This window comes from Leptospira noguchii serovar Panama str. CZ214 (assembly GCF_000306255.2).
Taxonomy (GTDB): Bacteria; Spirochaetota; Leptospiria; order Leptospirales; family Leptospiraceae; genus Leptospira; species Leptospira noguchii.
This window is the reverse complement of record NZ_AKWY02000008.1, coordinates 1-47664: the sequence shown is the minus strand read 5'-3', so window position 1 is coordinate 47664 and position 47664 is coordinate 1. Positions and strand designations below refer to the sequence as shown.

The window sequence follows — 47664 nt, the reverse complement described above, 5'->3', positions numbered from 1 at the left end:
CGAATCCGGCTGCTATAAGCAGCCGGACCGGGCTCTCCGCTCTGGTCGATAAATTGTATGCAAGAAACTTAATACAACATATTGTCCTTAGGTTCAATTTAAAACGCGATCCGTAGAAAGCCATAACCTTACCCACAAGTTGAATAGGATTTTAGAATCAAAATTGAACTCAGCAAAACGTTTTCCTGAACTCAGCGTCTCGCTCCCCGAACTCAGCAAAACGCTTTTTACGAAAGCGTTTTAGGTCGTTCGACAGGTCGCGTTTGAAACTAAAGCACAACGCTCTCTATGAATCGCGTTGTGGGCTCAAAAACACACATTTTTCAAGTGTTCCGACAAGAATGAGTCTTTTTACTTGCAAAAAGTATGTTTTTCTGATAGAGAAAAGTCTTCCGAACTTCTCCACCTGAAATTGCAACCCATGGGAAGCAATTCATTGAGTTCCCACATTTTTTTATAGAAAAATCAGATTCTATAAAACGGATTTTTTAAATCCGAACCTTAAAATTAAATTTCTTTTTACAAAAAGTAAAATTTGATTTTAGAATAAAACACAAATCATCTCATTTACCAAAATTAAGACATATTTAACTTATAATAAAAATTTCTTTTTTAAAATGAGAATTTTATCAGATTCATTAAAATTCAAATAAAACAGAATTTTTCTTTTTTAAATTAAAAATTTTTCAATATAATAGTATTTTTTTCATATAAAAGATAAAATTCCAATATAACGAATAAAGTATTGACTTAGAAAATAAAAACCTATTTTTTGGTAAAAAATTTTTAAGGAGGGTCAAAATGAAAAAGAATGTAACTTTTAAAGTATTAACCGGAGTTCTCTTCCTTTGCTGCGTAATTCCATTCAATCTATTCTCTCAAAATTCCAAAAAAGAGAAAACAAACGGCCCGGTACTTAACTTAGATCCTCCTTCAGATGTGAAATATGAAGAACAACTAAATGACGGAAAAGGAATTCCTGAAATCCAAGAAGAGCTTGCTAAAGAAGAACCTTATAAAAGTCCCTACAAAGGAAAACTCCCAGGAGAGTTTATGAAGTCCATGCTTCTTTCTCCAGAACACCAAGAAGCGGTAAGAAGGACGGACAAACTTTGGTTTGGAGATATTTTTAGAACTGGTTTCCAAGTTCGTCCTCGTTTTGACTACAGTCATAATGCGGATTTTGATAAGCGAACTCAAGATGATAGAAACTACGCGACTCAAAATTCTCAGGTTTTTTTCGTTGTCGACCCAAACCCATACGTCGCCGCTAAAGTTACAATTCAAGACGTTCGAGTTTTTGGAGGTGAACAATCTCGTAAAGACGGACAACTCGGTTATTTAGGTCTTTCTAACTCTGCTGGAATAGAACTAAACTCTGCTCCAACTACAAACAATTCCGTAAGTATTAAGAACAATACGGATTTACGAGAAGGTTTTGTACAATTGAAAAACTTCGCGAACGGTTTCGAAATTTTTATCGGAAGGCAGATTTTTGGTTTTGGTGATAACAGATACGTTGGAGGAAGAAACGACGGACAAACCGGCAACTCCTTTGACGGAGCTCGGTTAAAATACAATTCCAAATATTTCAACTCGGAAGCGTTTACCTCTATCATTGCGGAAGACTCAAATGCCGGAGCAGGAAACAACACCGCAAACGGTGTTAAACGAGGAACGGTCAACGATACTTATCTTTCTGGCTTATACAATACAGTTAAGTTCGAAGATTTTCACGTAGATCTTTATTACTTCAACGTAGATAGAAAATGGGAACAAGGTCCAAACCCAGTCACTAGTCAAGATAGAACCAGACAAAGAGACGATTTAAATACCGTAGGATTTCGTTTAACAAATAGAACGGATAACAACCGTTTGCCGAAGACCAAAGCTTGGGATTGGACCTTGGAAGCCTCTTGGCAGTACGGTTACAATGGTCAAAGAGTCAACGCAGGTTGGGACACACTCAAACAAACCGTAGACGGAAACCCTAATTCTAAAAGACTTTATACGGAAAGGGTAGAATACGATTCCAAATTTTTTATCGCTCAAACCGGTTATACTTTTTTTGATCGCTTCCGCGTGGGAATTCAATATTCGATCGGTTCCGGAGATCCTAACCGGACAGATAATAAAATAGCTACTTATGACGCCTCTTTTGCTACTAGATCGGGAGGGTTTCCCTACTTTGATTCTGGAAACGGTATTGCAAACGCCACCTTTTGGTCTAACACAAGAACCAAATCAATTCACCTGATGTATAACTCTCTAAATTACGGTAGATTTATATTCGTAGTTTATGATATTCAAAAGGCTTCTGTAAACGACGCGTGGTATTCCTCCGGTGGTACCGCAAATACGGGGCTTACTACAGAAAACTCTACCGGCGCGGCATTCGGAGGATATAAGTTAGGAGAAAGAGGAGGTAAACGCCTTTTTTACGAACTCGACTTGATCTATCAATTTTATCTCAAGGACTACGTATCTATTTGGACCGGAGGTTCTTATCTTCTGGCAGGAGACGCGGTCAGAAACGCAAGAGTGAACCCTTGGGCTCCGAACATAAACGACAGATATACATTGGATAACAGATCTTATAGTTTTTTTCTGTTCGTTCAATTTGCAATGTAATTCATAAAATCTAAATTAGGAAATCAGTATGAAAACAAAATTTTTTAAAACTACCATCATTGCTCTTCTTACAATGATCTCGAACTTAGGGCTCTTTGCAAAAGACGTAAATCTACTTAACGTATCTTATGATCCAACGAGAGAACTATACGCCGAGTATAACAAACTTTTTGCAAGTTATTGGAAATCCAAAACTGGAGAAGAAGTGAGAGTCAACCAATCTCACGGTGGAAGTGGTAAACAAGCAAGATCTGTGATTGACGGTTTAGAAGCGGATATTGTTACTCTTGCACTCGCATACGATATAGACATCATCGCGTCCAAAGGTCTGATTTCTAGGGATTGGCTTAAAAGTCTTCCAAACAATAGTACTCCTTATACGTCTACAATTGTGTTTGTAGTCAGAAAAGGAAATCCTAAGAATATAAAAGATTGGGGCGACCTGGTTAAATCTAAGGTAAGTGTTATTACTCCAAATCCTAAAACGAGCGGAGGAGCCAGATGGAACTATCTCGCCGCTTGGGCCTTTGCACAAAAAAAATTCAACAACGATACAAATAAGGTTCAAGACTTTATAAAAACATTATATAAGAATGTTCCAGTTTTAGATTCAGGAGCCAGAGGTTCTAGTAATACTTTTGCACAAAACGGAATCGGAGACGTGTTGATCGCTTGGGAAAACGAATCCTTCCTCATTTTAGAGGAATTTGGCAAGGACAAATACGAAGTAGTTATTCCATCTTTGAGTATTCTCGCCGAACCTCCCGTAGCAATCGTGGAAAAAAACGCAGATAAACACGGAAATTTAGAAACCGCGAAAGCTTATCTCAAATCCCTTTACTCTGAGGCGGCACAAGAAATTATCGCCAAACACGGTTATCGCCCTAGAAACCAATCCATACTTAAAAAATACGAGACCAAGTTCCCAAAACTGGATCTAATCACAGTAGATGGACATTTCGGCGGTTGGCAAAAGGCGCATAAAGATCATTTTGCGGATGGCGCTTCCTTCGATCAGCTCTATGTTAAATAAAATCGATCGATCATTCTTTCTAATTGAAAAAATAAACCATATAGATTATTCAAATATTATAATAGAGTAACAGTAATACAAATTCTTATTAGAGTTATTGAAAAATTAATTCTTCATCTATTTCTGTTTTATAAAAATAGTCGATTGAAACAGTTTTATCAATCTGAATTATGAAATTTTTCAAAAACTCTAGTATAAAGGAACGTTTGAACCTAACTCAAAATAGGCTGCTCTTTTTGAGGAAGATCCAATCTAACTTTCAGAAAATGATTATAGTATTCTTGTCGAGAGTAAAAACACCCGAGTTAGATGTTTGGTTTTTTAAAATAAAACGTCGTAGGAATTATTACTTTTAACGTGAGTTCGGTATAACTAATGCGAAAGCGATTATTATACTGCGATCCATAGAGAACAGCTGTGAGTTTAAAAATTCTGAAGGAATTGGAGTGAAAGAACTCAATGAAACACTTTTTACGAAAGCATTTCAGGTCGAGAGTTCATTTTAGCTTTGAAATATGCGAGCTGCAACGACACCTCTAAGAAGTCATTGTATTGAGTTTTTTTATTCACCCAGATTTTCTTACGTAGAGCTCACAACTTTTAAAAGAGAACTCCAAATCATTGAACTTGCGTTAAAAATTGTAATTTGTAGTAGTTTTTACATTTTACAGTTTAAATCGTAAAAAAATTTTAAAAAGAAAACAAACTTGTAGACCCATACTTTCTTAAAATTTTACAATCACGTTATGTGAAATTTAAAACCTAGCACAATCTAGTTTTACTTTTTTAAAAAATTTTCTATAACCAATTCATCTAACTTTAAAAATATGAATAAATAAATTTTCAATTTCTATAATATAATAAAATACGAAAGCGATGATTTTTACAACTTCGTTGAAAGTCGAATAACAAACTCAATCTCGCTTTCTATGGATCGCGAGATAATGCTCTGCTGCCTTTTGGCAACATCCCTTTTTACGAAAGCGATGATTTTTACAACTTCGTTGAAAGCAAAAGACAACACTCTGCTGCCTTTTTGCAACATCCCTTTTTACGAAAGCGATGTTGGCTCAAAATAGGCGAGGTTTTCTGGACCCTCATGAATGACAATTCGATCCACTCTTCCCCCGGCGGTATGTACACTTTCCTTGAGATAATGATAAAACCATCTTGCAATGTTTTCAGACGTAGGATTGATTTTTTTAAATTCTTCTAAATCGTTAATTAGAATATGATCTAACTTCCCTACAAGCTCTTTGAGTTTTTGTTTGGAAGTAAGAAAATCAAAACTGATTCCGTTATCTCCAATATTTTTTTTTCCAGAAAGATAAAGTTCTACCTTCCAAGAATGTCCATGAATTGGTTCATCCGATCCGTCCGGAAAATATTTGTAGAGATAATGTGAGGATTCAAAACGTTCCTCGATTCGAATATAAAATCTTCCTGATTCTTCAAAAAACATAGATCTTGACTTTCTTTCCCACGTCTATATACTGGAATTCCGAGTTCATTTTGTTTCAAAGGAAAACATTTCTCGCAATTTGCAAAAATAAAATATTCCGTAGAGTTTTAATGATAGGAGATATTCAATGACAGAAGTGGTCAAGCCAAGATTTTATAAGGAAATGACTGTGGGCGAAGCAATGACGGTTCACCCAGAAGCAGGACTTGTTTTTTCAAGCTATCATTTAGGTGGTTGCTCCCACTGTTCCATCAACGAACTTGAAACCATAGAACAAGTTTGTATGGGTTACGGCGTGGAAGTAGACGTCCTTATCGAAAGTCTAAACAATCTTCTCGAAGATTCGGAAGACTAAAAAAATATCCCGGAGAAAAATCGTTTCTCTGGGTTCTCTTTCTAATTCTTCTTTTTAAAATCCTTTCTCAATCAACGGTAATAGTTTTAGTTCCTTTATCCTGTCATAAAAAGGGACAAAAATCGAAGGCACGTTAGTTGTTTATCGTAAGTTTCAGGACGCGTTCTATCAATAGAATTAAAGCTTAAGAACCCCTTGAGCATATTCTTCAGGATCAAACACAAACAAAAAACGATTAATCACGGACAATAAAGCGGGGAGACTTCCGTCAATTTGACGACGTACAAGCATTCCAATCCATCGTTCGTCACATTCCTTTTTTTCCGAATCTATCGCCAATTTAAACTCATATTTTGAGCACACCAATTCGTCGGCAATTTTGTGAGATGTCTCCGCTCCGTCAAAATCCGAACGACTAAATGCGGTAGCCCGATACTCCCCGACTATTTTACGAAATCGTTCTTTGTTTTGCATAATTTCACGGATGATCGATACTTTAATTCCGAAACCATTGTTTTACGTCTGCATCATATGTTTTTTGTATATTCGAACTTCGAAGATAAGAATCGCGATCATCCAATATTATTTTGAACAATAAGATCAACGCTGAAGAATTATAAAAAACAAAAAAGCTGCCGTTTGGTAATTTTTCGATCTTTGTTACGATGGAAATACCAGTCAACGCTTGCGTTGCGGAACCTAAAATCTTAGCGTCTTCAAAACTCCAGTGCAGTAAAGTATTTTGAAAACAGAACGTATTATTACAATCACTTGCGCTAAGACGAAATCCCGACTCTTCGAGCAGGGCGTAAACCAAAGCGCTTTTGACAAACATCCAAGAAGGGTCCTTGCCCATAAATTCCCACACTAAATCTTGTTTCGATCGGGCAATAAAATCCTGTAATGAAGAAGAGAATTTAGATTCTTTAGTAAACCCGGCAAATCCGAAGAAGACTATAAATAGAACCACAAACACTTTTGTAATACTTTTTTGAATCATAATATTATTTCATTGGTAGAAATCAGAACTAGGCTTCTTCTACTAAGCGAGCTGGAATATAATAATAACGAACTCCGGCCTTTCTAAAATAACTCCGAATCCGATTGTCCTCGCCTCGAACTTCGGTTCCGTCGAGAGGTTTTAAACCTTTTAAAAACGTTCCCTCGTTGATCTGTAATATTTCGCCTAACGTATCAAATCGATAAAATTCAAGTCCAGACTTCCTTTTTAGAACCAATAAGTTCATGGTTAGAAAGTTTTCATTCCTATATTCCTCTTCAGAAGGTCCGTAAACAAACGAACTTGGAAATATTCTATAAACCGAACCTTTATATTCCACTGTATTTTTTCTTCGATCTAAATCCTTCAGTACGGTATAAGAAGACCAATCGGTTACGAAATAAATCGTTCCACAGAGAAACGTTATATAATATTTTCCTTTTTTACTTGTAGCAACTACTCCGGAAGAAATCACATCTCCAGAAGAATAGTGTTTTTGTGCGATCCTTTCGAGTCGGTTCCGAAGTGATTCGTCCAAAAATTCCACAGAATCATTTCGTTTCATCTTCCCGAGTTGATGATAAATTTTATCAAACTCTTGTTTTTCGTATCCTTTATTTTTTACGAAAGTCTCTAGTTGTTTTTTCAGATTTTTAAGCCGAATTTGAAAATAAGGCGAATCGTTTTTTCCAGCAAGTTCAAACATCTCTTCCCAAAGACTTTCCAATTCTCTTATCTCGTCTTTTTGATCGAAGGTTCTTTTTTCTACCTCCTCCAAAATGACTTCAAACTTATGTTTTAAATCAAAGAAAAATCTGGAATCTTTTACTGGGTCCATAGAAGTAATTCTAGTATCGGATGATCACTGTTTTTTTTAGAGTCTTCAAAAGAATTTATACGCCAGCGATTTGAAACGGGTTTCATTGAGTTACTCTGGACGCGGAACGCGACCACAAAGTGACCGAAGTATTAGCGAAATCGCGGTTCTTTCCATAAGGCCGCCCCAAGCTTAATTTGCGTGTTTTCTACTTTTGATCGAAAGTATAATTCCAACCGCGATCATAGACATGATCAAATGCGATCCCCCGTAGCTCATAAAAGACAAAGGTATCCCAGTCACCGGCATCAGTCCGATCACGATTCCTATGTTGATTGCCATATGATAAAAAAGTAATGCTACAATTCCGGACGCAAGTAATGATCCGAATCGATCTTTACTTTCGTAACTGATCTGAAGTCCTCGAAGTGGTATCGAGAATAAAAAGAACAATAAAAATACAGATCCTAAAAATCCGGTTTGTTCCGCCCAGGACGCAAAAATGAAATCTGTACTGGATTCAGGCACGTGTGGGATTCTTCCTTCGGTCATCTCTGCGTTCATCAATCCTTTTCCGAAAAATCTTCCCGATCCTACCGCAGGTTTAGAAGCTCTCAAATGATAACCGGCACCTTGTTTAAATTCTTCCGGATTTAAAAACGCTGTTAGTCGAATAACTTGGTTTTCTCGAAACGGAACCGTTTTCATCACTACAACTGCAGAGATCAGACTGATTCCCAAAATCCCAAGAGGTATATAATATTGTCTTAATGTTTTACTTCCTCTTGCAATTCGAATTCCTACCATCACTATGCTTGCGATCAGAAACAAAGCCCCAAAGGTTAAAAGTAATTTTTGATTGGAAAAAATCTTAAAGAAAAATCCCCCTTCCACTTCCACCACCTGATCCACTACTTCTTGCAGTGCATTTAGAGTTTTAGGCGTTAGGTTGGCCGTTTTTACGTCCTTTCCGTCAAGAGCGAGCCATATTTTTCCTCCGAGTCTATTAACAACGGACAAAAGATCGGTCTTTCCAGTTCGTTGTAAGAAGTCGGAGATGTCGTTGATCAAAGTCAGTTTAGAATATTCTACAAACATTGGAACCATGAGTGTAATTCCTCCAAACGCGAGCAAGGATCCTATATGTAATATATCAGCCCCTCCTAAAAAAAGCATCGTAAACAAAATCGGCAAAAAAGATACTGCAGTTCCAAAATCTGGTTGTAACAATATAAATATCATTGGAACGATTACGATGACAAACGGAATCGATAAGACCATGAGGTTCCTCATATCCTTTTCTTTTAATACCATGAACTGTCCCAAGAGAATCACCGTAGATAACTTCGCGAACTCAGAAGTCTGAATCCCCACGGGACCCAGTTTGATCCAAGAACGTGCGCCCCTTCCCGAAGGTAGATAACCAATTCCAGGAATCAAAGTGATCATCAATAGAAAAACCGTAAACACGTAGATCACGAGTGCATAAGCACCTAACAACTGATAGTTGATTCTAGACACGAAATACATGATCACAAGTCCGATGATAAAATAAAATAACTGACGATACCATTTTCCAGGCCCGTCTTCAACATTTACTTCCTGACTGTACAAAGTAGCCACACTACAAAGTACGACGATTACTACCGAAATTACTAAAAAGTAGTCTATCTTTTCTATGGACTTATCTGGCTTCAAGAGTTTCCTCCTGTCCGATCTTAGGTTGAGGATTTACTTCTTGCGTTTTTTTGAATGTTCCCGGCGGAAAAGCCGCATGAAACATTTCCCTCGCCACAGGAGCGGCTCCGGCGGCTCCTCCAATTCCGTATTCCACAAACACAACAACTAACACTTGTTCGCTGGCGGGAGCGTTTGCGGGAGCATACCCTACAAACCATGCGTGATTGGAAGCAGAAGCCCCTCTTCTTCTAGTCTGAGCGGTTCCGGTTTTTCCAGCTATTTCTGGTAAAAACGGCTTGTTCAATACGTGTGCGGCCGTTCCACTTTTGACCACAAGTTTCAATCCTTCTTTAATCGCCTCAACCGAAGATTGGTTGATTGGTATATCCCTTAAAATTTGAGGTGTGGTTCTATTGATAATAGAATTATCTACCGGATCTCTAATTTCACTTACTATATACGGTTGATAGATTTGTCCTCGGTTGAGCAATCCCATATAAAAAAGAGCCATCCCCATCGGAGTGGTAGAAATAAATCCTTGTCCGATCGAAAGATTGATCGTATCTCCATCAAACCATTTGGTTCCATAAGTTCTTTTTTTCCATGCAGAAGAAGGTACAAAACCGGTGACTTCATCCGGAAGATCCACCTTGGATTTGTTTTCCAATCCGAAAAGTCTGGAATAATTTAAAATTGCGTCTGATCCTAACTTATATCCTAAATTGTAAAAATATACGGAACAGGATTTTTGCAAAGCGTGCGCAAGATCATTTGTTCCATGTCCTCCCTTTTCCCAGCATAAAAATACTTGATCCGGAACTCCTGCAAACGTTGATTTCAACACAAAACTTCCGTTGCAAGAAAACGTAGTCTCTGGGGTATATCCTATCTTGTGTTGACTTTCCAATGCAGCAAGTGCAACTAACGTTTTATAGGTGGAAGCAGGTGGAAACTTAGATTTAATCGCGAGGTTTAAAAGTCCTCCGTTCGCTTTGACTCGGTTGTAGTGTGCGTTTCGATCCGCTCTATTTTTTCCGGAAAGTATATTTGGATCATAACTAGGATTAGACACCATCGCCAAAATTTCTCCGGTAGCAACTTTAATAGCGATCGCGGTTCCTCTACTTCCTTTTAAAGCTTTATAAGCGGCGATCTGTATATCCTTGTCTATTGTTAGAATCAGATTATTTCCAGGAGAAGAATGTTCTACAACACGTTCTTCTTCTATATTTCCTTCGGAACTTCTTTTTTGAATTCTAAATCCGTCCACTCCTCTAAGTTCTGAATCGTATTCTAGTTCCAATCCGTCCTTTCCTAAATACTGATACGATTTAATTTTTCCAGAAACTAGATCATTTCTAGTAGGTTTACCAATATAACCGGTCACATGCGCAAGAGCGGGACCCATTTTGTAAACTCTTCTCGGAGAAGGAAGTAAAACGATATATTTAGATATATTATCAAATACTGATATTCTTTCTTGTTGTGCGGTACTGATTCCTTCTAAAAGTACGATCGGTTTTTTAGACTTTAAGTTTCTAGAAAAACGAGGTTCGATCAATTCATCTTGGTAATAAGAAATTGGTATTGAAAGAGTTCTTGCAAATTCTTGAATGAACGCTTTTACGGAGACAGGGTCATATTTGAACAAAGAAGTATTTAATATTACGTCCAAGGAAGAGTAGTTCGATACGAGCGCCATAGAAGTTTCGGGGGTAAGAAAATTTCGATCGAACATCTGGCCTCTAGCCGCGGGCATAATTTCACTTTTTCGTACAAACTTTTCCGCCTTAAGTGCGTTATCCGTTCCGTTTAAAATCTGCAGATTGAATAACTGAAATATAAACGCAGCAAGAACAAATACTACAAGTCCGGAAAAAGTATAAAGACGAAGTCTAAAACTTTTTTCAAGTCGGTATTCCGACGCAGACTGAGCTCCACCTAACAACTTACGCGTCCCCCATATGATCCAATTGATAGATCCAAGTCAGAGCGTAAAAAAAAGCTGGTGCAATGAGTGCGTTAAACAAAGAAGTAAAGAATAAGGAATAACTCATATTCTCATGAAAAAACAAGGAAAACAAATAATACGTAGCTACTCTTGTAATAAACGTGATCAATAAAGAATAGATCGTAATCGATAGATAATTTTCATGATAAGCAGAACGAGCAAATTTTCCGACAAGATAACCGATCAGACAAAAGGTCAAAGAATGAAGACCGATCTTATACGTGACTACATTCCCCGCGGAAATTTCTCCTCCGAGTCCCGAATCGGTCAAAAGACCTCCGAAAAATCCGATCCAAAGTCCGTAGAGAGGTCCCTTTCTCAAGGCAAAAAAAAGTACAAGCAAAATCATAAAGTCCGGTTTAATCGCGGAACCAATTTCAAATAAATTCGAACCATTTAAAAAATGAGCGATTAAGATTCCGATCGCGATTACGAGTTTTTCTAAGATCATTGTAAATCTTCCTCGTTCGATGTGGACGGTTGATTTTTAGTTTCGTTTGTTTGCGTCTGATTCGTGTTAGGTGTTTTAACTTGGTTCTCTTTTAGACGATCCTCTCCTGGAAAATTAAGTTCTCCGAAATAAGGATTTTCGATCGTGATATTTTGTCCTTCTGGCCAAGTTTCCAACCATTTCTCAGGAAGTTTAAGAAGGATAGTCACACTCTCTAACATCTCAAATCGTACAAAAGGTTTTAAATAAGCACTTTTGAAACTTCCGTTTCTAGGTCCTTCTTCTGTGATAATTCCAACAGGAATCCCAAAAGGAAATACCCCACCACCACCGGATGTATAAACCGGTTTACCAATTTTACTTAAAGATTCTGCATATTGAATCATCTCGCTCGGTCCCATCGGATATTCTCCAAACACTCTAGGATCGATGATAATTCCGCTATCTATATAATTCAAAAGGGCTTCGGTTCCTCTTCCCGAATTTCCGGATAGATTGGCCCATAGATTTGTATCCGGCATGGATATTCCCATGTTGAAATTAGAATTGATGAGTGGTTGAACTACCGCAGAACCTCCGGTCACCGCAATTACTTTTCCTACAAGCGCTTCTATAATTGCCCCTTTTTGATCCACGGCTCTTGCGGTCACGGGCATATAAGGTTTGATTCCAGAATCGGAACCCTTGTCTATGATGATGGTTCTATAAATGGAATTGAGACGGACAGATAATACTTCTGCCTTGAGGCTGGAATATTTTTGTCTACTATGAAACTTAAGTTCTTTTCTAAGTGCGTCGTTTTCTCGATTCGCCTTTTCTAAATCTTGCGGAAGCAACTTATAGTCTTCCATAACGGCCACACAAGAATCCCTTTCTTTACGTATAGTTTCGAAAGATTCTAACTTATTGTAAGCGCCTTTGAAAAACCCACCGAAAGAATCAATAGAACCAGAGACTACGTCTCCTACTCTTTGAAAGCTGGCGATTCCTCGAACGATTACGTTACTCCGAAAGGTTAAAGAGAGAATAGAAAATAAAATACAAAAAAGGAGAGAAAGAGTCTCTTTACTTCGGCTGAGTTGAAACCATAACATCGATTCTTCTTTTTCTCCCGGATCCGTTTCGAACCAAACTCGTTCGAAACGTTAGCGAGTTTTTAACGTATACCTGGTTTGATATACTTTAACTCGTCCAGATACTTTCCGGTTCCGAGTACAACACAAGTAAGAGGGTTTTCCGCACGAAATACCGGAACCCCAGTTTCTTTGGAAAGATACATCTCCAATCCTCGTAATAGACATCCACCACCGGTTAGAACAATTCCTCTTTCTACTATATCCGATGCAAGTTCGGGAGGAGTTCTTTCTAAAACTCGTTTGATCCCATCTAAGATTTCGTCAGTAGGTTCTTTGAGAGCCTTACGAATTTCATTCGACTCCAGTTCTAAAGTTCTAGGAAGTCCGGAAATCGCATCCCGCCCACGCACTTCCATCGTTTCCGCTTTTTTTTCCGGAAATGCGTTTCCTATGGTGAGCTTAATATCTTCTGCAGTTCTTTCTCCTACCACTAAGTTATATTGGTTTCGGAGATATTTGATGATTGCCTCGTCGAACTCGTCTCCTCCGGTTCGAATGGATTCCGCAATTACCATCCCGCCTAACGAAATGACTGCGATTTCGGTCGTACCACCGCCTATGTCTACGATCATATTTCCTGCGGGTTCGTTAATTGGTATATTGGCACCGATCGCCGCAGCGAGAGCTTCTTCGATCAAGAAAATTTCTCTCGCGCCTGCTTGTTCTGCAGATTCGCGTACAGCGCGTCTTTCTACTTCTGTAATTCCGGACGGAACTCCGATCACAATTCTAGGTTTTACGAATGTAGTGCGGTTATGCACCTTTGCGATAAAATAACGAATCATTTTTTCGACGGTTTCAAAATCTGCAATCACGCCGTCTTTCATTGGACGAATAGCAACAATTTCTCCTGGAGTACGTCCCAACATCCGCTTTGCTTCCTGCCCTACGGCGAGGACTTTACCGGTAGCAGCGTGAACCGCAACAACGGAAGGCTCGGATAAAACGATCCCTTGTCCTTTAACATGCACCAGTGTATTTGCCGTTCCTAGATCGATTCCCATATCGTTAGAAAACAGGGCATAGAGATTATCAAAGATCATTTCAGGTACCTTTCAACCGCGAAGGTTTTTGTCTTTATTATCTGCTCAGAGTTAAAAATTCTTCAGAATTTTCTTCGTCGGACAGGTTTCAATAATTTCAATGCTTTGGTTCCCGGCAACCTCAAAACAAAAAATTCAGAAAACAAATTAAGCTGGATTCGATTTTAGTAGCAAAGCATTCTGTTCAACCATGGTTCAAGAAAAACCTCTCGCCGCCATCGATCTTGGCACCAACTCATTTCACATGATCATCGTTCGAGTTCGAACAAACGGAACTTTCGAAGCAATTGCTAGAGAAAAAGAATCAGTTCGCTTAGGTAATAGGTTGCAAGAAAACGGGCCGATTGATCCGGAATCATTTCGAAGAGGAATCGATTGTTTAAAAAGATTTAAAATCTTAGCAGAAAACGCAGGAGCAGAGATCAGAGCCGTTGCTACAAGCGCACTGAGAGAAGCTTCCAATCAAGAAGACTTTCTAGAAACAGCATATCAAGAAGCAGGTATATCCATCGATGTAGTGAGCGGTTATGAAGAAGCGCGTCTGATTTATTTCGGAATTCTTCAGGGAATTCCAGTTTTTGATCGAAAGATCATGATGATCGATATAGGTGGAGGAAGTACTGAGATTTTAGTAGGTCATAGAGGAAATATTTTATTCTCTAAAAGTTTTAAACTGGGAGCCATTCGACTTTCAGAAAAATTTTTTAAAGAAGAAACTCTTTCTAATTCGGATGTTCGTAAATGTAGACTTTACATCGAAGAAATGCTTCTTCCTTTTCGAAAGATTCTCAGAGATTTAAAACCGGACTTAGTGGTAGGTTCATCAGGAACTATCCAATCAATCGCAGGTATGATTTTAATATCCAGAGGAGAAACAGAAGAAATCTCTTTAAATAATTTTTCATTTACTTCTTCCGAATTTAAAAAAATACGAAATTTAATTTTAGAAGCGGATACTTCTAAAAAAAGATCCAAGATCCCAGGCTTAGATTTTAAAAGAGCGGATATAATCGTTGGGGGAACCTTAATCTTAGAAGAGATTTTTGATATTGCAAACGTTCCCGCTCTAACCGTTTCCGAATTTGCTCTTCGAGAAGGAATTGTATACGATACAATTCGCAAGTGGGAACATTTCGAAAGTACGGAACATTCCAAACACTTAGACGATATACGTCAAACAGCAGTTCATAATTTTATGAAATCCTTTTCTAGAGACGAAGAATATTCAAAACACGTCGCTGAATTAAGTCTTCAGATTTTTGATCAATTAAAGAATCTGCATAAACTGGATCAGGAACAAAGAGAACTTTTAGAAGCCGCGTCTCTTCTTCACGAAATCGGTCAATCTATTTCCCATTCTGCCTATCATAAACATAGTTATTATATGATCCGAAATTCGGAAATGCTTTTGGGTTTTACTTTTTTAGAAATTGAAATCATTGCTTTAACCGCTCGTTATCATAGAAAGAATACTCCTAAAATTAAACACAGGGAGTTTAACAAACTTGCGGAAAAAAATCAAACTTTAGTATGTCAACTTTCAGCAATCTTAAGAATCAGTTCAGCTTTAAATCGAAATCGAGGCGGACTAGTTTCTTCGGTAGTTTGTAAAATCGAAAAAAATCAGATTCGTTTTATTTTAGAATCCAGCAAGGGCTACGATCCTTCTTTGGAAATTTGGGCAGCGGAAGAACAAAAGATCGCTTTTGAAGAAACGTTCGGTTATTCGGTGGAATTTGTTACGGGAAATTAAAGACAAAAGTGATTATTACACTACGATATAAAGTGCAATTTCTGAGTTTTGGCGAGTCCGTTGCATTGAGTTTTTATTCGTCAAAATTTTTTACGCAAAATTCACTTTATCTTAAGATTTTTATTTAGAAACATGCAATTTTTATGATAAAGAAAAATTTTTCTCACTCCTCTGAATCGCGAACTCTCAAACCGGAAGAAAAAGATTTTTTACTTGCGATTATTAGTGAAGATGATCCAGAATCGATCGGTTCTCGGTCAATTGGATTCGATTCTTGTTCAAGAACTTTCGGATGGTCACATGGGTTCAATCCGATTCATTCAAAGCGTATGTAAAAATACAAATCGCCAATTCAGTCGAAAATGGAAAGAAGTTCAGTTTTATGATGATGACGGAGTTTTGGTCCTTGCCTCGATTCTTCTAGACAAAAATGGCTGGGCTTTTGAATTAGAAATTTGGAAAACTAATTTCAATCCCCTGATACGTTTTCCTAAAAAACATGAGTTCGACATAAAGAATTCATCTTTCTGAAAAAAGTTTGGATCTGAACTTTATGGATCATGTGAGAACTATTACAAAAACTAAATAATTAAAAATTTGTAATCTGACTTAATTTGTTGGAACTACTGCAAATCGCGATTTTAAGAGCATATTTTAAAATTGCAGAAACTCACATTTTTGAAAACCTTCTCATTTTCTTTAAGCCAAACTCACGTTAAAAAGGAGTATTCTTCGATCGCTCCACTTTAAGATTAATACAATTGAAATAGAATATTCAAATTTACTTACGTTTCTTTACGAAGAACCTTAATTAATAAACTTAAGGAAAAATACATTTTTTCCTTAATCAAATCGAAATTTTCCATACATCAGTAATTTTGTTTACGTCTGCAAAAACAAACGTAAACAATTTCAATTCCTAATTTTTAGGAACCTTTCCTGTAAATGTTTTTGTTTCCAATTTTCCGGTAGAAGAAGGAGCGGTAACGGAATATCGAATAGAATCGAAAGTGAAGGTTATATTTTCAATAGGTCGATCCCCTCCGCCACTTATGTTGACACTGGTGATCACTACATTGATTAGTTGAACTTCTATAGCTTTGTAAGTAGATGGTCCGCTTTTACTTTTTTGATAGTAAGTTAAGGTTATTTCTGGAACCGTTTCTCCGCGCGTGCATTTTTCTAACAAATATGCGGAATGTAAATCCACGAATCTTGAAATCGTATAATCCTGATAAATCGGTCGATAACTAGGCCCCTCCGCCATAAGAGGCATCGATACTCCATGGTTATAATTAAGAACCTCAAATTGTATTTTATCTCCTTCCTTTGGAGTGGAAGAATCCGTAATTTTCAAAATGAGTTTATTAACGAGATCTACGTCTTCCGCATTCAAAGGAAAGATCAACAAGAACATAACTAAAAAACAAAAAGTCTTTAACATTTTAATTCTCCAATGGATTTATAAGTTAATATAAGATTCTCGAACATTTTCGAAAATATCGTTTATCAATCCAATGGAAACGGAAGTTATTTTTCTATTCGATTTTTTTCAACCAAAAGATAGATTTTGTTTTTGTCGGTAAAGATTTGATTTCTTAAATAACGTGAGCAGGGCGTAAGAGGTTCGATTCGTTTTATAAAAACCTAATTTTTCCATAAAAAATAAATGTGGAATCCCTCGATTCAAATCACAAAAAATGAATGTTTAAAAATTGATTAGAGTTGCTAAAAAATCTATTTCTTTTGCATGGAAACGGTCGGTTAAAACAATGTTGTTAATCTGAACTGTGGATTTTTCAACAACTCTATTATACGGCTTAATTTGTGGGAACTATTACAAATCATGGATTTACCAGTTAAACTTTGAAAATTGTGGGAGCTATTACAAAAAGAATCATCGTCCAATCAGATTTTTACACAAAATCGTTATTTTGCAGCCATTATCAAAATTTAAATCCTATTTTAATGTAAGTTCTGATTGAGAAAAAATTTTTTAAAAGTATGAGTTCCTACAATTTTAGAATTTTTTCTTAAAATCGTGACCCGTGGTAGTTCCCACATTTTAGGAATCAATCTGTAAAGTTCAGATCCAAAAATTTTTCAGAATCATGGGTTCCTTTAGGCCGAGCTCACGTTAAATAAACTTTATAGTTTGTCCTAAAATCTTAGAATGAATCATTTTGGAACCTTCAATAAAAATGCTGGAGTTCCCACAAAATAAAAAATATTTGCTCCGACAAACTAACTGGATTTTAAAAATATCTTTCAAAAAGAAAGTGCAAATGAAATTCTGGTCGATCCAAGAACCAAATTTTTTGTCCATACAACTAAAAATGGAATGTAAATATTTCAGATATAACTTTATTGAAAAATCCATCATACATTGATGGCAAATTAAAAACATTCAAAAAATAGGATATTCTAATATGACTACAGAACAAATTATGAAAGCTTTAGAGAAAATGGGGACACCGTCTGTCAAAAAAATATTTATCAATCACGGAGCGAAGGAGCCACTTTTTGGAGTCAAGATAGTTGATCTCAAAAAAATCCAGAAAAAAATTAAAAAGAATAATGAGCTTTCATTAGAACTTTATAAAACTCTAAATGCAGATGCCATGTATCTCGCAGGACTGATCGCAGACGAAAAAAAAATTCAAAAAAAAGACTTACAATTTTGGGTAAAAAACTCTACTTCTCCTATGATCAGCGAATGTACAGTTGCTTGGATCGCAGCGGAAAGTAAATACGGTTTAGAACTTGCAAGAGAATGGATCGAATCTGAAAAAGAAAGTATCGCTTCTTCCGGATGGAGCACTTTCTCCAGTTTATTATCGATCCTTCCAAACGATCAAATTGATTCTAAAGAAATTTCTAAAAACCTCAAAAGGGTAGAATCTAAAATTCATAAATCTCAAAATCGAGTAAAATACTGCATGAACGGATTTGTAATTGCAGTCGGAGGTTTTTATCCTCCTCTTTTTAAAGAAGCTTTAGAAGTTGCCAAAAAAATCGGAAAAGTAGAAGTAATGATGGGTAAAACTGCCTGCAAGGTTCCAAATGCTCCGGAATATATTTTAAAGATGGAGAATATGGGAAAAATAGGAAATAAAAAAAAGACGGCGCGTTGTTAAGTCCAAATTTAGAATCACTTAGAATGGTGAAAATCCTTCTGATGTAAATTGAAAGGGTGATACTTGAACTTCCTTCAAAAAAACTTACAGAGGAATTACAAATTTTTATAATTTTGTAAGAACTACTACTCAGATCTATATAATAAAGTATTAATATTTTATACTGAAATAGTATTCTGGAATCAAAATGAACAACACTCAGTTTTACAGAAATCAGTAAGTTTAACGTGAATTCGATGTAAGAATCCTAGGTCTATTTTTTCGTAAAAAAATAGACGTGGGAACTCTCACAAATCGTGGATTTACCAGTTAAACTTTGAAAATTGTGGGAACTACTATAAGAATCATCGTCCAATTAGATTTTTACACAAAATCGCTATTTTGCGGCCATCATCAAAATTTAAATTCTATTTTAACTTGAGTTTGGCGCGTGTAAACGAGAAAGTATTTTCTTAAAGTATGAGTTCCCACAATTTTAGAATTTGTTCGTAAAATAGTGACTCGTGGTAGTTCCCACATTTTAGGAATCAATCTGTAAAGTTCAGATCCCAAATTTTTTCAGAAAAATGAATCATGGTCGAACTCATGTTATTTTAGCGTGGGGTTCACGTAAGAAAATCAGGTCTTGTCCCAAATAACTTCTTCTACGAAATCAGATCTATATGAACTGCATTGTAAAAAATTCTTTCAAACAGCATCAAGGGAAGTAATTCGTGGGAACTATTACGTTTATAGTAATTGAATTTAAAGTGAATGTAGAATTGAAAAATCATCTTGATTCTTGAAATGTGGGAACTACTGCAAATTTATGTTATACTGTTGATTTAGAACGTGCAAGAAACTACACTATTAACATTAAACTCAGGTTATTTTAAAAAACTATATTCTAAAATTATAATAAGCCTAGGTTTCTCTGTTTTTGGCCTTTGAGTTTTTTTGAAATATGTGATTTTTTTGATTCAAATTTGATCCGTTTTACTCCTTGCGAGAACCGTAATGAGTATGGGTGTTTTATTACTCAACTCTGACCATGAAATTAGTTCTGCACTTCAAAAAGATCCTTCCGAGACTGTGACTCTTTTGATTCCGGAAGATATTTGGCTTCTTTTTCCTGAAAAAGACGTTAAGTTACTTACTAAAAGAATTCCTGCGCTTTTGAAAATTTATGGGAAATATCTTTCTTCGTCGGAACTTCTCGGTAAAAAGGCAGGTAGAACTTTATATCAACCTAGTCCAGGTAAATTAAAAATGAAACGAATCAATGTTCGTGTTCCTTCCGGAAGTTGGACTCTTTTGGAAACGTTGGCTCAGGCTCATGGTGTGTCTAGGTGTTATCTTTTTAATTATCTTTTGAAATTGGAAGCTCTTGGGGTCGGGAATTCTATCTTGAATACGGTTCGGGCGGGAGTTCCCACATTTCACTGGTCTTACAGTTATATCCTGCACTTAGACCTGCCAAACAACCGAGTAACTCGAAAACTACACTGTGAACCAGAATCCTATTTTTATGCTTTAGATCTAGAACGGTTTTCTACATAAAATCACTGTTAGACGATCACAATCAAATTTAGAGATTTCAGAAAATAAATGAATTTTTACCAATTATTTAGAATATAGGCACTTCTTTAAAAAAGCGCGGTAAATCCCCAAATGAACAAACACAAAAAAACATTTTCAAATGTACAAACAGTAATATTCAGTCTGATTTTTTTGATTTTAATTGCAAACTTAACTTCTCACCAGACAAGCCAATCTTCTCAGATAAAAGTTCCGAAATCAATAGTCTCCTTAGTAATCAATCACTCAGAAATTGTCAAATTTCTTCATCCGAAAGTAAAAGGCCGTCTACCACTGATTCTTTCAGATCATTTATTAGAATCGAACATAAAACTTTCCAAATTCGAAAAGTCCGTACAAATTCTTTCCGACATTGAAATTGGTTCTCGGCCACATATTCGTTTCCTGAGTTTTCAAACAGATGATCGTCATGCAAAAACTACAATAGAATACCAAATCGAATGACTCCGTGCTACCTTTTACTTTAAGCTTGGAAAAAATGAAATTTGGAATATTAAAAAAACAATAATTATAGAAAAATAATACGATTTCACATTTTTTAAAAATTTCAACAACTCTAATAAAGAATCAATAATTTACACTTTAACCATATGAATTCAAAGAAAAATCAGGGCAAATCCGGCTGCCATAAGCAGCCGGACCGGGCTCTCAGCTCTGGTCAATAAATTGTATATAAGAACGTTATACGACTTATCACCGTAGATTTCAATTTATCGACCCCGCATCGATCCCTTTCGCATTATACCGAATTCACATTAATACAATAATTTGTCTTTAGTTACAATTTATTATAGAACGCGATCTGTCGAACAACCCATGAAAAGTAAGACGCTGAGTTACTTCGAGCGCCCAGAAACGACTCAGTTTGAGAGAGTATTCTGCTGAGTTCTCCTGCGCTTCAATTGCTTTCGCATGAATTCTATCGAACTCACGTAAAATGGCACTTTATGATAAAAATTTATGTATTCAGTTTGATAGAGCTTAGCAATGACCGTTTAATTATAAATTAAGACTATAAATTTTTTCCGCCAAAGTCGGGACAAGCTTCTTCATTCCACAAGTATTCAAGTGAGTATAATCCCCAAAATCACTCAGTTCAAACAAAGAGCCTTCAACCTTCCAGTACGAAATTGTTTCTTTCACAAGAATCGATTCCCAAAGAGGCATCAAAGTAAGTGTCGAAATTTTATTTTCAAAATCGGGACGAAACGGAATAGAAACCGCCAAAATCGGAACATTTTGAGACTTCAAATAAGAAAATAATTCTCTCCAAGCATTTAAAGAAGACACTCTTGTTTTATGTAAGGAGGCTTCTGCGTTTGGAGGAAGAGGAATCGGATTTTTATTTGGAACACAAACGCCATCGTAAGAGAATTCTTTTCCCCAATCCAAATATCCTTTATTTTTTGAATATTCTATTTTTATAAAATTATTTTTATTTAAATTAACTTTCCATTTTTCAATAGGGTTTCCAGAAAGAAGGTTCTCAATTTTTTTTTCAGAATAACTAAATTCATCTCCTTCTCCTATAATTTTCAAAGTTGTAGAAACGGACGCATTCAAACGCAAAAAAGGAAATACTCTTCCTAAAAGATAATAAAGCCCCGAAGAAACATTCTTTAGATAAAAATTTCTAAAAATCGTTTTTGTAAAAATCTCAGAGTGAAAAGAATCATAGTTCAATTCTAGACTTCGGTGAGCGCTTGCTACGTCCATATCCGCAATCGAAAAAACGGAACCGTTTACAATCACCAAGGAAGGTTTAGTTTTTATTTTTCGTTCGTATTCTTTCCACCGTAACAACATTCCTTCCGGCTGTTCGGATGGTCTGGGCAAAAACCAAATGGGGCGACCAATTTTTGTTTCTAATTCCTGCGGATGAACCCCGGAAAGTATCTGACTATCTCCTAAAAATACAATCGGTGCTTCTCGATTTAAATTGGATTCCGTATATAAAAAAGAATCCAAACGAGACAATTGATCGTATAAAAAAGAATTTTTCTCCTGAAAGAATAATAAATATGGAAATAATATAAATTGGAACGTTATGCAGAAGAGAAAACCAATGACCCAGCCAAAAATTTTATTTTTTACAAAGCCCAGATGAAAGCCAGATACAAAGTTTATTTTTTTCAAAGTAAAACTCCTAAATCTTACATCAATAAAAACATTATTTTTTAAAAATATGTTTTTCCATAACGATCTCTAAACGACTTAACCTTCGAAAAAATGTCACATACGTTAGTTTAACACAAAGACTAGTTTTCATGAAATTGAATTTTTTTATTAACAAAACGTGAATTCAGAGCAAGTACATTTTAGCAAATAAAAACTTAATCTTCATAGAGGCATACCAGTTTCTTCGAAATTTCTGTTATCGCTTTCTCATTGTTGCATAGAACTCAAGTTAAAAAATATATAAAAACGATTGTACTACTAATCTCTATAAAATTGAGTACCGTTAATTTTATTACAAAACGCTGATCCATGCAAAATATTAAGTATTTTATTATATAGTTATGAGCAACCTAATCCCAAACTTTTAAAATGCAGAAATTCACACAAAATTCCGAAATTACAATTTATAAATTCTTATATAAGAACCTGTATATTTTGGAACAAAAACACATTTTAGATACAGAATTTTAAACATCCTATTACAATTCTTCATTAAAATTTCCTATTTTTCTAATATTTCTTATATTTGATTTCCTGCTCAAAAACTTAAATCTGTAAAATTACCGAAGGCACGTTTATAACTCAACAAAATCATAAATTACTTTAAATCTTTGGAATAATCTTAAAACTGAAAATAAAAGAATTCTTTCTTTTCAAAAATCCCAAATAAGCAAAACAAAATTCCAATTCCAAAAGAAAATAAAATCAAGCTAGATTGTTTTTCGACAATCTTATCAAAAAACAAATCGGTTCCTCCCGAAACGATCATCCAAAATTCCACACAAAACAAAGGAAATAAAAGAAAAAATAATTTAGCCGCAAACACGGAATTCCAGTAAAATCCTCCAAATGTATTCTCGATCAAACTCCAAAGTTCACCCGGAGAATTTACCTGAAACAAAAGCAGCCCAAGAGCAAACATCCAAAAAGTCAAAAAAAGTCCAATTATTTTTATAGAATATTTTAAAACTTTAATATTCTTATTAATTAAATTTAAAAAGTATTTTTGAATTAAATTATAAAACACAACCTGCAAACCACAATAAAATCCCCATACTAAATACCCATATGTGGCTCCGTGCCAAAGCCCTCCTAAGATCCAAACGATCATTAAATTTACGTTTTGGCGAAACAAAGAAACTCTATTTCCCCCTAAAGGAATATAAAGATAATCCCTTAACCAAGTAGAAAGTGAGATATGCCATCGCTTCCAAAACTCGGAAGGGTTGGACGAAATAAAAGGAAAATTGAAGTTTAACGAAAGCCTAAAACCTAACATCTTTGCAAGACCGCGTGCTCCATCCGTGTATCCACTAAAGTCGGTGTAAACCTGAAACGCAAAAGAGAAAGCGATCCAAAATATCATACCAGAAGGAAGAGACATTCCCGGTTCCATCACCTTATTGGTAAAAAACAAAAGATGATCTCCTATAAACACCTTCTTAAACATTCCCCAAAAAAATAAAATCGCTCCGGAAACAAAACCGTTTTGATCTACTACACGTTCCTTTTCGATCTGGGGTAATAAGGAATCCGGTCTTTCAATAGGTCCAGCCAACAACAACGGAAAGAATAAATCATAAACTCCAAAACGTATGAAGTTGGAACAAGGAGTTATTTTTCGGGATCGAATATCAGAAAGATAACTGATATTGTGAAATGTATAAAACGAAATTCCTATCGGCAATAAAATTTCCGGAATGGGAAGAATCGAAGATGGAAACAGAACTCCCAAAGAATCGTTCCAAATACTTAAGAAAAACAAAATATACTTAAAAAAGATCAGAATTCCCAGATTTAAAACAATTAAAAAAACGAAAATTCGTTTTCCACGGATTTCAGCAGACGTTTTACCAAGCCAAATTCCCCCTGCAAAATTAAAGGAAATACAAAAGAGCAAAAGTAAAACCATCTCCGGTTTCCAATAACCGTAAAAAAACAAACCTCCAAAAAACAAAAGAAGATTCTGCCCCTTCAAACCGAGACGAAAATAGATCAGACAAAAACCTATAAAAAAAAAGAGAAAATTCAGAGAATTGAATAACATTCTCTATCGATCTAAGACTCTTCGAGTAATTCTAAAATTCTTTCTTTTTCTTTTGTATCCGCAGGATAACAAAGAGTATGTTGTACAACTGAGGTTTGAAAATCTTTGGACCTACGATCCACTTCAACAAGACGATTTTTAATTTTACGAATGAGTACCTGTGTCTCTTCTCGATCCTTTCCATCCAGAATCATCGCGTATTTTCCTTGTCCGATCCGATAGTGAAAATCTACTTCAGATAAATTATCTTGAATGGCCTTTCTAAGTTCCTCACTATAATTTACAAAAAATCCGGAACCTTTTAATTTAACCATTCTAGATATATTCTGAATTTTGAATATAGTTAGACTAAAACAATTTCCTAGTCTAGTCGATTTCAAAATCATCTCTTCTATTTTTTCCTCAACAGGACTAAATGGATCCTTAAATACCGAATCTCTTTCCTGAACCAGTAGTAAATTGGAAAAAACAGGTGCCAGCACCTCTGAAATGCCAACTGCGGTTTCTCGATCAGAGTCAGTCCAAGGAACTTCAGTTTCATGAACGATCCACATTCCAACAAGCCAATGTAAATTAATCAAAGGAATAACTATAAAATCAGTCATAAGCCCAAGTTCGTCATTGGACAATTTTTGTACAAGCTCGGGATGTTTTCTAAAATTTTCGATTCTAAACACACCCGGAATGTTAGAAACGATTCCTACGATCGAACTTTCCAAAGAAAGCCTAAAACTTCCTACGTGTTCTGGAGTGAGTAAGTTGGAAGCAAATACTCGGAATTCGTTTTTATTTTCCAAAATCATAAACGTAGCGCGACGGACTTTTAATTCTTCTCGAAACGCAGAAAATAATTTATCATAGGCTTCATCCATACTACGGACGGAAGAAAAATCTCTAGCAAGCGAAATGATCAACTCGTTGGCACGAACCGTTTCTTTTAGATTTTGATTTTCTTGATGAAGTAGTTCGGCATCATAAATTCTTTTATATACTGAACCAGCGATTTCCCCGATGATCTTTAAAAATTCAAGATCTTCAATCGTATAATCTTCTCCGCTGATCGTTTGACCTAGAAGAATGATTCCAAAAAATTCTTCGGTGGTTCGAATCGGAACTAAAAGTTCAGCTTCCGATTGCTGTAGAATCTCTCTTTCCTTAGCAGGAAGAGTCGGTTTTAAAAGTTCCTTGGCATAAAGAACCGATCCAGCGTTATGCACCGCATGATAGATTTCCTCTTCCGAAGAAATAGTCCACTCTTGATTGAAATTTTCACCTTGGTAATCTTCCAAACGAAAAAAATCCTGATTTCCATTTTTAGAAGAAAAGATCCCAATCGATTCGGAACCTATTTGCCCCATAATCGAAAACAAAAGATTTTCAAAAAAGTTCGCAAAGTCTGTAGAGATTCCTATTTCCTTACTGATTTCAAAAACAGAAATATAGTTCTCTAATTTTTTTCGAGAAGCAATCTGAAGATCTATAGGGGAAGTAGTAAAATTAGAATCGTCGTCAAATAAGAATCCATCCTTTTCGGAAGCGGAAATATTTGGATCTTTTTTAGGAGGAGTTCTACGTGCTTCTTGTTCCGCCTCTTTAACCCAATCATCAAAAGGATCCTCCTCTAAATGCGTTACGCTATCATTAACATTAGTATCGTCTAATATTTCTTTTTTATTCTGTTCTTGTATCGAAAGTTTATCAGAATCGTCAACTATTTGATCTATTGACTCTGAATCCAATGAAGAAGTTGTTTCGTCTTCAAAAAGATCATCTATAGTGACATCATTTTCATCTTGTGATAATTCCTGAATATCATTCTCGTCCAAGTCTGAAATTGTTTCGACCGGGTCAGAAAGATCAGGATTTGAAAACTCTTCTTGTTCGTTTGTATCCAAAGAAATTTCGTCTAACTCAGGGATAAAAAACTCCTCGGAATTGGATTGAAGATCATCTCCGAAATCAACGGATTCTTCGGAAGAAATCGGCAGTTGATCCTCTTCAAACGGCGATGATAAAACAATTCCCTTTTCTTCGGATTCCTTTCTCATACCAAGGGCTTTTTGTAAAAATCCTTGTTTACGCTGAAGAGATTCGGATTTTTTGAGCAGTGATTTTTTTACTTCCCCAGAAGACGTCGAAGTGGAAATCCCCGACGAATTCGATCGGACTAACTTACTGACTCTTTCCAGCAATCCCATCGGTCATACACCGATCTGCTTCATTAGTTTTTTATAAAGTTCGAAATAATCAGAACGAGAAAATTCTCGAATAAGATCATCCGGCAAATTGCCTAACAATTCGTCCAAATACGTCATGATACGTTTCATTTCGTCCTTAGAAGGAACATCTCCTGAAAGTTGTCCGGTAATAGCTTCCGTTTGATCGGGAGTTTTACGCAGTTCTTCAATTGGAGAAGGCTCTTCTTCGTCAGCGTATTCGTCCAATACGATGACCATTTCTTGGTCTTTTACAGACTCCAACGTAGGAACAATTTTAGAAACTTCCTCTTCTTTTGAAACGTCTTCATCAATTGAATCAAAAGCATCCAAATCCGAAACCGGAGGAAGTTCTCCTAAAATTTCACTTAGATCTTCTTCCGCTTCTACTTCAGATATATTCGAGCCAAATTCGTCTTCCGACATTGCAGCTGGTTCTTCATTTTCAGAAGCCAGTAAATTACCAAGCTCTTCATCAGAAAGTGCAATCGGTTCGTTTGCATCTTCATCTTCTTCTAAAGAAATTTCAGATGGCTCCGAAGTAGGAGAATCCCAATCTACTGCTTCTGGTAAGTCACTTGGTTCTTCCGACATTGCAGCTGGCTCTTCATTTTCAGAAGCCAGTAAATTACCAAGCTCTTCATCAGAAAGTGCAATCGGTTCGTTTGCATCTTCATCTTCTAAAGTTGAATTTTCCAATTCTTCCAAATCGTTTGTAGGAAGTTCAAAATCTTCAAAAGACAAAGAATCTTCTTCAGACAAAACAGGACTTCCAATTCCTTCCAATTCGTGTTCCGGAAGGGAAATTTTTTCTTCTTCAGAATCTTCAAACAAGGAAGAATTAGAAATCTCATCCAAAGACAATAAATTGGAATCCTGTTCAACCGGAAGAGAAAAATCTTCATCTTCTATGTGAGTGATAAAATCAGGTAAATCATCATCCGAGACACCTGAGGATGTATTGAGTATATTATCCAACTCATTTCCGGAAAGTGAAATCGGGGCGTCTTCTTCTTCCAATTCGTCTAAAAAGGTTTCGGATCTTTCCCCAGTAATTTCACCTAACGTAGAATCCTCATCTTCGGTTTCAGAACCTACAGAAGTAGAAATAAAATCGGGAAGATCGTCTTCAGCAGCAGGAGCTATTTCTCCTAGTTCAGTTTCGGATAACGCGATTGGACCTTCTTCATCGCTTAAAAAATCTTCTTCCTGATAAGATTTTTCATTTTGATCTGACAATTCAAATTCTTCTAAATCTTCCTCTCCAAAACTGAACGCGTCCGGTTCCTCGGTTAAAGAGTTATCTAATTCAGAAAAATCAATTCCGTCGTCAGGTGCTGAATCTCCAGGAATAAAAAAAGAATCATCAGATTCTAAATTAGAAATTTCTGATATATTGGAAATGTCGTTTATATCCAATAATTTATCTATTTCCGCGTCTACAAGAGGATCTGTTAATTCCAAATCCAAAGTATCTTCTATATTAAAATTTGCGGAACCAGTCGTTTCTTCGGAATGAAATACAAAATCGCTTTCAAAACTAGAAGGGTATTCCTCTCCTGAACTAGCTACAAGACTTTCTAAAGGATCCAAATTTATACTCAGATTTTCAGGCTCGGAAGAAAGTATAGAATCAATATCGTCGAATTGTAATTCGTCCATACCGACATTGCGACCTTCCTCGTGTGAATTGTCGTCCTTGACCATTTCGTAATCTTCCGCCATATTCCTATAACATCATTCTTTCAATTCGATCGTCTGTCCGTCCAAAATTTCCCGATCGAGTTCTAGTTCCAACGTGGAAGGCTTTTTAAAACCTCCCGCCATACGAACCAAATCATCCAAAGTATCTCCTTTATGAAGACGATAAACTCCGGGATGAACAACATTTCCGCGAATCGACGCAGAAATAGGTTCAGACTGGAATATACTTCGAATCTGTTCCTGGTTTTTTCGTAAGAGAAAACCTACGCTTAAAAATAAAACCATTCCTGCGAAAACACGAATCGTAGTTTTCATAATACCTAATGTTATCCCCAGATCTCCATTGTATTCGGAGAAAAGAGAATCCTTGCTACTATTTTCGGAAATTCACACCCCTAAAAGTTAGCGGGATGCGACTAAAATTCGAGTTTTTGTTTTTTGGAGGAAAAGATTTTTAGAATCGGATGGAGGAAGTTTTTCCGCTTCTATTAAATTCTTTTTTTCGACTTCTAAATCGATGTCTTCTTTAAGAGCGCCGTGGTCCGTAAGAATGCTGATAGAATTATCTTTTACTTCGATAAATCCCTCTTCTACGGATAATACCTTGAGTTTGTCGCTTTTGCGGATTTCGAGAACTCCGATTCCCAAAGTAGCGACCAAAGGAGCGTGATCCGGAAGGATTCCGAAAAATCCTTCACTGCCAGGAACGATCAGAGAATCCACTTCCCCTTTATAGAGAATCTTTTCAGGGGAAATTACGGATACTTTGAGTTTATTCGCGGACATTCGCGTTATCCTTTATAACCTTTTGCCTTTTCGATGGCGTCGTCTATAGAACCAACCATATAAAAAGCTTGTTCTGGAAGGTGATCGTAATTTCCAGAAATCACTTCTTTAAAAGAACGAACCGTATCAGCAAGTTTTACGTATTTTCCAGGAGCCCCCGTAAACACTTCTGCCACGTGAAACGGTTGAGAAAGAAATTTCTCGATTTTTCTGGCTCTGGCTACGAGTATTTTATCGTCTTCGGAAAGTTCATCCATACCCAAGATGGCGATAATGTCCTGAAGGTCTTTGTATCTTTGCAAAATTCTCTGAACTTCCCGAGCGACTAGATAATGTTCTTCTCCAAGAACCTGTGCGTTCATTACTCTGGAAGTAGAATCCAATGGATCCACCGCGGGATAAATTCCTTTATCTGAAATCGCACGAGAAAGAACGGTAGTTGCGTCCAAGTGAGCAAATGCGTTCGCAGGAGCCGGATCTGTCAAGTCGTCCGCAGGAACGTAAATTGCCTGAACGGAAGTGATCGATCCCTTTTTAGTAGATGTAATCCTTTCTTGAAGCGCCCCCATTTCGGTAGAAAGTGTAGGCTGATAACCCACCGCAGAAGGCATTCTTCCGAGAAGAGCAGACACTTCGGAACCAGCTTGCGAAAAACGGAATATATTATCCACGAACAGAAGAACATCAGTTCCAATAGAATCACGGAAATGTTCCGCCATTGTAAGAGCGGATAACGCAACTCTCAAACGAGCTCCAGGAGGTTCGTTCATCTGACCGTAACAAAGAACAGTTTTGTCGATTACTCCAGATTCCTTCATCTCTCTCCAGAGATCGTTTCCTTCGCGGGTTCTTTCCCCCACTCCGGCAAACACGGAAAATCCACCGTGTTGTTTTGCAATATTGTTGATGAGTTCCTGAATGAGTACTGTCTTTCCTACTCCGGCTCCTCCAAAGAGCCCGGTCTTTCCACCTTTGATATAAGGAGCGAGAAGATCGATTACCTTGATTCCGGTTTCGAAAACTTCAGTTTTAGAAGTAAGTTCGTCGAAAGAAGGAGCGGCTCTGTGAATCGGACGGGTTTCCTTTACGGTGATCGCAGGACCTTCGTCGATGGTTTTACCTAAAACGTTGAAAATTCTTCCGAGGGTCGCGTCTCCTACGGGAACACTGATCGGTTTTCCTGTATTGGAAACTTCTTGTCCTCGAATCAAACCATCCGTGGAAGAAAGAGCGATCGCACGAACCGCTTTTCCTCCAATATGGGTTTGGACCTCGGCGATAATCGTTTCTTTTTTTCCGGAAACGATCGTTTCGATTTCCAATGCATTATAAATTTCTGGAAGTTCTCCGTTTTCAAATTCGATATCCAAAACGGATCCGATGATCTGCTTGATTTTACCTTTATTCATCCAAGTCGCTCCAATACTTAGTTCAGTGAATCCGCTCCGGCAACAATCTCGGAAATTTCCTGAGTGATTTTTGCCTGTCTAACGCGGTTATATCCGCGGGTGAGCAGTTTGATCATTTCAGAAGCCGCGTCTGTTGCGGACTTCATTGCGATTCTTCTGGCGATCTGTTCCGAACAGTTCGCTTCTAAAATCGCCTTTAAAAAGGCCGTTTTTACGACCAGAGGTAGAAGGGATTCGAGAACCTTTTCCGGACTCGGTTCGTAAACCATCATATCGCTTACACTTTCTTCTCCAGCGGGTTCCAAAGGAAGAACTCTCGTAACTTCTGGTTTTTGAGAAGCAGAAGAATAATAGACGGTAGACGCAATTTCCACCACGTCCACTTCTTCCTTGGCGAAAAGTTCCAAAAACAAATTGGCAAACTCTTCCGCTTCTTTGTAACCAGACTTATCGTCTAGATGAGTGTAGTTTTTTTCTGCCTTTTCTCCCGCAAATTTGAAAAAAGAAATTCCTTTCTTGCCCACAATAAAAAGACGAACGTTGACTCCCGCCTTTTTATATTCCGCGATCTTCGCTTTGGCCATACGATTTACGTTAGAATTGTATCCGCCACAAAGTCCTCGGTTCGCGGTAATGATCAAAAGAGCCACGGTTTTTATTTTTTCGGGTCTTCTTAAATAAGGACTATGTACCACTCCGCCAAGAGAGGCCAAAGAGGAAACGAGCTCCTTAATTTTATTCGAAAAAGGATGAGAGGCGTTCACCCGGTCGCTGATCTTTTTAGATTTGGCCGTAGAGACCATTTCCATCGTCCGGGTGATCTTTCTAGTATTCTTTACCGAGTTGATTCTTTTTTTGATTTCTCTGGGAGTTGCCAAAGCGAACCTCTATCTCAGTGCTTTCTTAAAAATTCTTCCGCGACCTTAGAAAGAACTTCTCCAAGTTTTTCTTCGTCGGAGATTTTCTTTTCTTTGCGGATCGATTCCAGAACTTCGGAATATTGTTCCTTGATCATATTCAAAAGATATTTTCCGTATTCTTGAACTTTTGCTACTGGAATTTTATCCATAAATCCGCGAGTTACCGCAAAAATTTCCACAACTTGTTCTTCCACCGGATACGGAGAAGAAACTGGCTGCTTGAGCATCTGAACGATTCTATTTCCGCGATCAAGCTGCGCTTGAGTTGCTGGATCCAGTTCAGTTCCAAGTTGAGCGAACGCTTCGAGGTCGCGGAACTGAGCGAGTTCTAGTTTCATCTTTCCTGCGACTTGTTTCATCGCTTTGATCTGAGCCGCAGATCCAACCCGAGAAACCGAAATCCCCACGTCTACCGCCGGACGGTTACCGGATGCGAACAAGTTAGATTGAAGATAAATCTGTCCATCTGTGATCGAAATCACGTTAGTCGGAATATAAGCCGAAACCTCACCTTCCTGAGTTTCGATAATCGGAAGCGCGGTTAAGGAACCAGCGCCGTATTTATCGTCCAGTTTAGCCGCTCTTTCGAGAAGTCTAGAGTGAAGATAAAACACGTCTCCAGGATACGCTTCCCGACCCGGAGGACGGCGAAGCAGAAGGGACATCTGACGATATGCAACTGCTTGTTTAGAAAGATCATCGTAAACTACGAGAGTCGCTTTCTTTTCGTTATACATAAAATATTCCGCCATACTACATCCTGAATAAGGAGCGATGTATTGCAGAGGAGCCGGATCTGCAGCAGTTGCAGAAACCACGATCGTATATTCGAGAGCGCCTTTATTACGGAGCATCTCTACTGTAGAAGCCACTGTAGAAGCTTTTTGTCCGATCGCCACATAAACGCAGATCACTCCGGTTCCTTTTTGGTTGAGAATCGTATCGAGTGCGATGGAGGTTTTTCCGGTTCCTCGGTCTCCAATGATGAGCTCCCTTTGCCCGCGTCCAATCGGGATCATCGCGTCGATCGCTTTGATTCCGGTTTGCATCGGTTCGCCTACGGGCTGTCTCATCGCAATTCCCGGTGCTGGAGATTCTACAGGTCTTGTAAGTTTGGAATTGATCGGACCTTTTCCGTCAATCGGTTCGCCTAACGGATTTACTACGCGTCCCAGAAGTTCGGGACCAACAGGAACTTCGAGAATTCGGTTCGTTCTTTTAACGGAAAATCCTTCCTGAATATCCAGGTAATTTCCGTAAACCACAACTCCCACAGAGTTATCTTCGAGGTTGAACGCCTGGCCAAAGATTCCGTTTTGGAATTCCACCATTTCTCCGGACATTACGTTTTTAAGTCCAAAAACTCGGGCAATTCCATCTCCGATCTCTAGGACCGTTCCAACCTCTTCTACACCCAGATCTTTTTTATAATTTAAAATTTCCTGCTTGAGAACGGACGTAATTTCGTCTGTCTTAATTTTCATAGATGGCTCCAACCGGTAATTTCTTTTCCAGCATGGACTTCTTGATTTCCACCAGCTGGGAAGCGATTGACTTTTCGATTTTTAAGTCATTAAATTGTACGACGAATCCGCCCAGAAGAGATTTGTCTTCCGAAACTTCCAAAATAAATTCCGATTTGAATTTTTCGGAAAGAATGGATCCGAGTTTGGCCGCTTGAGCGGGTTCTAAAGAAGGATAACTTCTTACTTGAGCGCGCACCCTTCCCTTTTTCTTATCCAGCTCTACGGTGAATTGTTTTTGAATTTCAGGAAGATAAAGAATTCTTCCCCGATTCAAAATTACTCCTAAAAAGTTTAAGGTTATATCCGAAATTTTTCCTCGGAGATTTTTTATCAAAACCTTCTCTTTCTCTTCGTTAGATACGATAGGAGAAAGAAAAAAATTTTTTATCTTTTCGTCTTTGAAAAGTAACTGAGTTAAATCACCTAACTCTTGTTCCACTTCTTCGGGAACATTTGTTGCTCCTAAAAGTGCAGAAGCGTATGTTTTGGAAACACCGAAATCGTTCATTGGTTTATGCGCTCAGTTTTCCCAGTTTATCTAATTCTGTTTCGATAAAAGTTTTGTAGTCTTCGCTTTTGAGCTGCTTTTCTAAAACTTTGCCAGCGACTGTGATCGTCATTTCTACGATTTGAGTTTGCAATTGTCCCAACGCCTTAGCTTTAGCGAGTTCTATCTCTTTCACTGCTTGATCTTTCTGAGTCTTCACTTCCTGATTGGTTTCTTCGAGGAGTTTATTCTTCAATTTCAAAGCGTCAGACTTGGCTTCCGCAACAATTGCGTTTGCTTCGTCCTTTGCAGAGTTTAACCTAGCTTCGTAGTCCTTTAAAAGAGCTTCTGCTTCTAAACGAAGTTCTGAAGCTTTTTTGATATCATTCTGAACGGTTTCTGCTCTTTCGTCTAAAGCCTTCAGAATTACATCCCAGGCAAACTTTTTGAGAACTAAGACAACAACTAGAAAAGTAACCAGAGTCCAGACTACCAGACCCGGGTTCACATCCAGAAGACTCAATCCCTTAGCAGCTAAGAGTATCAAAGTTTACTTTCCTTTTTCTTCAGTTACGACAGCAGAAGCTTTCGTTTGATGAGCAACGGTAGCTTTTAATCCTTCGTTCAGAGTTCCAGCAGCTTGGAAAGCGATTACAAGAGCAAACAAAGCTGCACCTTCAATCAACGCAGCTGCGATGATCATAGCAGTTTGAATTTTACCGCCTGCTTCGGGTTGTCTTGAAATTCCTTCCGTTGCGGATCCGCCGATTCTTCCGATTCCGAGAGCTGCTCCTAGGATTGCAACTCCTGCAGCGATTCCTACACCAATATATCCTAATCCAAATTCCATGGTTCCATTGACTCCTTGTTGATTCAATATTCTAATCAGTGCCTATGCATGCTCAATCCTACGAATAAGGAAGTAAGCAGTACAAAAATATACGCTTGTAGGAAAGCCACAAAGATTTCCAAAACGTAAATCAACCCGGAACCGATCACCGAAACGGGAACGATTCCCCAGGATTGAAATTGAAAGATAAACCCCATCAATGCGAGTATGATTACGTGTCCTGCAGTCATGTTCGCCAAAAGTCGGACTGTCAGCGCAAAAGTTTTTGCCATGGGCGAAACGATAAATTCCAAAGGCCACATAATAATATACAGTAGTAAAGGAACTCCGTTGGGAACGGAATGCCAGATGAACTTAGGCCCTTGGTAGATAAAACCTGCAGCATATATTAGAAACATAGTAAGAAGCGCCAGAGTCATTGTCACGGAAATATCTCCGGTCACGGTGATCCCGCTCCAAACCTTAGCGATCCAAGGTGGATTGTGATGGTCTAAGTGAACCATTCCAGTTGCGTCTCCCGCTACTGCGATTAACTCGCCCACGGACGGAACCAGTCCCATTAAATTACAAAATAAGATAAAGAAGAATAAGGTTAGAATATAATGATAATACCCATGTCCGTGTCCGTGCATACTTTCGTCTACGATATCCTTGCGTAAAAAGTTTACGAATACTTCTACGGTGTTTGCAAAACGAGACTGGACTTGAAGCGGATTTCTTGCGATGATTTTGGCTGCTGGAATAAAGATCAGGAAAAGAAGTAAGGCAACGATCCACATCATCGTGACTCGTTTTGTGATGTGCATATCGAAACCGCCCACAAAGTGAAACCGCTTTCCGGTTTCGTGATCGGTAAAGATCGTTTCTTTAGAAGAATCAAAATCGGATTCTCCTTCGAAAACCTTCACCCCCCCTATGTTAAACGGGAATTCCGCATTGTCCATCAGGTGATGTACGATCACTTCATTTAGATCAAAGGCCTCGTGAGATGACTCCCCTGATGCGAATGTTTGGAATGGTAATAATAGGACTAATAATACAGAGAAGATGAATCTTTTCGTCATAAAAGAAGTCTGGTTTAGATACATTTTTTCGAATCAACAAGGATCGTATTTTAATTACGGACCACTAATCACAGAATTGGCGAATGTTTCCGGTTTCTTTTTATTTTTTATGCGATTCCGGTGATTCAACTCGCGAATACAACTATTAGAAAGTGGCTGAAATGGGCAATCAAAAAACCAATTATAAAATCAGAACTATCGTTCTGTGAAACTGCAGTCCAAAGGGCAATTCCGTTGCAAAAGAAAGAAGCGGCCATTATGCCCATCTGAAGATGGACCCCTTTTTGTGGGTGTAGAATGATCACCCATATCTTGAACATATAGAATGGTGCGAGTAATAAAAGCGCACAAACACTCCCAGAAAAAAATTTCCTTTCCGGATAAATGATCTCGTAAAACGCGCTTAGTCCTAAAAATAATCCGGTAACTCCGAATAGATATTTTTTCCAATTCATGTTGATCCTTTCATATCTCCAAACGCTTTTGAACTTCATTTAGAAATTCAAATTTTGGATTTTTTTTCTAAAGAATTTTTAAACGAAAGTTTATTTTTAGAGAATCTATTTCGAGTCTTAGTTTTGCAGTAGTTCCCACAACCTTTTATCCTTTTGAATCGTTTTTGTGCTCTTTTAGCCATTTAAAATAATGCAAGGCTCTTACGCGCGAATATCTTAAAATCAAAATCTTATGTGAGTTCAATCAAAAAGTTTCAAGAACCGACTTATAGATGGAAAAATACCTATTTTAAAATTGATTTTTGAATTTGTGGGAACTATTACAATGAAAGTTTACAGCTAAATCTTGAAATGTGGGAACTATTACAATGAAAGTTTACAGCTAAATCTTGAAATGTGGGAACTATTACAATGAAAGTTTACAGCTAAATCTTGAAATGTAGGAACTATTACAATGAAAGTTTACAGCTAAATCTTGAAATGTGGGAACTATTACAATGAAAGTTTACAGCTAAATCTTGAAATGTGGGAACTATTACAATGCAAGTTTACATTCGTTATAAAAGCGTCGTTCATATGAAAAAACTTAAGCCCGCTTACTTCTTTAAAGTGGTTCTGTAAATGATATAGTAAATTCCATAAGAAAAACCTAATAGACAAGCTCCTAAAAGCCCAAAAGGAGAAGAATGAAATTTTGTATCTAAATAATTTCCCAAATAGACAGAACCGACAACGATCACTGCAAATTCGATTCCTAAACCTGCAAACTCCCAAGGTGAAAATTCTTTCTGCTTTGGTTTAGTTTCTTTCTGAAAATCAGAAGAATCATTTTTTTTATCATCTTCATTTTTTTCAGACATGGCGGCTAACGTAAAATTTTTCCGATCCGATTCCAGCGAACTTCCATTCTCCAAATTCGATAGCGAAGAGTTCGTTCCACCCAGCCAAGTTTACTCTCTTCTCTTACCAAACCAATTTCGGAGGGATGACAATGTTTTACAAGTTCCTCTCCCTGATAACGTTCCGCAAATTCAGGTCCTTTTTCGGATAGTTCCTTTCCATTTTTATATTCGCAGACGTTATCTTTCCAATTGATAGAAAAATAGATCACCAAAGCCTTTCCAAGTATATCTTCTCTTTTAACAAATCCCCAAGTTCTGGAATCGTGCGAATCGTCTCGATTGTCTCCTACGACCATATATTGATTTTCAGGGATCTCACATCCGATCGAAAAATTACATTCATATCCATCGAGTCGTTTACGATCCTCTTCGTAACCTTCCAAGACGTAATGTTCAAAACCCGGTTTTTTTTCTAAAAACAACGACCTTGTAGGAGCATAGAGATTGTCCAAATCTCCTAATACATTCCCTTCTTCTGTTTCCACTGGATCGTAACCTTGGAATCGATCAGATCCTTTTTCTTTGTATTCGATTACGGAATAGTTCACGTCTCCTTTTTTAGTGGATAAAAATTTAGAAGTGATCCGAATCGTGTCACCCGGAAGACCTACTACTCGTTTTACATAACGTTTTGCAAAAAATCCGTCTCGACTATCTCCAAGACTTAAGGCACGAAACGGAGGCGCAAAAGTGACTATATCTCCTCGTTGAGGATCGTCGATTCGAATCAGTTCGGATTCCGTAAATGGCATTCGGATCGAATATCTCATCTTATTTACAAATAGAAAATCTCCAATTTTCAAGGTGGGGATCATGGATCCGGAAGGTATATTATTCGCGTCTAAAACCGAGGATTTAAAGGCAAATACCAGGATCACGATCAGAATAAAGGAAAATGTAGAACTAATGGGAGATTCTTGCCCTGCGGAAGATTCTTTTGTTTTGACCTCGGATTCTAACTTCATAGGGAAAGCAAAAAGAATCTTCTCTCCCCTGTCAATCCTGCGTTAAAAATTCTATCGGTTTTTCAAAAATCACCGATACTTTGATTGTGAAAGAACAGATAGACCGTAAACTTATAGAACTCAGAAGAACCTTAGTTTCTCTCGTAGATCAATACCCTATCTGCGGGCTAAAAGGTGGAACCGAAACCGAGGACATGGATGCGGATGAAATTCGAATTCTGCATTTGGCGGCTAAAGAGCTAATTCCTGTTATCGTAAAAATCGGTGGCCCGGAAGCAAGAACGGATATTCGTATGCTCGTCAAAGAAGAGATTGAAGGTATCTGCGCCCCTATGATCGAATCTTCCTACGCTCTTAAAAATTTTATTCAGACTTTAAAGAGTATGCTCACTCCCGTAAGTTATGGAAAAATTTCCAAATCGATCAATCTGGAAACGATCACAGGTTATAAGAATCTAATGGAAATCGCGGATTCGCGTCCCTTTGATGATTTGAATCAGGTTACCGCCGCTCGCTCCGACCTTTCTGCTTCCATGGGCTTGATTCCGGACGATGAAGAAGTGATGAGAGTTACTAAAAACATTGTCTATCTTTCCAGAGAAAGAGGGAAAAAAACCTCTGTTGGTGGAACGATCACTAAATCCAATTTTAGAAAAATTGCGGAAACCATTGGTCCGGATCTTATCAATTCTAGACATGTAGTTGTAAACACTCAGGAAGCTTTGTATAAAAATCCTGAAGAAGTTGCCGAAGCAATGTTGTTTTTTGAGATTGAACTCTATGATCTATTCTCCGTTTTAAAACCCGAAAAAGCGTTCTCTTACAAAAACAGAATAGAAACCAACCGAGAAAGAATCGGAGCCAGAAAAGTACTTTACTCGATCCGATAAGAATGGCAAAAGACACTCGAGATTTAATTTTAAAAACCTCTCTCAAACTTTTCTCAGAACAAGGTTACCACGGAACCACAATGAGACAGGTCGCTTCTAAAGCGGGCGTTTCTCTCGGACTTGCGTATCGTTATTTTGATTCTAAAGAAGCGATCTTAGAAGGAATTATAGAATCACATGATAAAATTCTAAAACGTTATATTACTGACGAAGTGGTGGCTAATCCGCGCCGTGAAGACTTAATCGTTAACGTTTCGGAAAGTCTAATCACTCTTATTAAGGAAAATGAAGACTATCTTCGTCTCTACTGGAATCTGATGCTTCAACCCAAGATTCATAGATTGAAACGTAGAAATATTCACCTTGTGAATATGATTTTTTTTGAAACTTCTAAAAAAACAATTCGTTCCGTTAAACCGAATTATTCCGAATTTGAGATCAAAAACCTTGCTTCGACTACGATCGGTTATATGATTAATTATCTTACAAATAAAAAAGAATTTTCACTCGACGATTTCCGCAATTACCTACTCTTCACTTTGAAAAATACATAATTCGCGATCCATAGTGAGCGAATTAGCCAACGAACTCGTGAGTGGCTCTCAACGAAGTTGAGAAATTAAGCGATCCATAATAAGCGAATTAGCCAACGAACTCGTGAGTGGCTCTCAACGAAGTTGGGAAATAAGCGATCCATAGTGAGCGAATTAGCCAACGAACTCGTAAGTGGCTCTCAACGAAGTTGAGAAATTAAGCGATCCATAATAAGCGAATTAACCAACGAACTCGTGAGTGGGGTTCTCAACGAAGTTGGGAAATAAGCGATCCATAGTGAGCGAATTAGCCAACGAACTCGTGAGTGGCTCTCAACGAAGTTGAGAAATTAAGCGATCCATAATAAGCGAATTAGCTGGAACAAAACGAAAACCCTTTGCAAAGAAATAGCGATCCAGCATTTAATTATTTGGGTTTAAGTTTCTTAAAACAACAAAAGGTCTTTTGTGAAAAAAAGTAGTAGCTGGGATTCAACGGTAATTTTTGAAATTTTGTGGTAGTTCCCACATTTTAAACTGTACAAAGGTTTTAGTAGCCATATCTTTTCTCTAAAAATTCAATTTCACAAAATCGATCGTTTACGCCGAAACTCACACTAACGTAGGAACTATTACAATCACGGACTTTACGGTTGGTCTTTGAAAACGTGGGAACTATTACAATCACGGACTTTACGGTTGGTTCTTGAAAATGTGGGAACTATTACAAGTTCACGGACTTTACAGTTGGTCCTTGAAAACGTGGGAACTATTACAATCACGGACTTTACAGTTGATCCTTGAAAATGTGGGAACTATTACAAATCACGGATTTTACAGTTGATCCTTGAAAATGTGGGAACTATTACTTTTAGAAAATTCTTTCTCATTTTCTCCATAAACTCATCTTATGTATCTAAAAATCTGTAAAAGACCTGGCTTGGTCGGAAGTTCGGCCAACTAAAACACAATTTCTTTTTTTAATTTCCTCAAAGATAGACAACAAAAATCAATCCACACCTTTTTATGATTATTTGTTGCCATACATTCTTTCTGAAATAGTTTCAACCGTCGGAGAAACTATAGTTGAAACGAATTTTATTGACTGAATACTTTCCCGAAGGAGGCCAAGAAAAATCGGTAGCTCATCCTTGTCAAATTCTCCAGAAGATAGAAAATAAACCTATTGAAGTTCCAGAATTAGAATGGCTTTGCAACAAGGGATTGATCTGGATCGATTTAGATTCTACAGAAAGCGAAGACATAGACTTTTTAGCCAGGGAATGTAATTTTCATCCGCTCGCAATCGAAGATTGTATCAATAAAAATCAAAGGCCCAAGTTAGACGAATACGATTCTTATCTTTTTATCGTTTTACATCGATTTCATTATGACACAGATAAAAAAATTCTAAGAAATAGCGAGATCCATATTTTTTTCAACGAAAAATTTGTGGTAACAGTTCGCCAAAAGGAAGAACCGCTGATTGAACAACTCAGAGAACGTTGTATGACACAGGGTAACCCTCTATCTAGAGGAACGGATCAAATTCTTTATATGTTATTTGATCAAACGGTAGATTCAAATTTTCCAATTCTGGATAAGATGAGCGAAGAAATTGTACGAATCGAATCTCAGATTTTAGTAAATCAAGATAGTAATCAAACTATAGCAGGAATTTTATTTCTCAAACGAAACCTGACTCGAATCCGAAGGGTACTTTCTCCTCAAAGAGAAATTGTAAACAGTCTGATTCGAAGAGATCATAATTTCCTAACTCCTAAGATCCAGTTTTATTTCCGAGACGTATACGATCATCTAAATCGGCTTTACGAAACGATCGATATGGATAGAGACTTACTCGGTAATACGATGGACGCTTACTTTTCGGTGATTTCGCAGAGAACCAACGATATTGTTAAGCGACTTACCCTCATCAGTTTGATTTTTATGCCGCTTACGTTTCTAACCGGTTTTTTTGGAATGAATTTCACGGCAATTCCATATGACAGCAATCCATTTTTATACTTTACAATCTTATTTGCGTCCGTCATTCCCATAGGTATGATTTACTGGTTTCGGAAAAAACATTGGTTTAAAGATTAAGATACATTTTATTTTTATAATATAACATAAATTCGTGGAAAAATTTTGGCGAATAAAAAAAAACTCAATATTGTTTCCAGAATTCAGCAAAATGTTTCCTACTGGTCGTTCAACATTTCATTCCCTACGAGTCATTTAATAAAACGCAACATAATAATCGCTTTCGTATTAGATTCTATCGAACTTAAACAAAACGACACTTTGTATTAAATATTTAGGTATTTACCATTCAGGACATATCAAAACAATATTAGAGTTTTTGAAAAATTAGCAATTAAAACGTTTATTAAAAAATAAATGAAAGTTCCAACGGCTAAAACAAAAACGAGATGTTTAAAATCTTTTCTAAAATATCTAGTGAGATCATTCTAAATCTTTTAATACCAGCAAAAGCATTTTCTACGAAAATTCTTTTTACTAATTCTTGTATTCTTTGCTTTTTGTGCGGCGGTAAGTTTATTTTTCGGTTTGAGAATATTCACTTTTTTTGATATCTTTTCAATTCCGTCAAAACGGGAGTCAAGGACACATGCCGCAACTTTAAAATCATGCGTTTTATCCGGTATTGTGTTCGATAAGAATAAGATCGCTTTATCTTTATTTGTTAAAATTAGGTTTTTAATCGTATATCTTTTTTTCCAGAGTAGAATTCTTTCTGTAAATCCTTATCCGTTGGCCTTTCTGTTCCATCTATGATTACATACTTCAGTTTTTTTAACTTCTTCAACTTACTTTTGAAATCTGAAATTTCATTTGCGGGAAGAGTATTCATTGAACCGAATGAAAGAAATAAAGCTTCCGCCAAAAGCTTTACCAACTTACAAGCAGTAGTCCTATCCATTTTGAATACCACTCCCAAGACGTCATAAGTCAGATAAGTTTTTAGATAAAAAAATAAATTCTCTTCTATATCTTGTAAAATTGATTTTCTACCTTTGGTAAAATTATGTTTTATTTCTTATTTCAAAGACAATACACAAGGCCAAATGGAACGCAGAATATTTTGAATTCTTGATGAGAAACACCAAGTAAGGCTTACTACATTCTAGGATTCTTTAAGACTTTTTCTTTCGATATCATTAGAGTTGTATCTGTACAAGAATTTTTTCAATTTTTCAACAACTCTTTTGAATAAAGATCACCCAAACAACGGTTTTATAAAAAAACTTTAAATTTTATAAAGGTTTCCTAAAGTAAATTTTATAAAAAAATTGATTATATTCATTTTTTATGAAGAAGGAAAATTAATTTAGCCACATAATAAATTGACTAAATTCGTTTTTTTCTATTTAATTAACGTGGGTTTAGTATAATCAATGTAAAAGAAATTGAAGCGGGAGAATTTAGTAGAACGCTTAACGTATCACTCCTAAATGCCGATCTTAGAGAAGCATTCGCTGAGTTTTATGGGTCGTTCGACAGATCGTGTTCTATAACAAATTTAAATCATGAAAAGATTTTATTCTCTCAATTTGTTGATCGGAGCCGAAAACGCGGTCCGGATTCGCCCGAACTTTCTTGCATAGATTTTACGTTATTTTAATAGTCCGGAGGAAACATGAGAATATTTCAAATTTATTTAATTCTACTGTTATCCTTATTTTTGGCCCGGACTACAAATTCAGAACAAATCGTATCCTCAAAAAAAGACGAACCGGATGCCTACTATGGACTAGATATTAAGGCGGTTATTTCTCCTTCCTACGGAGCCAGAATTAGAGACGGCGCATCAGGTATTTCCAACTCGGCTCCAAACGATAAGACCGGTTTTTCCACTCCTTGGACGATTCTTATGATTTCTAAAACGTTTGAGGAAACCGGAATCCAAACAGAACTCTGGGGGGAACTCATCAGAAACAACCAACTAACATCAGATACACGAACAGACTCTGGAACAAAACAAAATCCTTATATTCTAAACGTTCGCAGGGCCAGCGTTAAAAAGAATTGGGAAACTTCTTATGGTAATTATTCTATTGGTTTTGGAATCCAAGAATTACCTCATACATATACTCAGTGGAATAATTATTGGAGATGGAGATACATCGATAAAGGGCCTTTAGAATCTCTCGGTTTTGCACCTCAACCCGCTGACATAGGACTGAGTGCGACTGGAAAATGGTCTATTTTCAGTTCCCAAATTATGATTAGCAACGGAGAAGGTTATCGAGAAACCCAAAATACAAACTCATCCGGAATGGACGTTTCTTCCAGATTTTCCATTGAACCTATGTTAGGTGAAAAAATCAAAGCGGGTCTTCATTTCTTCTACAGAAAAGAAAACGCTTTCGGTTTTGGAGGAAACGAATGTTTCGAAGGAAAAACAAACTGTCTTCCAAACGATCTAAATCCGACCACTTCTTTATCTAGACAAATTCAAAGTTTACAATCCGATACTTTTGGATCGGAATCCAATTTGATTTGGAATGGCTTTTTAACTTGGAATCTAGGTCTGGGCGGGATTCTCAAAAAACAAAACAGCGGAGAAATCCGAGATCGACTCCAACCTCTTGCACCTCCAATTGCTTTCGGAAAAGACGGTTTCGGAAAAGCGTTATATCTTTGGTTATCCGTAGGAACCGAAAGATTTCATCTTTTAGGGAGAATCGAGCAAGGTACAGGAAACAACGGAATTATGGGCGTTACCAATACGATACAAAAAGAATTTCTACCTGGTTTAGGAATTCCAAATGTAGACAATACATTAATAATTCATAATATAGTTCCAGAAACCAGAACAAGTGGATATTCCAGTAAAAGTTCATTTAGAAGGATCAGTGTGTTTTTCGAATGGATTGTAAACCCAAAATTTAGAATGGCGATAGGTTATATCGAAAATAAAAATTACGACTTGAACGGAGTATCACAACGAGTTTATATCGATTCACTCGGCAACGAAAGAACTGAAAAAGAATATCTTTCTCAGTGGCAAGAATCTGGAAACCTAGGAATTGTTTCCTATTCGGTTTTGGACAAACAAATACTTTTAAGAACTACAATAGAATTCTAAATTAGGAGATTATTATGAATTACAAAATAAAAATATTATTTCTCATCATTTCACTTTCGATTGTCGCAAATTCAATTGTATTACTGAGCCAAGAATTAAAAACGGAAAACGCTAAAGTAAGTTTTTTATTAGGGAAATCTTATGTTCAAAAACCTGACCAAAGTTCCTGGGAGCCTTTAAAGCCAAACGATTTTCTAGAAGAAGGAGATTTAATCTCCACCGGAAACGGCTCTAGAATTACAATTCACTACAAAGATTCCGAATTTAAAATTCAACAGAATAGTAAGGTAAAACTTTCAAACCTTCCCGGAAAATCCAAATTATTAGAAGTAAATCAAGGTTTTGCATGGTTTAAGATCGTAAATCTCAAAGGGAAAAAATTTGAAGTTACAACACCAAATTCTACGGCGGGAGTCAGAGGTACTTCGTTTTCTGTTTTCTACGATCCTAAAACAAGAGAATCTTCTTTCTGCACCTGCGAAGGCAAGGTTTCAATTTCCGGTTCTGCAGGAAAGGAAATTCTTGTTCAAGAAAAAGGTAAAGGCACGATCATTTCCTCCGAAAACCAAGAAATTAAAAAATTTGAATATGAAGGAATCATTAAAAAGTTAAAAACCTTATCTGGCTTTGAAGAGAGACTGAAAAAAAATCCTTTTTTAAAAAACTGTCTTTCCTGCCATACTCCGGAGGGTTGGACTCCAAAAGAAGAAGTTCTTAAAGACGAAACTTACGGCAAACAATAAGACTGCTCGATGTTTCTAAACTTTATTATTTTTTTGGAACATGTTCCAAAATCATTCAATAATGGAACTACAACGAATAAAGTACCACCAATATCTCCGGTCTAGAGTGTTACCGATGTGCCAGAACATACATTACCGCAAATTGTCAAATGCAACTTAATTTGTAAGAACTACTACAGTTTATTAAAAATTTCTAAAGAATTATCTGACATCCATTCTAATTTTGTTATCTATTTTTTCTCAAAAAAATAGTAGTTTTTATGCACTCCGAATTACATATCAATCACTTTGCGGTATTGATGGCAGTAATTACAAATTCTCTCCTCGGTTCTGTCCTTTACTTGAAAAAATATGGATAAAAGAAACGAAACTCCTCTCGATTTTCAACTAAATCAAAAAGAAATGTTCAATTTTATGGGACGGACTTCAGTTCCATTTTTGCCGCTTATGTTTTGTTTTAGTTTGGAGAACCTATTCTTGGAAGGCTAGGGAAAATCAGGTGGCTTGGATCTACGAATTTTATTCCAGAACTTATACTTGGCTCTGCTTTTACATTCTTTTACTTTTCAACAGCTTTACCTTCGAAAATAAATCCTGGAAACTTTCTACAATCAACGCGGGTTATAACCATCTCCAAATAGCAAAGATGATTCTTTCGTACTGGAGATATCTAACGTGAGTTAATGTGAAAGGGATCGATGCAAAAAAACTAAAGCAGAACACTCTCTATGGATCGCGTTCTATATTGAAACTAAAGACGATATTTCATATTACGTTTTCTATATACAATTTATTGATCAGAGCTGAGAGCCCGATCCGGCTGCATAGGAGCCGGACTCACCCAGATTTTCTAAAAATACAAGTTTCTACATTTCTAAAATTTGTTCGTAAAATCGTAATTTGTGGTAGTTCCACATTTTTGTGTTTGATGACATTTGTCTGAACTAAAATTTATTTTATAGAGAGACTACAAACAAAAAGCCTTCTCTAATAGAAGGCTTTTTGTTTTTTAGCCAGAGAAAATTTTTCTCTAAATCAAATTCTAATGAATGTTAAATCGATTTCAAAACCTCATAAAACTTTATCTGCAAATTTTTAAATCAATGTGGTAATTCTCACAGTTTAAGTTTTTTGAATAGATTTAGATTAAAAATCAACTAAGCCCCGCTTTTTGAACTGAATATTTTTTCTTATAAATCCCATAGCCGATTCCACCCAAAAGTAGAAGTAACCAGATATACCAAAATTTAATGAGCAAAATAGTGACCGCAGTGATTATAAAAGCAACGATTCCTAAAATAACTTTGATCAAACCTCCGCCTATATCTCCTACAAATGGAATAAAACTTAAAAGAGAAGTCAAAGGTCCCGCCATCAGAGTAAAGCTGGAGAACATTGCTATAAATCCGATCAACCTTCCTACCCATTTCATAGTGTTATCATCCGACTTAATATCCGCCATCGTTTCTGCAAAATTTCCAATACTCGCATTCAAGAATTTATTTCCTTCTGAAGAAACAAACTGACCTACTCTACTTCCTTTTACGTCTCCGATAAAAGTCATATTTCCTTCCGGGATCGGAGTAACGGAAATCTTAATTCTTTCACAACCTTCTTTTTCAGATTCTATACAAGATTTAGAATTATATAAATATCCATCACCGTAAGCAAAACTCCCGGCAAGAATTTCGTTTTCATTTGCGTCTCTGGAAGGAACTTGAGAAGTAAAGTCTACGTCTTCTAATAGAATCGAATAATTTTTTCCGTCTGCATGAACCATAGCACCCGATGCAGAATCGGACCGATCTTGAACGGATTTTCTATAATAACGTTTTGCACGACATCCAGAAAGTTTAAAACTGGAAGGATTATCCGGAGAAGAAGTCCATTTTAATACACAATTTCTAACTTCTTTTTTATTACTTCCGGAACCTTCCGTTTTTACTTGTTCGTCCCAGGCATATACTTCCGAACTTACGGAATAAGAAATAAAAGAGCCACTTTTTAAAAACTCACCACCAAGAGGATTCGCTTTTAAAGTTCCAGTCACATAGGAAGGTTGTCCCTCTTTGGCTTGTTCGACGGGCACCGCGTTTTTTAGAGCAGCACTTGCTTGCTCACAAGTTTCTACATTGTAGATAATGATAAAAGACACGGGCAATAATACAATTCCCGTAAGAATACTTTTAAAAGAATTTCCCATCTGAGATAAAAAACCTACACTCTCCGTTGAGGACATTCCGTCTGGACTTTCAAACGCCATTGATTTTCTCCTTTTGATTTTTAATGAAAACTTTATAACTTTCAAATTTCGAAAAAGTTTATAAGCTGAAAAAGTCTCTAAGAAAATCAAAGAAATGTAAATAATTTTTTAATTTGATGACGTTTCTTTAAACTATGATTTTATGTAAAAATTTAATTTGAAGATGATTTTACAGAAACCTTCTCAAACTTTTATATTAAAGTTGTTGAAAGATTCCATAGTGACCGATTAACAAAACTGCTTCAATCGACCGTTGCCATGAAGCAAATGGAGGATTCATTTCTCAACGACTCTATTACTGACAATTGCATAATATATCACCAAAAAGAAGTACCCAAATAATCTAATAAAAAAAGACTGTAGAAATGGGTAATATAGCGGGAGTGAAACGAGATTTCAAAGGATTAGAGAAACGTCGTTTAAAAGGCCTGAAGCTGCGAGGGGAAGGGATTAAAAGATCTGAAGTGGCGCGTCGTCTGGGAGTGACTCGGCATGCAGTAAGGCAGTGGGAGAAACAAGTAGA

General features: G+C 36.9%; 40 protein-coding genes and 3 pseudogenes. 15 read left to right on the top strand and 28 right to left on the bottom strand.

Features of this window, described 5'->3' with window-relative positions; genetic code table 11:
* Window positions 1-801: 801 nt before the first annotated feature.
* Window positions 802-2631: an alginate export family protein gene (locus LEP1GSC059_RS03850; protein WP_017214590.1), complete on the top strand. Its 1830-nt coding sequence runs from the start codon at window positions 802-804 to the stop codon at window positions 2629-2631.
* A 28-nt stretch (window positions 2632-2659) separates the two neighbouring features.
* Entirely contained in the window at window positions 2660-3664 is a 1005-nt protein-coding gene (locus LEP1GSC059_RS03845; RefSeq protein WP_017214589.1) for a sulfate ABC transporter substrate-binding protein, read from the top strand.
* A gap of 1051 nt (window positions 3665-4715) precedes the next feature.
* On the opposite strand, the gene LEP1GSC059_RS03840 is transcribed toward LEP1GSC059_RS03845, so the two are convergent.
* The gene (locus LEP1GSC059_RS03840) at window positions 4716-5126 is read right to left on the bottom strand and encodes a 6-carboxytetrahydropterin synthase (protein ID WP_002178902.1); all 411 of its coding nucleotides are present in this window, start codon (window positions 5124-5126) and stop codon (window positions 4716-4718) included.
* A gap of 127 nt (window positions 5127-5253) precedes the next feature.
* Here LEP1GSC059_RS03840 and LEP1GSC059_RS03835 point away from each other — a divergent pair, with 127 nt between their 5' ends.
* On the top strand, window positions 5254-5481 hold the full coding sequence (locus LEP1GSC059_RS03835; RefSeq protein ID WP_004426278.1) for a DUF1858 domain-containing protein: 228 nt from the start codon (window positions 5254-5256) through the stop codon (window positions 5479-5481).
* Window positions 5482-5658: 177 nt separating this feature from the next.
* Here the strand turns inward: LEP1GSC059_RS03835 and LEP1GSC059_RS23965 are convergent, their stop codons facing one another.
* From LEP1GSC059_RS23965 to LEP1GSC059_RS03800, 8 genes are all read right to left on the bottom strand, one after another.
* On the bottom strand, window positions 5659-5955 hold the full coding sequence (locus LEP1GSC059_RS23965) for a hypothetical protein (RefSeq protein WP_017214588.1): 297 nt from the start codon (window positions 5953-5955) through the stop codon (window positions 5659-5661).
* A gap of 22 nt (window positions 5956-5977) precedes the next feature.
* Window positions 5978-6481 carry a hypothetical protein gene (locus tag LEP1GSC059_RS23960; RefSeq protein WP_017214587.1) on the bottom strand — a complete coding sequence of 168 codons (504 nt, stop codon included), beginning with the start codon at window positions 6479-6481 and terminating at the stop codon, window positions 5978-5980.
* A gap of 28 nt (window positions 6482-6509) precedes the next feature.
* Window positions 6510-7319 carry a hypothetical protein gene (locus tag LEP1GSC059_RS03825; RefSeq protein ID WP_017214586.1) on the bottom strand — a complete coding sequence of 270 codons (810 nt, stop codon included), beginning with the start codon at window positions 7317-7319 and terminating at the stop codon, window positions 6510-6512.
* Window positions 7320-7490: 171 nt separating this feature from the next.
* A complete protein-coding gene (gene rodA, locus LEP1GSC059_RS03820) occupies window positions 7491-8996 on the bottom strand; it encodes a rod shape-determining protein RodA (RefSeq protein ID WP_004442073.1) in 1506 nt (501 codons plus the stop codon).
* On the bottom strand, window positions 8983-10926 hold the full coding sequence (mrdA, locus tag LEP1GSC059_RS03815) for a penicillin-binding protein 2 (protein WP_017214585.1): 1944 nt from the start codon (window positions 10924-10926) through the stop codon (window positions 8983-8985). The genes rodA and mrdA overlap by 14 nt, the downstream gene beginning before the upstream one ends.
* Before the next feature lies 1 nt (window position 10927).
* Window positions 10928-11440: a rod shape-determining protein MreD gene (gene mreD / locus LEP1GSC059_RS03810; protein WP_002178675.1), complete on the bottom strand. Its 513-nt coding sequence runs from the start codon at window positions 11438-11440 to the stop codon at window positions 10928-10930.
* Window positions 11437-12534: a rod shape-determining protein MreC gene (mreC, locus tag LEP1GSC059_RS03805; RefSeq protein ID WP_017214584.1), complete on the bottom strand. Its 1098-nt coding sequence runs from the start codon at window positions 12532-12534 to the stop codon at window positions 11437-11439. The genes mreD and mreC overlap by 4 nt, the downstream gene beginning before the upstream one ends.
* Window positions 12535-12596: 62 nt before the next feature.
* Window positions 12597-13619 (bottom strand): rod shape-determining protein, encoded by a 1023-nt coding sequence (locus LEP1GSC059_RS03800; RefSeq protein ID WP_000575569.1) that lies wholly within the window; start codon window positions 13617-13619, stop codon window positions 12597-12599.
* 190 nt (window positions 13620-13809) lie between these two features.
* On the opposite strand from LEP1GSC059_RS03800, the gene LEP1GSC059_RS03795 reads away from it, so the two are divergent.
* The gene (locus LEP1GSC059_RS03795; protein ID WP_002178676.1) at window positions 13810-15372 is read left to right on the top strand and encodes a Ppx/GppA phosphatase family protein; all 1563 of its coding nucleotides are present in this window, start codon (window positions 13810-13812) and stop codon (window positions 15370-15372) included.
* Between the two features lie 143 nt (window positions 15373-15515).
* Window positions 15516-15903 (top strand): annotated as a pseudogene (locus LEP1GSC059_RS24605) (DUF6984 family protein).
* Between the two features lie 388 nt (window positions 15904-16291).
* Here LEP1GSC059_RS24605 and LEP1GSC059_RS03780 read toward each other — a convergent pair.
* The gene (locus tag LEP1GSC059_RS03780) at window positions 16292-16816 is read right to left on the bottom strand and encodes an Hcp family type VI secretion system effector (RefSeq protein ID WP_017214582.1); all 525 of its coding nucleotides are present in this window, start codon (window positions 16814-16816) and stop codon (window positions 16292-16294) included.
* 1003 nt (window positions 16817-17819) lie between these two features.
* Here LEP1GSC059_RS03780 and LEP1GSC059_RS03770 point away from each other — a divergent pair.
* The 3 genes and pseudogenes from LEP1GSC059_RS03770 to LEP1GSC059_RS03760 all read left to right on the top strand — a co-directional run bounded on the left by LEP1GSC059_RS03770 (window position 17820) and on the right by LEP1GSC059_RS03760 (window position 20609).
* Window positions 17820-18509: a DNA alkylation repair protein gene (locus LEP1GSC059_RS03770; RefSeq protein WP_155243397.1), complete on the top strand. Its 690-nt coding sequence runs from the start codon at window positions 17820-17822 to the stop codon at window positions 18507-18509.
* A gap of 1002 nt (window positions 18510-19511) precedes the next feature.
* Window positions 19512-20048, top strand: a complete 537-nt coding sequence (locus LEP1GSC059_RS03765) for a DUF1564 domain-containing protein (RefSeq protein WP_036057013.1) — start codon at window positions 19512-19514, stop codon at window positions 20046-20048.
* Window positions 20049-20159: 111 nt separating this feature from the next.
* Window positions 20160-20609, top strand: a pseudogene (locus LEP1GSC059_RS03760) (hypothetical protein).
* Between the two features lie 477 nt (window positions 20610-21086).
* Here the strand turns inward: LEP1GSC059_RS03760 and LEP1GSC059_RS03755 are convergent.
* The 16 genes from LEP1GSC059_RS03755 to lepB all read right to left on the bottom strand — a co-directional run bounded on the left by LEP1GSC059_RS03755 (window position 21087) and on the right by lepB (window position 37596).
* Window positions 21087-22223 (bottom strand): hypothetical protein, encoded by a 1137-nt coding sequence (locus LEP1GSC059_RS03755; protein WP_036057011.1) that lies wholly within the window; start codon window positions 22221-22223, stop codon window positions 21087-21089.
* A gap of 664 nt (window positions 22224-22887) precedes the next feature.
* Window positions 22888-24312 (bottom strand): MBOAT family O-acyltransferase, encoded by a 1425-nt coding sequence (locus tag LEP1GSC059_RS03750; protein WP_020980310.1) that lies wholly within the window; start codon window positions 24310-24312, stop codon window positions 22888-22890.
* Between the two features lie 11 nt (window positions 24313-24323).
* Window positions 24324-26510: a GAF domain-containing protein gene (locus LEP1GSC059_RS03745; RefSeq protein ID WP_020980307.1), complete on the bottom strand. Its 2187-nt coding sequence runs from the start codon at window positions 26508-26510 to the stop codon at window positions 24324-24326.
* Between the two features lie 3 nt (window positions 26511-26513).
* Window positions 26514-28253 carry a hypothetical protein gene (locus tag LEP1GSC059_RS03740; RefSeq protein ID WP_036057009.1) on the bottom strand — a complete coding sequence of 580 codons (1740 nt, stop codon included), beginning with the start codon at window positions 28251-28253 and terminating at the stop codon, window positions 26514-26516.
* Window positions 28254-28265: 12 nt separating this feature from the next.
* Window positions 28266-28547, bottom strand: a complete 282-nt coding sequence (locus tag LEP1GSC059_RS03735) for an SLBB domain-containing protein (protein ID WP_002178711.1) — start codon at window positions 28545-28547, stop codon at window positions 28266-28268.
* Between the two features lie 87 nt (window positions 28548-28634).
* Window positions 28635-29018 (bottom strand): ATP synthase F1 subunit epsilon, encoded by a 384-nt coding sequence (atpC, locus tag LEP1GSC059_RS03730; protein WP_017214577.1) that lies wholly within the window; start codon window positions 29016-29018, stop codon window positions 28635-28637.
* A 5-nt stretch (window positions 29019-29023) separates the two neighbouring features.
* The gene (atpD, locus tag LEP1GSC059_RS03725; protein WP_017214576.1) at window positions 29024-30427 is read right to left on the bottom strand and encodes a F0F1 ATP synthase subunit beta; all 1404 of its coding nucleotides are present in this window, start codon (window positions 30425-30427) and stop codon (window positions 29024-29026) included.
* Window positions 30428-30444: 17 nt separating this feature from the next.
* A complete protein-coding gene (gene atpG, locus LEP1GSC059_RS03720; protein ID WP_002153271.1) occupies window positions 30445-31305 on the bottom strand; it encodes an ATP synthase F1 subunit gamma in 861 nt (286 codons plus the stop codon).
* Window positions 31306-31319: 14 nt separating this feature from the next.
* Entirely contained in the window at window positions 31320-32831 is a 1512-nt protein-coding gene (atpA, locus tag LEP1GSC059_RS03715) for a F0F1 ATP synthase subunit alpha (protein ID WP_002178476.1), read from the bottom strand.
* Window positions 32821-33381 (bottom strand): ATP synthase F1 subunit delta, encoded by a 561-nt coding sequence (atpH, locus tag LEP1GSC059_RS03710; RefSeq protein ID WP_017214575.1) that lies wholly within the window; start codon window positions 33379-33381, stop codon window positions 32821-32823. The genes atpA and atpH overlap by 11 nt, the downstream gene beginning before the upstream one ends.
* Window positions 33382-33385: 4 nt before the next feature.
* Window positions 33386-33907 carry a F0F1 ATP synthase subunit B gene (locus LEP1GSC059_RS03705; protein ID WP_002178521.1) on the bottom strand — a complete coding sequence of 174 codons (522 nt, stop codon included), beginning with the start codon at window positions 33905-33907 and terminating at the stop codon, window positions 33386-33388.
* A gap of 3 nt (window positions 33908-33910) precedes the next feature.
* Window positions 33911-34210 carry an ATP synthase F0 subunit C gene (locus LEP1GSC059_RS03700; protein ID WP_000394249.1) on the bottom strand — a complete coding sequence of 100 codons (300 nt, stop codon included), beginning with the start codon at window positions 34208-34210 and terminating at the stop codon, window positions 33911-33913.
* 35 nt (window positions 34211-34245) lie between these two features.
* Window positions 34246-35298 (bottom strand): F0F1 ATP synthase subunit A, encoded by a 1053-nt coding sequence (gene atpB / locus LEP1GSC059_RS03695; RefSeq protein WP_036033885.1) that lies wholly within the window; start codon window positions 35296-35298, stop codon window positions 34246-34248.
* 101 nt (window positions 35299-35399) lie between these two features.
* Window positions 35400-35729: a hypothetical protein gene (locus tag LEP1GSC059_RS03690; RefSeq protein ID WP_002178490.1), complete on the bottom strand. Its 330-nt coding sequence runs from the start codon at window positions 35727-35729 to the stop codon at window positions 35400-35402.
* A 596-nt stretch (window positions 35730-36325) separates the two neighbouring features.
* Window positions 36326-36589 carry an AtpZ/AtpI family protein gene (locus tag LEP1GSC059_RS03685; protein WP_002178594.1) on the bottom strand — a complete coding sequence of 88 codons (264 nt, stop codon included), beginning with the start codon at window positions 36587-36589 and terminating at the stop codon, window positions 36326-36328.
* A gap of 5 nt (window positions 36590-36594) precedes the next feature.
* Window positions 36595-37596 (bottom strand): signal peptidase I, encoded by a 1002-nt coding sequence (lepB, locus tag LEP1GSC059_RS03680; RefSeq protein ID WP_000764509.1) that lies wholly within the window; start codon window positions 37594-37596, stop codon window positions 36595-36597.
* A gap of 86 nt (window positions 37597-37682) precedes the next feature.
* On the opposite strand from lepB, the gene LEP1GSC059_RS03675 reads away from it, so the two are divergent.
* The 3 genes from LEP1GSC059_RS03675 to corA all read left to right on the top strand — a co-directional run bounded on the left by LEP1GSC059_RS03675 (window position 37683) and on the right by corA (window position 41125).
* Complete coding sequence (locus LEP1GSC059_RS03675) at window positions 37683-38486, top strand: aldolase/citrate lyase family protein (RefSeq protein ID WP_002178539.1); 804 nt, start codon at window positions 37683-37685, stop codon at window positions 38484-38486.
* A 2-nt stretch (window positions 38487-38488) separates the two neighbouring features.
* The gene (locus LEP1GSC059_RS03670) at window positions 38489-39040 is read left to right on the top strand and encodes a TetR/AcrR family transcriptional regulator (protein WP_004433268.1); all 552 of its coding nucleotides are present in this window, start codon (window positions 38489-38491) and stop codon (window positions 39038-39040) included.
* A 1065-nt stretch (window positions 39041-40105) separates the two neighbouring features.
* Window positions 40106-41125 carry a magnesium/cobalt transporter CorA gene (gene corA, locus LEP1GSC059_RS03665; RefSeq protein ID WP_017214572.1) on the top strand — a complete coding sequence of 340 codons (1020 nt, stop codon included), beginning with the start codon at window positions 40106-40108 and terminating at the stop codon, window positions 41123-41125.
* A gap of 610 nt (window positions 41126-41735) precedes the next feature.
* On the opposite strand, the gene LEP1GSC059_RS23535 is transcribed toward corA, so the two are convergent.
* Complete coding sequence (locus tag LEP1GSC059_RS23535; RefSeq protein WP_017214571.1) at window positions 41736-41966, bottom strand: hypothetical protein; 231 nt, start codon at window positions 41964-41966, stop codon at window positions 41736-41738.
* 717 nt (window positions 41967-42683) lie between these two features.
* On the opposite strand from LEP1GSC059_RS23535, the gene LEP1GSC059_RS03655 reads away from it, so the two are divergent.
* The 3 genes and pseudogenes from LEP1GSC059_RS03655 (at window position 42684) to LEP1GSC059_RS23530 (ending at window position 45557) form a co-directional block, all read left to right on the top strand.
* Window positions 42684-44135 carry a hypothetical protein gene (locus tag LEP1GSC059_RS03655; protein WP_017214570.1) on the top strand — a complete coding sequence of 484 codons (1452 nt, stop codon included), beginning with the start codon at window positions 42684-42686 and terminating at the stop codon, window positions 44133-44135.
* A gap of 14 nt (window positions 44136-44149) precedes the next feature.
* On the top strand, window positions 44150-44878 hold the full coding sequence (locus LEP1GSC059_RS03650) for a FecR family protein (protein ID WP_017214569.1): 729 nt from the start codon (window positions 44150-44152) through the stop codon (window positions 44876-44878).
* A 260-nt stretch (window positions 44879-45138) separates the two neighbouring features.
* A pseudogene (locus LEP1GSC059_RS23530) lies at window positions 45139-45557 on the top strand (DUF1761 family protein).
* Window positions 45558-46031: 474 nt separating this feature from the next.
* Here LEP1GSC059_RS23530 and LEP1GSC059_RS03640 read toward each other — a convergent pair.
* Window positions 46032-47141 (bottom strand): TMEM43 family protein, encoded by a 1110-nt coding sequence (locus LEP1GSC059_RS03640; protein WP_020980313.1) that lies wholly within the window; start codon window positions 47139-47141, stop codon window positions 46032-46034.
* A 365-nt stretch (window positions 47142-47506) separates the two neighbouring features.
* On the opposite strand from LEP1GSC059_RS03640, the gene LEP1GSC059_RS03635 reads away from it, so the two are divergent.
* A partial coding sequence (locus tag LEP1GSC059_RS03635) for a helix-turn-helix domain-containing protein (RefSeq protein WP_020980314.1) occupies window positions 47507-47664 on the top strand: 158 nt, incomplete at its 3' end.

Bases quoted from the DNA above. Each gene is read 5' to 3' on its own strand.
- LEP1GSC059_RS03850 (WP_017214590.1), top strand. From the start codon at position 802: ATGAAAAAGAATGTAACTTTTAAAGTATTAACCGGAGTTCTCTTCCTT.
- LEP1GSC059_RS03745 (WP_020980307.1), bottom strand. From the start codon at position 26,510: ATGGGATTGCTGGAAAGAGTCAGTAAGTTAGTCCGATCGAATTCGTCG.
- atpD (WP_017214576.1), bottom strand. From the start codon at position 30,427: ATGAATAAAGGTAAAATCAAGCAGATCATCGGATCCGTTTTGGATATC.
- LEP1GSC059_RS03650 (WP_017214569.1), top strand. From the start codon at position 44,150: ATGAATTACAAAATAAAAATATTATTTCTCATCATTTCACTTTCGATT.
- LEP1GSC059_RS03690 (WP_002178490.1), bottom strand. From the start codon at position 35,729: ATGAATTGGAAAAAATATCTATTCGGAGTTACCGGATTATTTTTAGGA.
- mreD (WP_002178675.1), bottom strand. From the start codon at position 11,440: ATGATCTTAGAAAAACTCGTAATCGCGATCGGAATCTTAATCGCTCAT.
- atpH (WP_017214575.1), bottom strand. From the start codon at position 33,381: ATGAACGATTTCGGTGTTTCCAAAACATACGCTTCTGCACTTTTAGGA.
- LEP1GSC059_RS03700 (WP_000394249.1), bottom strand. From the start codon at position 34,210: ATGGAATTTGGATTAGGATATATTGGTGTAGGAATCGCTGCAGGAGTT.
- LEP1GSC059_RS03750 (WP_020980310.1), bottom strand. From the start codon at position 24,312: ATGTTATTCAATTCTCTGAATTTTCTCTTTTTTTTTATAGGTTTTTGT.
- atpB (WP_036033885.1), bottom strand. From the start codon at position 35,298: ATGTATCTAAACCAGACTTCTTTTATGACGAAAAGATTCATCTTCTCT.
- LEP1GSC059_RS03800 (WP_000575569.1), bottom strand. From the start codon at position 13,619: ATGATCTTTGATAATCTCTATGCCCTGTTTTCTAACGATATGGGAATC.
- LEP1GSC059_RS03835 (WP_004426278.1), top strand. From the start codon at position 5,254: ATGACAGAAGTGGTCAAGCCAAGATTTTATAAGGAAATGACTGTGGGC.
- mreC (WP_017214584.1), bottom strand. From the start codon at position 12,534: ATGTTATGGTTTCAACTCAGCCGAAGTAAAGAGACTCTTTCTCTCCTT.
- LEP1GSC059_RS03780 (WP_017214582.1), bottom strand. From the start codon at position 16,816: ATGTTAAAGACTTTTTGTTTTTTAGTTATGTTCTTGTTGATCTTTCCT.
- LEP1GSC059_RS03740 (WP_036057009.1), bottom strand. From the start codon at position 28,253: ATGGCGGAAGATTACGAAATGGTCAAGGACGACAATTCACACGAGGAA.
- LEP1GSC059_RS03845 (WP_017214589.1), top strand. From the start codon at position 2,660: ATGAAAACAAAATTTTTTAAAACTACCATCATTGCTCTTCTTACAATG.
- LEP1GSC059_RS03765 (WP_036057013.1), top strand. From the start codon at position 19,512: ATGGGTGTTTTATTACTCAACTCTGACCATGAAATTAGTTCTGCACTT.
- LEP1GSC059_RS03655 (WP_017214570.1), top strand. From the start codon at position 42,684: ATGAGAATATTTCAAATTTATTTAATTCTACTGTTATCCTTATTTTTG.
- LEP1GSC059_RS03840 (WP_002178902.1), bottom strand. From the start codon at position 5,126: ATGTTTTTTGAAGAATCAGGAAGATTTTATATTCGAATCGAGGAACGT.
- LEP1GSC059_RS03735 (WP_002178711.1), bottom strand. From the start codon at position 28,547: ATGAAAACTACGATTCGTGTTTTCGCAGGAATGGTTTTATTTTTAAGC.
- LEP1GSC059_RS03640 (WP_020980313.1), bottom strand. From the start codon at position 47,141: ATGGCGTTTGAAAGTCCAGACGGAATGTCCTCAACGGAGAGTGTAGGT.
- LEP1GSC059_RS03770 (WP_155243397.1), top strand. From the start codon at position 17,820: ATGAAAGCTTTAGAGAAAATGGGGACACCGTCTGTCAAAAAAATATTT.
- atpC (WP_017214577.1), bottom strand. From the start codon at position 29,018: ATGTCCGCGAATAAACTCAAAGTATCCGTAATTTCCCCTGAAAAGATT.
- LEP1GSC059_RS03825 (WP_017214586.1), bottom strand. From the start codon at position 7,319: ATGGACCCAGTAAAAGATTCCAGATTTTTCTTTGATTTAAAACATAAG.
- LEP1GSC059_RS03795 (WP_002178676.1), top strand. From the start codon at position 13,810: ATGGTTCAAGAAAAACCTCTCGCCGCCATCGATCTTGGCACCAACTCA.
- LEP1GSC059_RS23965 (WP_017214588.1), bottom strand. From the start codon at position 5,955: ATGCAAAACAAAGAACGATTTCGTAAAATAGTCGGGGAGTATCGGGCT.
- lepB (WP_000764509.1), bottom strand. From the start codon at position 37,596: ATGAAGTTAGAATCCGAGGTCAAAACAAAAGAATCTTCCGCAGGGCAA.
- LEP1GSC059_RS03670 (WP_004433268.1), top strand. From the start codon at position 38,489: ATGGCAAAAGACACTCGAGATTTAATTTTAAAAACCTCTCTCAAACTT.
- LEP1GSC059_RS03685 (WP_002178594.1), bottom strand. From the start codon at position 36,589: ATGTCTGAAAAAAATGAAGATGATAAAAAAAATGATTCTTCTGATTTT.
- LEP1GSC059_RS23535 (WP_017214571.1), bottom strand. From the start codon at position 41,966: ATGGATAGGACTACTGCTTGTAAGTTGGTAAAGCTTTTGGCGGAAGCT.
- LEP1GSC059_RS23960 (WP_017214587.1), bottom strand. From the start codon at position 6,481: ATGATTCAAAAAAGTATTACAAAAGTGTTTGTGGTTCTATTTATAGTC.
- atpA (WP_002178476.1), bottom strand. From the start codon at position 32,831: ATGAAAATTAAGACAGACGAAATTACGTCCGTTCTCAAGCAGGAAATT.